Genomic DNA, 57,671 nt, shown 5'->3' with positions numbered 1-57,671 from the left:
CCTCTTTCAAATAATCGGTGAGGTCTTCTGACATCTTCTTCGTGAGCGTAGTTACCAGAACGCGCTCTTGACGGGCGATCCGCTTGCGAATCTCCGCGATCAGATCGTCAATCTGTCCTTTAATTGGCCGCACTGTGATGAGCGGATCGAGCAGTCCCGTCGGGCGGATGATCTGCTCTACTTTTTGCGCGCTCACCTTCAACTCATAATCCCCAGGCGTCGCCGAGACAAAGATCGTCTGATACTTGTACATCGAAAGCTCTTCAAAACGCAGCGGACGATTGTCAGCAGCAGACGGCAGCCGAAAACCGTGTTCGATCAGCGTCAATTTTCGCGAGCGATCCCCACCGTACATACCGTGCAACTGCGGGATCGTCACGTGCGACTCATCAATCACCAAGAGAAAATCATCTGGAAAGTAATCAAACAGGGTATAGGGAGGGTCTCCGGCCGAGCGGCCGTCTAAATGACGCGAGTAATTTTCAATGCCTGAGCAAAAACCGACCTCCTGCATCATCTCAAGATCGTAGTTTGTGCGCTGCTCTAACCGCTGCGCCTCAAGCAGACGTCCTGCAGATCGCAACTCGGAGAGGCGCTCTAAAAGTTCCGCGCGTATCGATGCCGCCGCTCTCTCAATCGTCTCTTTTCCCGAGACATAGTGGGACGCCGGAAAAATGGCGACATGCTCGCGCCGGCCGATCATTTCACCGGTCAGGATATCGACTGCCGTAATGCGTTCAATCTCTTCCCCAAAAAACTCGACGCGAAGCGCCTGTTCCCCGTGCGATGCCGGAACAATTTCAACGACATCTCCGCGTACGCGAAAGGTTCCGCGCACAAAGTTCACATCATTTCGCTCGTACTGCATATCTACGAGTCGCCGCAGCATCTCGTTGCGCGGTTTCTCCATGCCCACACGCAGCGAGAGAACGTTTTCTTTATAGCGAAATGGCGAACCTAGTCCGAAAATGCTTGAGACACTCGCGACAACAAGAACGTCATTTCGTTCAAACAGCGAACTCGTCGCAGAGTGCCTCAGTTTATCGATCTCGTCATTCGTTTTCGCGTCTTTCTCAATAAACGTATCGGTGTGCGGAATATACGCTTCCGGTTGATAGTAATCGTAATAACTGACAAAGTACTCAACAGCGTTTTTGGGGAAAAATTCTTTAAACTCGGACGTGAGCTGTGCGGCGAGCGTCTTGTTGTGCGCAATCACAAGCGTTGGCTTGTTGATCTTTGCGACGACGTTAGCCACGGTAAACGTCTTTCCAGAACCCGTGACGCCGAGCAGCGTCTGAAAGCGATCACCTTTTTGTATGCCTGATGTCAATTGTTCAATCGCTTTCGGTTGGTCGCCCGTCGGCTCATACTCAGACACCAGTTCAAACGATCCTGGCAGTGCCATCGCAAACAGCCTCCCATCATCACCCATCATCTCTTCGCATTATATACGATCATACGTTCGATGGAAATGGAAGAGGACAGACTTTGGTTCGCAATTTTTCGCCACACCGCTACGCCGTCCGCGTCGCAACAGCATCACGGATGAGTTGGTGCACCGCTTTGCACCGATTTTGACTGAAGGACAATGGGGATTTGCAGATTGCTTGGCGTCGTGTTTTGGGAGATCAGCACATTGCGATTCACACCGACTGCCGGTGTGATCGCAGCGAGGGCGTTCGGCTGTGCGCCAAACGATGACTCCCCTTGTTGCAGGGAGTACGTACTGCGCAGGATGACGATATTGACGCGGCGATTCTGCTGTCGCCCAGCCGCTGTGGAATTTGGCACGACCGGGTGGTACTGACCGTAACCGACGGCGCTCAGACGCGTCGGATTGACCCCAAACTGAATCAAATCTTCAACGACATTGAGCGCGCGACCCGTCGACAGCTCCCAGTTCGACGGAAACTGCGCAGTGTGAATCGGCACGTTGTCCGTGTACCCTTCAATCTGGATCTGATTCGAAAGGGTTTGCAAAAAAGGGACAAGTTGTTGCAAGACATGCACCGCCTGCGGGCGAATTTGGTCCTGTCCCGTCGCAAAAAGGACGACATCCCTTAATGTGATTTGAATTCCCCGCTGTTGATTGGTAATCGAAAGACTGTTTTCCAAACCGCGCTTTGAGACAAACTGTTTCAACTCTTGATAGAGATTTGAAAACTTGACGTCTTCTTTTAGAATGTTTTGCAGTTGGATCATTTGCGCTTTGCTGCCAGCCTTCAGACTAAATCCCTGATTGTGTCCCTGGGTTGGATTCTCTGCCGCGAGGAGTGCCGTCTTTCCTAATCCTTGCAAAGGTATTTGATTGCTCGGGTTGAGCGCCGCATTCAGTGATTCAGAGAGCGTCATAAACTTTGCCACGTCAACTTTGGACATGGCGTACATGATGACAAAAAAGATGAGCAAGAGGGTAATCAAGTCCGAGTAAGTGATCAACCAGCGCTCGGAGTTCTCTTTTACGACCGACTTTTTTCGTCTAGGCATTCGCTACCTCCGACTCGGACGACGCTGACCCTTTCTTGCCTTGACTGCGTTCACGCATGCGCGGTGCGAGGAACACTTTCAACTTCTGATCCAAAACAGTCGGATTTTCTCCAGCTTGAATCGACAGTACACCTTCTACCATAATTTCACGCAACAAGATCTCTTCTTTAGAGCGCTGCTTGAGCTTAGAGGCCAGCGGCAACCACAGCAGGTTTGCACTGCCCACCCCATAGAGGGTTGCAATAAACGCAGTCGCAATGAGCGGTCCGAGCGTGCTGACATTCGTCAGGTTGCTCAATACGTGAATGAGCCCCGTGACCGTTCCGATGATCCCCATCGTCGGAGCGAAACCACCTGCCGACTCAAAAACAGCGACCCCCGCTTCGTGCCGCGCCTCCATGTAGCCAATCTCTGTTTCAAGGATGCTGCGGACGAGTTCCGGGTCAACGCCATCGACCACAAGCTGAACTGCATTTTTAAAGAACACATCCTGCATCCCCTCCAGCTTGTCCTCAAGCGAGAGAATACCCTCCCGCCTTGCAGACGTCGCGAGCGCCACAAGCTGTTCGATCGCCGCCAAACTGTCGAGCTTCTGCTGCTTGAATGCGATGCTAAAAAGCGAGCCCACCATTTTCAATTGTTTTGCTGAAAAAGAAATGATGACAGCGCCAGCCGTCCCGCCAAACACGATAATGGCGGCAGACAGACCTAACAAAGCGAGCGGAGAGCCGCCTTCCATGACAAACGCGACAATCAGCGAAGCAAACCCGAGTATGATGCCGCCTATGGTTGTAAGATCCATCCTCTAACTCCCTATCGTGAATAAAATCGCACCGAACTTCGTGTATTCGCGAACACCTATTGATGCTTTGAACGCTCTCTATAAGCGATGGTATGTCAACGTTTTGAACAATTTCTATGAACAGACCAGATCATGCGGGAAACCACCAATCGGTCACGCGGGTGATTCAGCCGCATTCTCCCCCGCCTCGACGCTTCGCCAGAGCTTGAAGAATCGTCCCTGCTGCCCAACGCTAAACACGTTTGCCTCAGCCAACCCCCGCTCGTCAGGTACAAACATGCATCCGAGATGGTGAGGATCGCGTTCAAAGATCGGCGTTCCGATCAATCGCAGTTCACCGCGTGAATCGATCACCTCAAGCTTTACATACGCTGGGTTATGATCGATTGCAAAATGCAGATCATACGGACTGTTTACCGTGATGCCGCCGACACGCGCAATGGTCTCACCTGGCATCAGACCGATGCGCCTTGCCGGCGTTCCGGGAAGAATGGCGAGAATGCGCACACCCGCTTTGGGACGAACGTAGAGTGGGGGCTGCGACTCTTCTCGGACAACCTGGAATTTGTCAATCCATATGTGTGAAAACAGCGAGATCAGTGTGACAATGACCAATCCGAGCGTTGAGTGGCGCAATAAAAACAAGGCGACCGCCAAAATGAACGCATACAGGCTGATCGACACACCTCCTAAAAAAAAGACGCGTTGTGGCGTCGTGCCGAGTGCGATACCTGTGCGATTCGGCAGAACGCTAAAAGGCACGCTTCCCAACACAAAAATCGGTAACGGCCAGAATCCCTGCAATAAAAAGGCACCCACAGTTTGCCCGCGGCGGCTCTTCATTAAAAATGGAGACGCAATGCCCGCTCGCATAAATGTCGCAATCCCTTCTACGCCGTTTGCCGCAGCAATCAGCGCCAAGAGTGAAAAAGGGTGCAGCGCGCGCAGCCATGCAGTCACCAGCGGCGCGTTCGCAGGCGTCCACCAAACGCTGACAAGTCCCGCGAGCGCAACCAGAGAACCGCCGTAAGAGACGCACGCCAGTCGCATGTCGATCACCGAGAAAAGCGTCCCCAATACCCAGACACTGACACCGTCCTGCCAACTGAACGGTATATGCGCGTAGTCAAACGCCGCACTGATCACAATCCCTGCGAGCAGACCAATACCGATACTGCGAAATGCGTGCAGCACATCACGAGTCACTTTGATTCCGAGTGTTGCGCGCTCCAAATGGCGCTGTCGAAGGTGTTGAATCCCTGCAAGCAAAAGTGTGACGAGATAAAGCCACGGAAAGTGAAGAAGCGCGAGAAGGCCGTGAAGAACCATAAACGAAATCACCTCTCTCGCACAGATCAATCAAACAAAACGCATCATGAACATATGAAAAAGCAACCGAGTCTTCCTCGGTTGCTATATTTCGACACGTTATACGCCGCTTCCTGCTCATCCTCCGAGTTTCTGATCAAGATACCCGATAGCGGTCTGCATGGCCGGATCGTCGCGGACGCGTATCTTTAGCAGCGCGACATTCAATGCGTACGCGGTGGCATCGCTCACCGTCCCTGTTGATTTCAAACCGTGCATTTTTTGAAATGCTGTGACCGCCTGCTCCGTCTGCACACTGTAGTAGCCATCCGTCCGCCCTGGATTGTACCCGAGCGCGAGAAGCATCCGTTGCAAGACTGCGATACTGACACTGGATTGATCAAGCGCATACGGCCGCCTAAGCGTCATGGGAAGCGGCGGCAGATGGTAGAATGCAGGCGTCGCAACGTACATCGACGGCGCAATTCCCACGTGGTGAATCCACGTCCCTTTTGGCGTTAGCCATTTGGCAACCGTCAGTTTCAGACTCGATCCATCCGCAAACTCTTGCGTTTCTTGCACCGTGCCTTTACCGTAGGTGCGCTCACCGATCAGCGGCACCCCACCCGAATCGTGAAGCGCCGCCGCAAGAATCTCCGCCGCGCTGGCGCTGTTTCCATTGATCAAACAAACCATTGGAAGCTTGATTCCACTGCCCGAGGCGTGGAGTGCCTGAATCTGATGATTGCGGCTCTCTACTTCGACAATCGTTTTCCCTCTCGCCAACAAATCGTTTGCAATCTGACCGACACTCGACAGCAGTCCACCCGGATCATCCCGCACATCAAGAATGAGACCGCGCGCGCCTTCCTGTTTCAGAATGCTCAAATCGCGCGCGAATGCGCTCGCCGTGTCTTCGCTAAACTGTGTGATCAAAATATATCCGATGTGATTCGAGAACATCTTCGCGTAAACGGTCGACTGGTGAAGGTTTGCCCGCTGCACGCGAATGTGTAGCGTCGCAGAGCCGCGCAGCAAGGTCAGATTCGCATAGCTGCCAACCTGTCCACGAATGCGCTCCACCACCTGCAAAAGAGACATTCCATCGGTCTTGCTCCCATTGACCTGCGTCAAAATGTCCCCTGACCGAACACCCGCGCGATCAGCAGGTGAGCCGGGCAGGACAGAACTGATGACGATTTGGCCTGACTCATAGGAGAGTACAGCGCCGATTCCCTGGAAGTGCGAACTGACCATCTCGCGAAACCGGGCTGTCATCGCTGGGTTCATGTACTGAGAGAAAGGGTCGTGCAAGGTGTCCATCATGCCGGAGATCATGCCGTGAATCAACTCATTCGGATCGACCTGACGGTAATATGACGTCGTCAAAAGGCGATACGTGGACATGAACTGCCGATAGGCGGGTTGACTCGCGAGCGGAGAAAAGTCTGCGCCTACCGCGCGCAGCGTGAGAACCGTTGCCGCCGCCGTCAATGCAATGGTCCCCAGAAATTTTGAAACGCGGGCGATTTTCACGTCGTTCACCTGTCCTTTTCGCGCAGCGAACAGCGTCCCGTTTGCGGGACACCATCACTCTATGCGGACAGGTTCAACCTTGAGAACTCATGTAGCCCTTTCTTCCCATTCAAAAGGCAAATAGTGATCCCCCACGCCACTGTCTAGACGCGAAGAAAGCGGCGCATCGAAAAGAGGCTGCCCCATACGCCCATGAACAGTCCACAGGCGACAAGCACCCAAACGACATGCGTAATGACAAGCGGATACGGGACGAGCGTAAACGGTGGAAACAGTTTTACCGTCTGTGCAATCCAGCGATAAAGCTCATACAGAACAACGCTCGGTATGGCTGCGCCCACTAACCCCATCAGTGTTCCTTCGACGAAAAAAGGGCCGCGAATGAAGCCATTGGTCGCGCCAACCAACTTCATAATTTCAATCTCGCGGCGTCGCGTAAAGATGGTGACGCGAATCGTATTTGAGATGAGAAACATCCCGAGGATGAGCAATCCGCCGATCAGAATGACAGCCGCATCGCGCGCGACGTTCATGATCGTCAAAAGTTTTGGAAGAAAGCTCTGCCCGTACTGAACACTCTCAATGCCCGGCGTGCTCTGCACCTCTTTTGCAACCGCTGCAGTCTGTTGCGGATTCACTGCGTTTAGGATGAAAGCGTTTGGCAACGGGTTGCCAAGCCCAGTCATGATATCCGCATTGCTCTTTAAGATCTGCTTCATTTGCTTCAACGCTTGAACTTTCGACACAAAGCGCACAGAGCGCACGCCACTCAAGTGTGCGAGTCGCTTTTCCAGCGCCGGGAGCGCTTTGACAGGCACGACATTGCTCACATACGCGTTAATCTGCAACTGACTCTCAATGTTTAGGGAGATGTTTTGCACATTCAAACTCAGGAGAATGGATCCGCCCAAGATAAACAAGGTGACTGCAACTGCGCTAATCGATGCGAAGGTCATCCAACCATTGCGAAATAAATTGCGCATTCCTTCCCGCGCATGTCTTCCTACCGTCCTAATCTTCATAGCCGTATTCCCCGCGTTCCTGATCGCGCACAATGCGACCTTGTTCAATCGCGATGACGCGCTTGCGAACCGAATTGACGAGTTCCCGATTATGCGTCGCCATGACGATCGTTGTTCCGCGATCATTCACCCGTTGAAACAGTTTCATAATCGTCCACGAATTGTCCGGATCAAGGTTTCCGGTAGGCTCATCCGCGATGATCACACTCGGCTTGTTGACGAGTGCGCGCGCGATCCCTACACGCTGCTGCTCGCCACCTGACAGTTCGCGTGGCAACATGTTCGCTTTTTCAGTGAGACCAACGAGTTCCAAGACTTCGGCGACGCGCTTTTGAATCGTCTTTCGCGACGCTTCAATAACTTCTAATGCAAACGATACATTTTCGTACACCGTCAAGGGTTGTAACAATTTATAATCTTGAAAGACCACCCCAATGTGGCGGCGCATCATAGGGATTTGCCTCTCACGCAATCGCTCAATATTGAAACCACCGACAAAAATCTGACCTTTCGTCGGCTTTTCTTCACGGTACATAAGTTTGATGAATGTCGATTTGCCGGCACCGCTCGGGCCAACCACATAGCAAAATTCTCCTTGTGCGATCCGCACGGATATGCCAGAAAGTGCGGCGACACCGTTCCCGTACTCTTTCCAGACGTCCTGCATCTCAATCATGCAAATCCTCCATTGAATAATTCGACAGGCGCTGTTTCGCGATGCTTCGACAGCGTGATTCGACATCTTACATTCGACACCCATCGTCAAAAACCCTGTGGAAGATTCTTCATTTCTGATATTCTGATGCTAAGAAGAATGATCAATTCCGCTCACGCACATCCTAAATCTGAGGAGGGATCTTGCAAATGGCATCCCAAGAAACAAACGTTCATGCTGTTGAACACTGGACACGTACGGACAATTGGTCATTCTGGTCTTTTGGACTCGGGATGTTGCTCGAAAACTACATTTTTAGCATGGCCACCTTCGCGACAGGTTGGGTCACCATGCCCAAGAGCCTTCAGTCCCTTTTGCTCGCATGGGCTCCTATCTGGCTTGTGATTGGCATCGCCGTTGCCGGTCCACTCGCGGATCGGATTGGAAGGAAAAATACGTTTTATACGACGATGTCTCTCTATGGAATTGGCGCCATCGGCATCGTCTTTAGCCAGACCTATGTACTTATTCTTCTGTTTCTCGCGCTCCTGCTGTTTGCGGCCGGCGGTGAAATGAACACGATTATGGCGGCGTCCCACGAGATGATGCCTCATAAACATCGTAGCAAGGCAATGATGCTGGAGCTTAATTTCATCAATCTCGGCGGCGTTATTATTGCGATTGTCACCCTCTTTTCCGCTTCACAACAGATTGCGTTTCAACGCGGGATGATTGCCGTTACACTACTCGCCGTTCTCATCGTCATGTTTCTGGCGCGGCGCAACACGCCCGAGTCGATTCCATGGCTCGAAAAAAGGGGCTACCACGAACGTGCACAGGCAGAGATCGACCGCTTTTACGGGCGTGAAGAGTACGAAGCGCGCAGACTCGCCGCACGCACGGCAACAACTGCGGCAAAGCAAGCGCCATCCACCTCACGCCGCGTTGGCATTCCACTCAAACTGTTCGTAACGATCACAACGTCATTCGCAGGCGCCGCCGGGTTTGGTCTGATGACCTATGTATTAGGGCCTAACTATTTTCCAAACTTCAAATCAGAGATCGTCCTGATCGCGACAGGGACAGGACTCATCTCCGGTTTCTTGGGATTCTGGGCGGATCGCTTGAGTCGAAAAAAACTGTTGCTTCTCGGTTACGGCGGTTCCGTCGCGCTCACGATCGTGATTTGGCTTACGCTCGGTGCGTGGTCGAAAAATTTGGCGCTCTTCTGGATTCTGCTGATTCTTTTAAACCTGTTTGTAAACATCGGCTATCTCACAGAGGATACCTTAAAAGGTGAAGTGTGGCCGACACAGTCGCGCGGAACGTACACTGCATTTGTGCGTTTTGTAAGCATTGGTCTGTATGTCGCCACGATCTATATCACACAGAGTTTTAGCCTAAACGCCTACACGTTGTTCAACATCCTCATTTGGGTCATCGGATTGGCAGGTGCCATTGCCTGGTACGTCCGCGGTGTCGAAACCGGGCAAGGCGCAAGCCTTGATACAGCGTCAGGAGAGTCCTTTTTTCCAGACCACTAAAAAGGATGGGAGATCAAAAAGGGGTCAGGTAAGCTTCAAGCAGTGCAAGAAAGCAAGTCAAACATGCGGACGGAGCGTACGTCCCTGGTACGTGACGGAGCAGGTTTGACGCTGACGCGGCAATGCGCAGAAGAGTTCTGACCCCTACTAGGCATTCTCTACTAGTCTCCCCCCTCCAAACCATCTAGGAAGAATGGTCCATAGGGAACTCTCCTCACGACCGCACCCGATTTATCATAAGTTCAAAGGAACTGATCTTTGAATTCAGAAGCGAAAAGAGGCCGTTTCAAATGGCACTGCTTCAATCTTCTGCGGCAACCACGCGTGTGCTCCAGTATGAACAACACCCGCGCATCGTCATGTGGGAATTAACCCGCGCCTGTCAATTGCACTGCGTTCACTGCCGCGCAAAAGCACAAACCCGCCGCGCGCCTGACGAGCTTACAACCGATCAGGCAAAACGCGTGATCGATCAAATCACGGAAATGGATCATCCCCTCCTCGTCTTCACCGGCGGCGATCCTTTAGAGAGACCCGACTTGTTCGATCTCATTCAGTATGCTGTAAACCAGGGTGTTCACGTCTCTCTCGCTGCGAGCGTCACCCCGAAGCTGACCAAAAGCGTCCTTCAACGTGCCGTACTCTCTGGCGTTTCCCGCTTTGCAATCAGTCTGGACGGTGCGACAAACCTTACGCACGATCGCTTCCGCTCTGTACACGGCTCATTCAAAGAGACCATGAACTCGCTTCAAAACCTTAGGGAATCTGGACTGTCCACCCAAATCAATACGACGGTCACAGCGTGGAACAAAACTGAACTGGAAGGCATCGCAGCCATCGCTGAACAGCACCAGATCGATCTGTGGAGTCTCTTTTTTCTGATCCCCACAGGGCGAGGACGCGCTTCCATGATGCTTGACGCACAGCAAAACGAAGACATTTTGCAGTGGCTTTATGAACAAACTCAAATCCGTCCATTTGCGATCAAAACCACAGAAGCTCCTTTTTTTCAGCGGATCACAAGCCAACATGGTCAGCGCACACCTGGGCGAAATGTCACGGATGGGGACGGCTTCATCTTTATATCGCACAATGGGCACGTCTATCCTTCCGGGTTCCTTCCCGTATCCATAGGAAACGTTTTGCGCACGCCACTCCCAACGCTGTATCGCGAGAGCCCCTTGCTGCTCTCCTTGCGAAACCGTAAACTCCGCAAAGGAAAGTGTGGTGTGTGCGAGTTCAAAGAAATTTGCGGCGGATCACGTGCGCGCGCTTTTGCCGTGACAGGCGATCCGTTGGAGAGTGACCCCGGTTGCGCCTATTTGCCGCTCTCCCTGCGCGGCGGCAAGGAGATGGGGGCACAAACAGAATGAGACTCATCCGGGTTGCGATCATTGGAGGCGGCGTGACAGGAATGACTGCCGCCTACCATCTGCAGGAGCAGAGCAAAGAACGCGGCCTACCGCTGGAATGCACACTGTTTGAGGCGACATCTCGCATCGGCGGAAAAATTCAGACACATCGAGATCAAAAGTTCTGGATTGAACTCGGCCCTGATTCGATCTTCACCGCAAAACCAGACGGCGTCACTTTGCTTCGCGAACTGGGGATCTCCGACCAAATCATTCACGCCGTCTCCGGTCAAACATCCCTCGCCCGAAACCACACGCTTTTTCCCATTCCGCGCGATCTGTACATGGGAATCCCTGCGCGATGGTCTGCCATGGCGATGTCGCCTCTTCTGAGTCCGCGCGGCAAACTGCGCGCGCTCGGCGATCTCGTCTTGCCAAGGACTTCCGAGTTGGAGACACTTTCTCTAGGCCATTTGTTGCGCTTACGCTTTGGTCACGAGGTCGTGGAACAAATCGCAGCACCTCTGCTCGCCGGCATCCACGCAGCAGACATTGACCGAATGGGCATCGCTGATGCAACCCCTGCCATTGAACATTTGATTCGAACACACCGCAGCCTTTTGCTTGGCGCAAAAAGAAGCAAAAAACGTACTCAACGCCCTGCGTCGCAAAGCGCGTCATCTCCGTTCATCAGCTTGCAAGGCGGGCTGTCAACACTCACTGAGGCACTATTCGCTAAAACGAATGAATTCGTCCACTACAAAACGAACGCGCCAGTGAAGCAACTAAAGAAAAACCCGGATGGTAGCTATACCTTTGTCTACCTTTCTGACAATGTTCCCACACGGTTTGAGGCAGACGCTGTGATCCTGGCAACCCCCGCTCACGCCGCTGCCGCGATCGTAGAGACGTTAGGGATCACCACAGATCTGCTTCCATCCATTCGCTATGCGTCGACGGCAACCGTCATTCTCGGGTTTGCTGCGGCCACGTTTCCCGAACAGCGTGAGATGACCGGATTTCTCGTTCCTCGCAGCGCCGGACTTTCCATCACCGCATGCACAGTCGTCACGACAAAATGGCCATCGTCTCTAGATCAAAAACAAGTGGTTGTACGCTGCTATGTAGGGAGAGATGGTAGCGAGGAAATTTTGAAACAAAGCGATGAGGACATTGTAAAAGCTGTGGAGGATGACCTTCACGCGATCTGGAAGGTAAAACGCACACCCGCGTTTTACCGCCTCACGCGTTGGCCGATTTCGATGCCACAGTACGATGTGGGCCACGCAAATCGCGTAGCGCGCATGGAGCAAGCGCTACACGATTTTCCTGGTCTCGCCATGGCAGGAGCCGCCTATCGGGGCATGGGAATTCCCGACTGTATCAAAGATGGAAAGCGCGCCGCGACACATGTCCTAAAGCACGTGACACAAATCGAATAGACGTTCAGGACATCTCTACATGACCTGCCACGCATCGCGAGCGCAGATCAGCCTACGCGCGCGCGCGCCAGCGTCAGCTGTTCTACCACACGATCGCGCGCAGTCCCTCCGCGCGATCGTCGAGCATTGACGACCGCCTCTGGCGAGAGCTTTTCGAGCACATCCTCGTCAAAGAGTGGCGATTCCTTTCGCAACGCCTCAATCGACCACGCGGTCAATGCGCGCCTCTCACGGATGCTGACATTCACGATGCGCCCTACCACTTCGTGCGCCTGGCGAAACGGCAATCCTTTGCGCACGAGATAATCGGCCATATCGGTCGCCGCACTGTAATCTCCATCAAGCGCGCGCTTGATGCGCTCGCGGTTGACACCCATTGTCGAGATCATCGCAGGAAACACGGCAAGCAACAGATGCACCGTGTCGAGCGCATCAAAAACACCCTCTTTGTCTTCCTGAAGGTCCTTGTTGTAAGCGAGGGGCAATCCTTTACACACCGTCAAGAGCCCCGTCAAATGACCAAAGACGCGCCCCGCCTTGCCGCGCGCGAGTTCCGCCACGTCTGGATTCTTCTTCTGCGGCATTATGGAGGAGCCAGTCGTAAACGCGTCGTCCAGTTCAATAAACCCGAACTCGGTCGAATTCCACAAGATGAGCTCTTCTGACAGGCGCGACAGGTGTACCATAAAAAGCGAGAGCGCCGCGAGCGTCTCCAGGATGTAATCGCGATCACTCACCGCATCCATACTGTTTTCGTAAATGTGCTCAAACCCGAGCTTTTCGGCCACCGCCGCGCGATCGATCGCAAAGGTCGTCCCCGCCAGCGCGCCCGCGCCAAGCGGCAGCGCATCGATGCGTTTGCGCGCGTCGCGCAAACGCTCACAGTCGCGCTCAAACATCCACACATAAGCAAGCAAGTGATGCGCGAAAAGCACGGGTTGCGCGCGCTGCAAATGCGTGTAACCCGGGATGATCACATCAAGGTTCGCCTCTGCCACGTCAAGCAACACACGCTCGAAGACGCGAATCTCCTCATGAATCGCATCAACCTGCTCACGCAGGTACAGATGCATGTCCAAGGCCACCTGATCGTTTCGCGAGCGTCCGGTGTGAAGACGTCCCCCCGCCGCGCCGATCAACTCCGTCAAGCGGTGCTCGATGTTCATGTGCACATCTTCCAGGTCCTCACGAAATGTAAGTTCGCCGCACTCAATCTCCGCGCGCACCGCCTGAAGACCCGCGATGATGCGCTCTGCGTCATCCTGCGCGATGATCCCTTGGCGAAAAAGCATCCGCGCGTGCGCGATACTGCCAGCGATATCGACAAACGCCAGTCGCTTGTCAAAATGGATCGACGCGTTTAACGCCTGAACCGCAACGTGTGGCGGCTTTTGAAAGCGGCCGCCCCACATCACGTTGCTTGTTTCGTTTCGATCGCTCATGCCTGCGATCCTTTCGTCACGGTCGCCTGAAGGCGCGTCGGTAGCCCAAACAGCGAGATGAAACCAACCGCCGCCTTGTGATCAAACTGATCGCCTGCCGCATACGTCGCCAGATGGTGCTGATACAGCGAGTAGGGCGAAGCGGATGCGACTGCCGTCGCCGAGCCTTTGTAAAGTTTCATGCGAACCGTTCCAGTCACCGTCTGCTGTGTTTCGCGGATAAACGCATCGACCGCTTTTTTTAGCGGCGAGAACCACAGCCCGTTGTATACGATCTCCGCAAACTTCTGCTCCATCGCCGGCTTCGCCTGCGCCACTTCGCGCGTGAGCGTCAGGTACTCCAAAGCTTGGTGCGCCTTGATCAGCGTGATAGCCGCAGGCGCCTCATACACTTCACGCGATTTGATCCCGACCAGGCGATTCTCCACGTGGTCGATCCGACCGACGCCGTGCCGTCCCGCCGTCTGATTGAGCGTTTCGATCACCTGAACAAGACCCATGCGCTCGCCGTTGATCGCGACGGGCACGCCCGCTTCAAACTCGATTTCTACGATTTCCGGCTCATTGGGCGCCTCAAGCGGGCTTGTCGTCCAGTCAAACGCCTCTTCTGGCGCTTCCGCAAACGGATCTTCGAGCACGCCCGCCTCACAACTGCGCCCCCACAGATTCGCGTCAATGCTAAACGGACTGTCAAGCGTCACCGGAATCGGGATGTTATGCGTTTTCGCGAATTCAATCTCATCGTCGCGCGTCCAACCCCACTCGCGCACAGGCGCGATCACAGAGAGCTCCGGTGAGAGTGCACCGACCGAAACATCAAAACGCACCTGATCGTTCCCTTTGCCCGTGCAGCCGTGCGCAACCGCCTCTGCCCCCGTCTCTTTTGCGACCTGCACAAGAAGCTCTGAGATCAGCGGCCGCGAGAGCGCCGCCGACAGTGGGTAGACCCCCTCGTAGAGCGCATTGGCCATCAGACTCGGCAGGATGAACTCATACGCAAATTTATCGCGCGCGTCGATCATGTGCGACTCTACCGCGCCGATCGTGTACGCCTTCTCTTTCACAAACGCCAGGTCCTTGCCTTCCCCGACATCCACCGACATCGCCACAACGTCATAGCCATACGTTTCGCGCAGCCACGCGATCGCCACTGATGTATCGAGTCCACCAGAATACGCAAGCACAATCTTCTTATTCATCGTCATTTCCCCCACCCAATTCATTCAACCCGTTCGAGCTTATAAGCTCAATCCATTCCGCCGAGCAGCGCGATCAAAACCGCTTTTTGCGCGTGCAGGCGATTTTCCGCCTGATCAAAAATGACCGATTGTGATCCGTCAATCACATTCGCCGCGACCTCTTCACCGCGATGCGCCGGCAGGCAGTGCAAGAAAATTGCGTCGCGTCGCGCGCTTGCCATCAGTTCCTGATTGACCTGATACGGCGCGAATGCGATCTGCCGAGACGCTGCCTCTTGCTCTTGACCCATGCTTGCCCACACGTCTGTATATACCACATCCGCGTCCTTGATCGCAGCAAATGGGTCTGTGGTCACCACCACCTCAGACTGCCAGCGCTTTGCCTGCTCTTTTGCGAATTGCACAGCCTCCGCTTGCGGCAAGTAGTCCGCAGGACTCGCGATGCGCACATTCATTCCGACCAGCGCCGCGGCCTGAAGCAGCGAGTTTGCCATGTTGTTCCCGTCGCCGACATAGGTAAGCGTCACGCCGCGAAGCGTCCCCTTGTGCTCCTGAATCGTCTGTAGATCCGCGAGCACCTGGCATGGGTGATGATCATCCGTCAGCCCATTGATCACTGGCACCGTCGCATACTCCGCGAGAGTCTTTACCGTCTCATGCGCAAACGTCCGCACCATGAGTCCTGAAACATAGCGCGAAAGAACTTGCGCCGTGTCTTCAAGCGGCTCCCCACGCCCGATCTGCGTCGCACTGTTTGAAAGAAACAGCGCGTGACCGCCAAGTTCGTACATCCCAACCTCAAACGATACGCGCGTGCGCGTCGAAGCCTTTTCAAAAATCATGCCGAGCGTCTTTCCTTGCAGGTACGGCGTGAGGATTCCCCGCGCGCGCGCCTTTTTAACGTCACTGGCAATCCCCAGAAGGAATTCAATCTCATCCGTCTGATAATCGCTAAAATCGAGAAAATCTCGTCCGTAGAGAGGTTGTTTTAAGTTTTTCTCAAGTACCGCCATGGTCACGCCTCCATCTCCTGAAGTGCTTCAGCAATCGTCGCGACAGCGCGCTCCACATCGGCTGCCGACACAATCAAAGGCGGCAATAGGCGAAGCGTGTTCGCCCCGGCCGTGAGAACTAGTAGCCCGCGCTTGCGACAGGCGGCAACCAGATCTCCCGCAAGCGGTGTCGCAAACTCGATCCCCCACATCAGCCCCATGCCGCGCACATCAACGATTTCTGTGCGCCGAGCAGCCAGCGCACAAAGCGCACTGTAGAGTTGCTGTCCGCGCCGCGTCACCGTATCAAGAAATCCGTCTTCCATCACCACATCGAGCACTGCAAGCGCCGCGCTTGCCGCGACGGGATTGCCACCGAATGTCGAACCGTGCGTCCCCGGCGCAAAGGCCGCCGCAACGCGCTCCGTCGCAAGCATCGCGCCCATCGGCAGCCCGCCCGCCAAGGACTTTGCCATCGTGACGATATCCGGTTTGACTCCCATCTGCTGCCACGCGAGCCACGAGCCTGTACGGCCGACGCCTGTCTGCACCTCGTCAAAAATGAGAAGCAGACCACGCGCGTCACAGAAAGCGCGCAACTCTTTTAGAAATGGGACAGCAACGGGGCGAACGCCACCCTCGCCCTGGATCGGTTCAATCATGATCGCGCACGTTTTTTCAGTCACGCGTTCGAGCACCGATTTCATTGTGAAGGACTCAACATATTTAAACCCGCTTGGCAGAGGTCCAAACCCTTCTTGATACTTCGGTTGCGCAGTCGCCGTCACGGTTGCAATCGTACGCCCGTGAAACGAGTGCTGAAACGTCAGAATCTCGCCTTTATGCGCGCCATGCACTTGCTTACTATAGCGGCGCGCGATTTTGATCGCCGCCTCATTGGCCTCAGCACCTGAGTTGCTAAAAAATACACGGTCCATTCCCGCCGCTTCCGTAAGTCTCGCCGCGAGATGCGCCTGCGGTTCTGTGAGATAGAGGTTGGACATGTGCCAAAGCGTCTGGATCTGGTTTGTTGCCGCCGCCACCAGCGCCGGGTGGCAGTGCCCTAAACCGCAAACCGCAATGCCGCTCGTGAAATCGAGATAACGCGCGCCGTGATCGTCATAGACGTACACCCCTTCGCCGCGAACGATCGTCAGCGGTTGGCGGGCGTACGTGCCCATCACCGCTGTTTCATCATCATGTTTCGCATTTGTATGCTGGACCAGTAATGTCTTCGCTTGCATCTCTTGCATCTCATATCCTCCTCCCAAATTTATGCAGTCATTACCGTTCCGATCGCTTCTCCAGAGAGCAAACGCACAAGCAACCCTTCCGTTCGACCGTCGCAGATTGCGACACGCGCCGCACCTTGGCGAAGCGCAGACATCGCCGCTTCAAGTTTCGGAATCATTCCGCCTGTCGCGACGCCCGTTTCAATCAACGCATAGGCATCTGCGATCGTGAGTTTAGGAATCGGTTTCTCTGCGTCCAGGCTTTCTTTAACGCCTGCCACATCCGTCGTAAAAATAAACCAGTCCGCACGAAGCGCGCCCGCAATGGCCGCCGCTGCCGCATCCGCGTTCACATTCCTCAACTGTCCGCTTTCCTCAAGTCCAAGCGGCGCAATCACAGGCAGGAACCCCGCCAAAAGCAGTGTTTCAAGAAGTTTCGTGTTGACACGCTGCACATCTCCAACAAAGCCGAGTCCCTCTTCTACACTGGGGATCGCTGTCAGCAAACCGCCATCTTCGCCAGTGACGCCCACAGCGTTTGCGCCAGCCGCTTGCAGCGCGCGCACGATGCGCTTGTTGACCGTTCCCGCCAAAACCGCCTCAACGACAGAGAGCGTCCGCTCGTCCGTGACGCGCCTGCCGCGCAAGAAGGTCGATGCCACACCGCCTTGCCTTAGCGCCTCCGTAATGGCCGGACCGCCCCCGTGAATCAGCGTCACGCGCACGTCACGCGCGACCGTGGCAACCTCTTCGAGCAGGCGCGCACCTGAAGATTCAACGCTTCCTCCGTGTTTGATGACCATCGTCTTTTGCGTTGTCATGTGTGTCTTTCCTCCGTCAGACCGCTGGCACAAACCATAGCCCTTCTTGCTCGTTTGCACCTGTCATCACATTCAAATTTTGAATCGCTTGCCCCGCCGCACCTTTGATGAGGTTGTCAAGCGCGCTTAGGACGACTGCCGTCTGCGTCCGCGGATCAAGATATACACCAATGCTGACGCGATTCGTGCCGCTCACCCACTTGAGTTGCGGCGATACGCCGTACGGCAACACATCGACAAACGGCTCGCCTTCATACCGTGCGCTAACGATCTCGTGTAAGGCTTCTCCCGACATCTCTTCTTTGAGTTTGATATACGCTGTGCATAAAATACCTCGTTTGATCGGCAAAAGGTGCGTCGCGAGAAGCACATTCACAGGTTTATCTAGCCCTGTCTGCCTTCGTCTCGCCTCGCGCAACGTCATCTCAATTTCCGGCGTGTGTTGGTGCCGGCCTAGCTTATACGCAAAAAAATTCTCATCCGCTTCAACATAGTGAGTCACCGCCGTCGGCTTTTTCCCGGCGCCTGAAACGCCCGATTTTGCATCAATAAGAATCTGCGAGGATTCCGCCACATCGCGCTCAAGAAGCGGTAACAGCGCAAGCTCCGCGCACGTCGCGTAACACCCTGGATTCGCGACGAGTGATGCGTTAGCAATCGCTGCGCGGTTCCACTCTGTAAGCCCATAAATCGCATCGGCATGCGCGTCACTCGCCACTTCCGCTTTATACCAGGATTCATAGGCGTCACGCGGCAGTCGATGATCACCACTCAGGTCGATCACCGATTTTCCCTGCGCCAAAAGTTCTGGCGCCACGTGCTGCGCTTCACCGTGCGGCAGCGCGAGGATCACAATCTCTGCCTCCGTGACTGCAGCGCGCAGCGGGAGCAACCGCAGACGTCCTACGGCAAATCCGCGAAATCCTGGAACCGCCTCTTCGAGCATGAGTCCCGCCTGCGTCTCGGAAGATATCCCTACAATCGTTACATCCGTTCTCGGCGCCAACAAGCGAATCGCTTCGATGCCGCTATATCCGGTTGCACCACAGATCGCGATACGCATGTGGTCACCCCCTTCGTCTTCGATTATTATACATATACGTGCATAAAATTTCAATATGCGTGTACAGAAAGAGAGGTTTCGTGACAGAATGTCCATATTCGTGTGGAATTTAAGGTGAAATGAAAGGCTGGTAGATCCGTGGAACCAACGCGTGGGAACGGATGATGAAATGCGTTAAGGCGGGGACTATTTTCGCGCCAAACATCGCAACGCGCCCTGAGTTGCTGTGCGGGCGCGCTGCGAGAGACACGCGATGGCTTTTTTGAAAAACGATGTTTGGGTCAACACACTGCGCTCACCGTATCACACGGATACAGTTACATTAGCGCACAAAACTGACGCCGATGACGATCAAGACAAACGTGAGGATATAACCGATCAACTGCGTGCGCTCTGGGCGCTTGTCCCGAATCATCGTGTGGACGACTGCGAGAACGAGCAGCATCGTGATCGGATGGAGAATGCCGATCCCGCTGAGCGGCTTTAGCATGTACGCGATGATGCCAAGCAAGACCTGAATATCGACAAGTGTCGACAGCAGGCGGCTGAAGCTGCGACCGCTTCGCTTCTGCGTGATGCGCACGATATTCCAAATCATCAGGATGAGCGAGACGAGAAGAAGCGCGACGCCCACCACAATATGTAATGTTACCAAGAGATTCCACCCTTTCTCTCCATAGCGTACATCCCTCGGGCATCCGGGTCAAATCTCTTGTATCCGCTGCAAATTGCAAACCTCAATGCACGTTTTTCTGCAATTCTTCCAGTTGACTGTGAGAAAGTCCAGTCGCCTCCAACACGACACTACGATCCAATCCCATGCGGATCATTCTCTTAGCCACTTCAATTTTTCCAATCACCTCACCACGCGCTTCTCCAATCACCTCACCGCGCGCTTCTCCAATCGCCTCACCACGCGCTTCCGCCTCTTGCTCAACCTTACTGGCGATATCTTCGAACAATGATTTCAAAAGGTCATTCAACTGCAACGCCTCCTCAAGCCTTGCCATTTCTGACTCATCTACAAATTTTCCACTCAAGCCAATCAAAAGGGCTGCCATGAAACTCCGCTCATCTGCATCCGGGATAGAGAGCGCCAGTTCAACCGTTCTTCGCAACACATCCTCAATGGATTGACCAGGGTGGCTCATGTGTGGAGCAAACGCCAAATCAAATCGATCACTCGGTTGCCACGCTCCAGCGTGGATTCGACGTTCAATGCGATCAAGTGTCGCATACGCGTCACGTATTTTTAAATAAACATTCTCTACCTGATACTGCAACCCTCCCGCATCAATCCGATCTTTAGCATGATGTACATCGCGAACATACAGTACGATCGTCTGCACAGGTTTACGATATTGTGCCGCAATATGTGCATCATACAAAAGAAAGCGATATAAATTGCTTTCTTTTGTCGTCTGAAATTCAAAGTGAAGGATTTCACCACGCGCCGTTTCAAAAACGGTATCCATAAAATTCTGCCGTATTTCTACATGCGCAATTTCGGTTGGGTAGGCTCGAACAATATGAGTATCACGCACACCTAGCCATTCAAGCGCAGCGTCCTGAAAGGCGCCCACCAGGTACTTTAAAATGAGATCCGTTGCATTTCTCGGCATGTATCACCGTTCCTATCGTCATTATACATACTCTTTTCAATCGTGAAAAGAGATAAAGGGAAATATGACAAACGTGTAAATTCCCTATCTTTAAGCATCCAACACGCACCTCATCTTGTCGATGCAACATTGGAGAATCCTTATCTAGATACGAAAAAAACGTGCACGCCGCCGATTTTCATCGGTACGACGCACACGCTTCTCGCAGTGTCAAAAAGCTTAGACGTGACGCACGATCTCTTGCGCGTCACGCGTTTTCAAAACCTCGCGGCTTCCCGCATCGCGAAAAGTCTCACGCTCTTTCTCTACAAGTTCATCTTCAGGGATACCTTGCGCCTGCGACTTTGACGCGAGAATGGATAAATGCATGGTGGATGGTTCATCCGCTTTGTGATCTGTCTTGTGATCCACCCCATCGCCTCCTCATGGTTCATCGGTTACGCAATCCGCCACGCGGCAAAAATTCCCCACGCTACGCTACATTCCGAGCTACATCGCAAGCGATCAGCGCGCCATGTACGGCGGTTGCGCACTGCGCAATCGCGAGGCAACCGAAACAACACACTGCCCGTACTCATACGCGAGTTGCATCTCACCGGGCGTCGGTTGCCCCATAGCCATCTCCATGTCAAACGCCGTCTCCACCACCGCTGCCGCGCCATATGGACACCCGAAGCGGATACGCTCTGGCGTGAATGCCCCCGTATTTGGGACGATGATCATGCCGTGGTGCATCATCGCGTCGATCAAGGTGTGCAGCACCGTCTCAAGACCGCCGTGCATCGTGGATGTCGTCGCAAAGACACCACCCACTTTTCCCTGTAGACCGCCCGCCATCCAAACCCCGCCGAGTCGCTCAAACAGGTGAACCATCTTCGGATTGGGACCGCCAAAATAACTGGAAGTTCCCCAAAAGATCGCATCCGCCGATGCGAGATGGTCAGGTCCGCACTGATCGGCTGAGAGCATGGCGACCTGCGCCCCTGCCACATGCGCGCCTTGCGCAATCGCGTTTGCAAGCGTCTCCGTGTGCCCTGACATGCTCGCGTGAACAACGATCGACTGCATCGCATAACCCCTTTAAACCGCACACCAAACGCTCCTGTACGATTCATCCGTAGTATGTCCACACACTACGATTCCATCACCGACGCAAGCCCAAGTCCGTGCGCACATGCTTGCCGGGAAAAGAAATGCGCTCCATGCCGCCATAAGCGATCACGCGCGCATCATGCAGAGACACTCCGCGCCCGACGACATTGAGGACGCGTCCGCCGTTTGTCCGCACAGAGCCATCGCCAGCAAGTGCCGTTCCCGCGTGGAGCACATACGCGCCTGCCGACTCCACATCGTTAAGTCCCTCGATCAAATCTCCCTTGCGGTACGTCCCTGGATACCCTTGCGCGGTCGCGACCACACACACCACCGCGTCATTTGCAAAGTGCAGCGGATGCTCTGCCACACTGTTTTTTGTGACAGCCTCCAACACGGACAAGAGATCATCCTGCAAAAGCTCCAGCGCCACTTGCGTTTCTGGATCTCCGAAACGCGCGTTAAACTCGATCACATACGGCGTCTGATCGACCACCATCAAGCCCGCGAACAGCACCCCTTGATACGGAATGCCTTCTGCCACAAGCTGTTTATGGATTTTTGTAAAAATCTCTTCCTCAATCGCCGTCGACAACGCGGCGCTTGCGATGGAAACGGGAGAGACCGTTCCCATGCCGCCTGTGTTCGGTCCGCGATCTCCGTCATCCACTGCCTTGTGATCCTGAATCAGCGGCATCGCGCGATACCCGCGCTCATCCATGAAGGCGAGCGCAGACACTTCAACGCCGTCCAAGAACTGCTCAAGCACCACTGTGCCCCCAGCATCGCCAAACGCGCGCTCCTGAAACGCGGCGTGAAGCGCCCGCTCTGCTTCATCTTCTGTTTGCGCCACGGTGACGCCTTTGCCCGCCGCAAGACCATCCGCCTTGACAACAATCGGCGCACCCTCGCGCGCAAGCACCGCCATCCCCTCTTCATAGGATGTGACCACATGATAGCGCGGCGTAGGGATGCCCGCTCGCTCCATGATTCCTTTTGCGTACGCTTTGCTGCTCTCAAGTTGCGCGCCTGCCTGACCCGGACCAAACACCCGATGCCCGAGCGCGCGCAGGCGATCAGCAAGCCCAAGCGCAAGCGGAACCTCAGGGCCGACGATCGTGAAATCCACCGCGTTTTGAACAACCCATGCGACAATCGCCGCTACATCCTCAACTGCGATCGGCACACACGTCGCATACTCTGCAATTCCCGGATTGCCAGGCATGGCGTAGAGCGTGAGCGTCGAATCAGCATCTGTCCCCGCACGCCCACTTTGCTTTTGTACACCGCGATCCCGCGCAATTTTGCGGACGATTGCGTGTTCGCGCCCGCCACTCCCGATAACCAATACCTTCATTCTCGTTGTCCCCCTCATTCATCGAAAAAAGCCCGAACCGGGAAGCCCCGATTCGAGCCATGTTGCTATACTCAGTGACGAAAATGGCGAATTCCCGTGAACACCATGGCGATGCCGCGCTCATTCGCGAGATCGATACTCGCTTGATCTTTGATCGAGCCACCTGGTTGAATAATCGCGCGCACGCCAGCGCGTGCCGCCACTTCCACCGTATCTGGCATCGGGAAAAAGGCGTCTGACGCCAGCACCGCGCCAACTGCGCGCTCCCCTGCCTGTTCGATCGCGATGCGCGCCGCACCCACACGGTTCATCTGTCCCGCACCGACGCCGACCGTCTGCGCGTCCTTGGCAAGAACGATTGCGTTGCTCTTGACGTGCTTCACGATCTTCCACGCAAAAAGCAAGTCAGCCCACTCTTCTTCACTCGGTTGCCGTGCGGTCACGACACGCAAATCCGCATCTGTCAGCGCACGCGCATCGCGATCCTGCACAAGTAGCCCGCCATACACCGCGCGCAGATCGACGCCCTCATTCTTGCGCTCCGCCATATCCAGTTCAAGGACACGGACATTCTTTTTCTTCGCGAGAATCTCAAGCGCTCCGCTCGTGAACGTCGGCGCAATCACAATCTCCAAAAACAACTCCACGAGTTGGCTCGCCGTCGCCTCGTCCACCTCGCGGTTGCAGGCGACGATTCCTCCGAAAATGGACACAGGGTCCGCCTCGTACGCGCGCGCGAACGCTTCAGCCGCCGTGACTCCCGTCCCGACGCCACACGGATTCATGTGCTTAACGGCGACCACCGTCGGTTGGTCAAACTCTGTTAATAGATCGAGCGCCGCGCCCGCATCCTGAATGTTGTTAAAGGAGAGTTCCTTCCCTTGCCGTTGCTTTGCGCTCGCAAGCGATCCTGCCAGCACGCCCGACGCGCGATAAAACGCTGCCTGTTGGTGTGGATTTTCACCATAGCGCAGTGGCTGTTGCAATTCATACGAAAACGTAACCGATTCCGGGTTCGAGACGCCCGCCTTTTCCGTCAGGTATTGCGCGATGCGCGCGTCATACGCCGCCGTGTGGCGAAAGACTTTAGCGGCCAGTGCGAAGCGCTCTTCTTCCGCGAACACAGCGTCAGTCGCAAGTCGCTCAATCAATAGGCCGTAGTCGGCCGGATCGACCACGGTGACGACAAAGCGGTAATTTTTCGCCGCCGCGCGCAACATGCTCGGACCCCCGATATCGATCTGCTCAACCGCTTCTGCCAGGTGAACATTTGGATTCTCAATCGTCTTTGCAAATGGATAAAGGTTTACGATCACATAGTCAATCATGCCAATTTGATGTTCGCGCGCCGCCTCCATGTGGCTTGGTTCATCGCGCAGCGCGAGAAGTCCCCCGTGAATCATCGGGTGAAGCGTCTTGACGCGCCCATCCATCATCTCTGGAAACGCAGTCACTTCCGCCACTTCGGTGACAGGTACGCCTGCCGCCGTCAGCGTGCGATACGTGCCGCCCGTCGAGACAACCTCGACGCCGCGTGCGACAAACGCCTGTGCCAACGGGATGATTCCTTCCTTATCTGATACGCTAATCAGTGCCCGACTCATCGTGAATGCTCCTTTATCGATCGATAAACTCTGATAAGACCAGATCGCGCACGACAGCTGGGAGTAACCAGTGCTCCACCTGCTGTATGCGCGCCTGCAATGTCGCGCGGTCATCCCCTGCAAAAATTGGGATACGCACCTGCCGCAGAATCTCCCCGCCATCAAGCGTTGCATCGACGCGGTGCACTGTGACGCCCGTATACTGCGAGCCGTCACTAAGCGCTTGTCCAATCGCGTCGAGCCCCTTGTGCGCCGGTAGATACGACGGGTGAAGATTGATCAGCGGAACGCTGTCAAGCAGTGTCTGCCCAACGATGCGCATGTATCCGGCGAGCACAGCAAGTGAGACCGAGCGCTCGCTCAGCAATCGGCGCGCCGCTAACTCAAACGCGTCGCGTCCCCCTGCCGCTTGATGCGTCTGTGCAAAGACCGGAATGCCCCGTTCTTTAGCAATGGTCACAGCGCCGCAAGACGGTTTGTCACTGACGAGAAGCGCCACCTCGGCACCCCCGAGCGCGCCGCGCTGCGCCGCGTCCGCGAGTTGCGCAAAATTCGATCCACACCCTGACGCAAACACAGCGATTAGGGTCCGCTCACGTCGCGCGTCACTCATTCCATCAAGCCCTCAAGCCGCACACCTGAGAATCCAGCCTCCACACTGCCGATCACGTAGGCCGTCTCACCGCATGCCGCGAGCGTCTCAAGCGCATCGTCAAGCTCCGCGTTTGTCACGATGACCACAAAACCGATTCCCATGTTCCACGTGCGATAGCGCGTTTGCACATCGATTTCACGCAAGCTCATTAAGTATTCGATGACGGATGGGACGGGAAACGCAGAGACATCGATCACACAGCCAAACGGCTCCGGGATCGTGCGCGGCACATTCTCAAGCAGTCCCCCACCCGTGATGTGCGCCATGCCAAGAATTTCCACGCGCTGTGCGAGTTTCTTTATCGCTGAAACGTAGATGCGCGTCGGCTCAAGCAGCGCGTCGGCGAGTGGCACTGTGAGCGGTTGTGGCGTGCTCTGAAGTGACACATTCGCCTCGCGCACAAGCATCCGCGCAAGCGAATAACCGTTTGAGTGAAGCCCCGAAGACGCGAGTCCGATCAGGACATCCCCCGGTCGAATACGACGCCCGTCAACAACCCGCGCGCGCTCAACGACACCTACCGTGAAACCGGCCAGGTCGTACTCACCCTCGCCGTACATCCCTGGCATCTCCGCCGTCTCACCGCCGATCAGCGCCGCGCCTGCCTGCTCACAACCTGTCGCAATCCCCGCCACCACTTGCTCCGCCACGTCGGGCAAAAGCTTACCTGTCGCAAAGTAGTCGAGAAAAAACAGCGGTTCTGCACCCATCGCCAAAATGTCGTTGACACACATCGCCACCGCGTCAATCCCGATCGTGTCGTGCCGCCCTGTCTCAAACGCGAGCTTCAGCTTCGTTCCCACGCCATCCGTTCCCGAAACGAGCACAGGCTCCTCATACTGGCCCGCCTTAAGCAAGAACCCCGCACCAAAGCCGCCGATCCCGGATAACACTTCCGGCCTGCGCGTGCGCTCCGTGTGCTGCTTGATGCGTCTTACCAGTTCATTTCCCGCGTCGATGTCCACGCCCGCTTCGCGGTACAAATCGCGCGTCGCAAACGCATCCCCCTTTTGTTCGGTCACACTTTAACCTGCCTTTCCAAAGCACGCTTGTTCGTCTGGTACACTTCCGTCGGGTAGAGACCCGTGAAACACGCGTTGCAAAACCCGTGCGGCTTCCCGCGCTCCACGCCAAACGCCGTGAGCATCGCGTCTTCCGTCATGAACGAGAGGCTGTCCGCCCCAATAAAATCGCGGATTTCATCGACCGATTTTTGCGCGGCAATCAGTTCCTCGCGCGCCGACGTGTCGATTCCGTAAAAGCACGAGTGTTTTACCGGGGGCGATGAGATGCGCACGTGAACCTCCGTCGCGCCCGCCTCGCGCAGCAGTGTGACAAGTCTTGCGCTCGTCGTTCCGCGCACCAGCGAGTCATCCACCATCACCACGCGCTTTTGATCCACGATCTTGCGCACCGCGCTCAGCTTCAGGCGTACGCCGAGATTGCGTAACTCCTGAGACGGTTGAATAAATGTGCGCCCACTGTATTTGTTTTTGATAAGCCCAATCTCATACGGGATCCGCGACTCTTCCGCATAACCGATCGCCGCTGAGATGGAACTGTCTGGCACCCCAATGACGACATCCGCCTCAATCGGCGCCTCGCGCGCGAGGATTTTGCCAAGGTGCTTGCGCACCATGTGAACGTTATAGCCGTCGATGTCACTATCTGGACGCGCAAAGTAGATGTATTCAAACGTGCACAGCGCTTTTCGCGAGGCGTCCGCAAACCGTTCCGTGTGAAGCCCCTCAGACGTGATCATAATCATCTCGCCCGGCTCCACATCGCGTAAAAAGGTGGCGCCCACCGTGTCAAACGCGCACGTCTCCGACGCCACCACATAGGCGTCCCCAAGGCGCCCCAAGGCCATCGGGCGCAAGCCCTGCGGGTCGCGCATCGCGATCAGCGCGTCATCGACCAGGATGACAAACGCGTATCCACCCTTGATCATCGCCATGCTGTCGCGCACATTCTCAATCACGCTCGGATAGCCGCCGCGCGCGATCAGATGCGCAACCACTTCGGTATCGCTTGTCGACTGAAAGATGCTACCCTGCCGCTCAAGCCTGTCGCGAATGGTCATCGCGTTCACCAGGTTCCCATTGTGCGCCAGCGCCATGTTCCCTTGATGGTAAGAAAAGACGAGCGGTTGGGCGTTTGCCAACCGACTGTCTCCAGTCGTCGAGTAGCGCACGTGACCGACCGCCGCGTGACCGCGCAGATCCTTCAGGCGATCACCGCCAAACACCTCTGTGACAAGCCCCATGCCGCGATGGTTGTGCATCGTCATCTCGTCAATGCTCGCGATCCCCGCACTCTCCTGCCCGCGATGCTGCAGTGCGTAAAGCCCGTAATACGTCAGTTGCGCCGCTTCCGGATGTCCCCAAATGCCAAAGACGCCACACTCTTCGTGCATGCGGTCCATCATCAGTTCATCCACGATGCAATCGCCCCCCGCCATGCGTCGCGCAGCGCCGAAACCTCCGCGTCGATCGCTGTCTTCTCGTTAAGCGTGATGTGAAAGCGATCCGTCTCCGCGACGGCGCCAAGCGGAAGAAAGGAAACGAGAAACGACGACGCAAGCTCTTTTAGGCGTTTTTCTTGTCCTGCGCGAACCTGCACGAGGATGCGACTTGGCGACTCCCCAAACAGCAACACCTCCTGCTCGTCATCTGGGGCGATCGTAACCGCCACCGCGAGACCGACACTGCCCTGCACGCACGACTCGGCGAGCGCCACTGCGAGACCGCCATCCGAGATGTCGTGCGCCGCCGCGAGCACACCCGCCTCGGCAAGCGCCAGGCATGCGTCTTGCACAGCCTTTTCTGCGTCCAAGTCAAACGCGGGAAGCTGATACGATAGCGCCTCGTCCGGCCGCTTCATCGCAAGGTACGCCGAGCCGCCGAGACCGTCGCGAATCGCCTGTCCCTTTGGCGCGAGCAGATACACAGCGCCTTCGCCGCGCTTGAACGCGCTCGTGACAAGCCGCTCCGCCTGTTCGAGAAGGCCGACCATCCCGATGATCGGCGTCGGGTAGATGTCTTGGCCCCCGGTTTCGTTGTAGAACGAGACGTTGCCGCTGATCACAGGCGTACCCAGTTTTTCACAAGCCTCGCTCATTCCGTCGATTGACTCGCGGAATTGATAAAAAATCTCCGGCTTCTCTGGGTTTCCGTAATTGAGGCAATCCGTCACCGCGAGTGGACGCGCGCCTGTGCACACGATGTTTCGCGCCGCTTCAGCCACCGCCATGGCACCGCCTTGGCGTGGATTCAGATAGACGTATTTACCGTTCCCATCCGCCGATGTCGCGATCGCTTTTTGCGAATCTGGAATGCCGATGACCGCTGCGTCCGCACCAGGACGAACAAGCGTCTCCGTGCGCACCATCGTGTCGTACTGGCGGTACACCCACTCCTTGCTCGCAATCGTCGGTTCCGCGACGAGCGCAAGCAGATCGCCCGTAAGGTCGCCTTGCGTCGAAAGCCGCACAGGCGCAACGTTTAGCTGATCGAGATACGCCGGGCGCACTGCGGGGCGATCGAGCACGGGCGCCTCGTCTACCAGCGCCGCAATCGGGAGTTCCGCCGCGACACGCTCTCCCTCGGTGATGCGAAGAGATCCGTCGTCCGTCACGCGCCCGATCACCGTCGCCTCAAGGCCCCATTTCGCGAAGATCTCCTCGGCGATTGCCGATTCGCCCTCTTTCATGACGACGAGCATTCGCTCCTGCGACTCAGACAGCATGATCTCATACGGGCTCATGCCCGTTTCGCGGCACGGCACGCGCGATACGTCAAGCGTCAGACCGCTGCCTGCGCGGCTCGCCATTTCTGCGGATGATGATGTGAGTCCCGCCGCACCCATATCCTGAATCCCGACAACGCGCCCTGTCGCGATCAGCTCGAGGCACGCTTCAAGAAGAAGTTTTTCCATAAACGGATCGCCCACCTGAACGGCAGACCGCTCTTTTTCGTTCGGGTCTTGTGCCGACGCAAACGTCGCACCGTGGATGCCGTCACGCCCTGTCTTTGCGCCGACGACGAGCACCGGGTTACCGACACCGCTGGCGTGGCCTGTCGCGATTTGATCGTGCGTCATGAGCCCGATGCACATGGCGTTGACGAGCGGGTTTTCTGCATAGCGCGCGTCAAACACCACCTCGCCGCCCACCGTCGGGATGCCGATGCAGTTGCCGTAAAATGCAATCCCTTCGACCGCGTGGGAGAACAGGTAACGCGTGCGCGCCTGATCGAGCGTGCCAAAGCGCAAACTGTTGAGCAGCGCAATCGGCCGCGCGCCCATCGTAAAAACGTCGCGGATGATCCCGCCGACACCGGTTGCCGCGCCCTGGTACGGTTCGACGGCCGTTGGATGGTTGTGGCTCTCCATTTTAAAGGAGACTGCGAGATTGTCACCGATGTCGATGATCCCCGCGTTTTCGCCTGGCCCTTGCAAGACGTGCGTCCCTTGGGTCGGAAAGCGGCGCAGGTGCTTGCGCGAGCTTTTGTAACTGCAGTGCTCTGACCACATGACGCTAAAGACGCCCGTCTCCGTGTAGTTTGGAAGACGCCCAAGACGCGTGCAGATGCGCGCATATTCATCATCCGTCAGTCCAAATTTCACATACATCCGCTGATCGCGAATCTCTTGCTCCGTCGGTTCACGACGCATGGCCATCCCTCCAGCTCGTCAGGATGGAGCGAAACAGCGAAATCCCGTCTGTCGATCCGAGGCGTTCGCTCACCGCGCGCTCCGGGTGTGGCATCATCCCGAGCACATTGCCGCGCTCATTGATGACACCAGCGATATTTGCGACAGACCCGTTCGGACTCTGTTCGCTCGCATAGCGAAACACGATCTGTTGGTTTTCTTCTAAACGTTTTAGCATCTCATCATCGACATAATAATTGCCTTCACCGTGCGCAATGGGAATCGTCACGCGCGCTTTTTCATACGCGCGCGTAAAATCCGTCGCGCCATTGACCACTTCCAACTCCACCATGTCGCAGCGAAACTGCCGATGGTCATTGCGGCGTAGCGCCCCCGGAAGCAGGCCCGCCTCCGTCAATATCTGAAACCCATTACAGATGCCAAGAACGTACGCGCCACGCTCTGCCGCCGCCACGGTCGCCTGCATCGCTTTTGAAAACCGTGCAATGGCTCCAGCGCGAAGGTAGTCGCCGTACGAGAATCCGCCCGGCACGATGATCAAGTCGTACGCATTCAGATCCGCCGTCTCATGCCACACCAGATCCGCCTTTAAAGAGAGTGTGCCCGCCACCGCTTTGACCGCATCCTGATCGCAGTTGCTCCCCGGAAATTGAAGAACGGCGCAGTTCATTCGCGCACCTCCGCGAGTGTAAACGAATAGGTCTCAATGACGGGATTTGTCAGAAGTTGATCGCACATGCGCGAAACCTGCGCGCGCGCCGTCTGCTCATCATCTGCGTGAAAGGACACTTCCATGTATTTTCCGATGCGCACGTCGCTCACGGACGTAAATGACAGACTGTGCAGCGCGTGAACGACTGCGCTGCCTTGCGGATCGAGCACGCTCTCTTTGAGCGTCACGCGGATGCTTGCAATAAAATTCACGCTTGGACCCCCTTAATTCTGCGCAGAATTTCCTGATACGCTTCCATCACACCGCCCAAATCGCGACGAAAGCGGTCTTTGTCGAGCTTCTCTTCAGTCGCCGTATCCCAAAAGCGGCACGTGTCGGGAGATATTTCATCGGCTAGAATCAGTGTGCCTTCTTTCGTCAAACCAAACTCAAACTTCGCGTCAACCAGTTCAATGCCTGCTTTGTGGAGGTTTGCGCGCAACACCTGATTGATCTTTTGAGCCTGCGCCTCAAGCGATGCAAGAATTTCCGGCGTCGCGACGCCGAGCACGCGAATGTGCGCCTCCGTGACAAGCGGATCGCCGAGGTCGTCGTTTTTGTAGTACCACTCGACAAACGGTTCTGTGAGCGTGACCCCTTCCGCTATGCCAAGGCGCTTTGCGAGACTTCCCGCCACGCGATTGCGAATGACAACCTCAAGCGGCACAATCTCTACCCGGCGCACAAGCATCTCGCGATCGGACAGTGTGCGGATATAGTGCGAAGCGATTCCGGCCTGCTTGAGCCACTCGAAGATGACTGTGCTGATCGCGAGATTCAAAACGCCCTTTCCTTCAAGAGACGCGTGTTTCGCGCCGTTGAACGCGGTCGCATCGTCCTTATACACGACGATCACCGATTCTGGTTGACCCACGACTTCATACACGCGTTTCGCTTTGCCTTCATAGATCATGTGACCTTTTTCCACGCGACATGCTCCTTTGTGCGCCACGGAATGCTCCGTCGGCGATTCGTTTCTTCATGACTCGGTGCGAGCGGCGCAAGCCATTGACAGCGGCGCTAAACACGGTCGACAGCGCGGGTGATATCCGTCCACCACCTCCGTGTGAGGCGATCTCACAGCTTAGAGAAGGCCGAGCCGTGCGAAGATTGTATCAACATGTATCATGTGATGGCGCTCATCAAAGCACGCGTCGAGTTCCTCTGCCGAGAGATGGTTTGCGACGAGGTCTGTCTCTTCAAGCAGGCCGCGAAAGGAGCGCTGCTCTTCCCACGCGCGCATGGCCATTGCCTGCACCACGTCATACGCCTCTTCGCGCGTCACGCCTTTTTCGATGAGCGCGAGCAACACGCGCTGTGAGAAGATGAGACCAAAGGTGCGCCCCATGTTTCGTTTCATGTTTTCGGGGAACACCGTCAGATTCGCGATGATCCGATCCATCTTGGAGAGCATGTAGTGCAGCAAAATTGTCGAGTCAGGCAAGATGATCCGCTCGACAGAGGAGTGCGAGATGTCTCTTTCATGCCACAGTGTGACGCTTTCGTACGCGGCCGTCATATTGCCGCGCAGAACCCGCGCGAGCCCTGAGATCTGCTCGCAAGTCACTGGATTGCGCTTGTGCGGCATCGCCGATGAACCTTTTTGCCCGGAGTAAAACGGCTCTTCGACTTCGCGGATCTCTGTTTTTTGCAATCCACGAATCTCCGTTGCGATCTTCTCAAGGCTCGATCCGATCAAGGCGAGCGTTGCCATATACTCTGCGTGGCGGTCACGCTGCAAGGTTTGCGTCGAAATTGGGGCGGGTTTTAGTCCCAGGATGTCGCAGACCGTCTCCTCGACGCGCGGGTCAATGTTCGCATAAGTTCCAACAGCGCCCGAAAGCTTGCCGTAGCGAACGCCATCTGCCGCGTGATCAAAGCGCTCAAGGTTGCGCACCATCTCTGCGTAGTAGAGCGCGAGTTTCAGACCAAACGTGGTCGGCTCTGCGTGCACGCCGTGCGTGCGACCCATCATCACCGTGTCTTTGTAGCGGACAGCCTGCTCGCGCAGCGTTCCGATGAACCCTTGGAGCTTCTCGCGCAAAAGGCGGTTCGCGCGCTTCAACTGCACGCCAAGCGCCGTGTCGACAACATCCGTGCTGGTAAGCCCATAGTGCACCCATTTGCGCTCAGGGCCGAGCGTTTCTGACACTTGCCGCGTAAACGCCACGACGTCATGGCGCGTCACCTCTTCGATTTCAAGAGCCCGCTCCACATCCACGCGCGCGCGTTCACGGATCAATCGCGCGTCCTCCTCAGGAATCACGCCAAGTTTCGCCCACGCCTCACACGCCGCGATCTCCACGTCAAGCCACGCCTGATAGCGACTCTCAAGCGTCCAAATCTCGCCCATTTCAGGGAGCGTATAGCGTTCGATCATCTTTTTAATCCCTCACTCTTTAGGTTGCTATGATGATTAAGTTACCCGATAAACACACGATTCACTTGCTCTTGTAGTCTAGCAAGCAGGCGTTAACGGGTCAACCCAAACACGAACATTACCACAAATTTGTTACACGATCGTTCGGATTATGAAAACAAACTTTGTCATGAAAGTTTGGCATGATCGATGAAGCTGCCATCAATCATCTCCCGACACTTCCATTCTAGCGTATGTATCCCACCGCCGATCAGACGAAACGACAAATGACCCAAAAGCCATGTTTGGCCTGGGTTTGTCACGGTTTGTAATCGAGCAGGGAGTGTCAACGCATACCACAGCCGTCTGAAGGGCTGGATGGAGGTTTCTAGGGTGTCGCTACAAAGTATCTCGCAATTACATGACGTGGTTTGCTTACATTGATACAACACGTGACATTGCCAGCGGTACTTGGGAACGTCGCTTTTCTTGCCATATCTTGTATTGATAACGAGACGGTTCGCTATAAATCTAGCACCCCTACAGGAAAATGCGTTATTTGCCACCAACCTATAGAAGATGGACATGGTAGTGGTAGTATGTTCTTTGTATCCCACGAAACAGGGGAATGGGAACCCGATTATCTTTGCCACGATTGTTGTTTCCATGTCTTATATAGGCAGACAGGTTGAGCGAAAATTTACACAGAAGGAAGTCAAATATGCCGACTTTAGAGACATCACGATTGGTGCTACGCAGATGGGGCGAAAAAGACATAGCGCCAATGGCTGAAATCAACGCTGATCCGGAGGTCATGCGTTGGATTGGTGGAGGCACCACTAGAACAGAAGAGCAAACGAAAAGGGCTATCAAGCACTGGGAAGAAGAATGGAACACACTGGATTACGGTCTATTTGCCGTAGAGGTTAAGGAATCGGGTGAACTTTCCGGATTCGTAGGTCTTTCAGTTCCTACTTTTTTACCGGAAGTAATGCCTGCTGTGGAAATAGGTTGGCGGCTCGGGCGTTCCTTCTGGGGAAAAGGCATTGCCACGGAGGCAGCCAGGGGGGTTCTACGTTTCGGATTCGAGAATTGCGACTTAACCGAGATTCTAAGCATTTGTCAGGTTGGCAATGATGCATCGGAACGCATCATGCAAAAACTTGGAATGCACTTGGAGCGAGAAACGATTGATCCCACCTGTGGTTGTCCAGTAAAGGTCTACGCTATAACCTCTCCGGTGGCGAAGTAAGGGAAAGCAATCTGAACGTGAGAACGACTCTCTCCTATGTCAGGTCTTGTTGGGTATAAGCGACGTTCCCTCCTCTGTCCTCAAAATCCACAATTTATCCGAACAGAGCGTAATATAAAGCAAAAAATTGCTTCTCATACTATCGTATAAAAATTAGCCCCCAACTCAGCAGCTCCCTTCCTTTTCTCTGAAAAAACCGCCTCCCACGGGAGACGGCAAAATTCGCGGTAGACGGTCAGTTCCAAACATCCCTCGTCAAGGTGTCGGCTTGTAAAAGATCATACTCAGAATCGGCGGCAATAGATATGCGACCAACACTGGCCACACGCTCCTGCGCACTGACGTGCGCGTGAACACCGCCAAACCGATGGTCTGGATGATCAGTGAGCCGATCAGAAACAAACCGAGCGCCGACTCAATCCCCCCGAATCGCCCCGTTCCGCCAGTCAACGTGCTGATGGATAAAAAATTCGTCTGATAGCGACCCGTCAAAAACGTCATGATGGTGTCAAAGAGGGTCCCCAGCACGGAAATGACCGTCGCGCTCGCCATGATGAAAACGACGCGGCGATATTCGATCGCAAGCGAGAAGATGCGCGCGATCAACCAGAGAAAGACGGCGGACAGAGTCACCGCGACAAATACGCCGGCAAATGCGCTGATCGGTGTGACGGATGCGGCTTGCGACGCGACACGTGCCGCCTGCGCCTTTGTCAACGTGTGCACGTACGCGAGGTAGCTCGGGGACTGCATCATGTAGCGCAGTGTCAGACTCGAAAGCGCGCCCGTGATCGCGGCGAGAACGAGCGTCAACAGCATCCAGCGCGGCTGTTCCCGACGCGTCTCAAAGTAGAGGCGCGGATTCGTAATCAGGGTAAGAAACGGAGACGGTGTGCCTGGTTCACTCATGAGAAAACTCCTTGGTCAAAGTCACGTGACACATCTATGCATCATCTGCCTGTGTTTCCGTGTTTTACTAGTATACCCAAGATGCGCGCGCACAAGCCAGTTTGATATGCACAGCCGCCATCCTACCCGCGAATTCGGCTTCCGTTGCACCCAACCTACCGCATCGACGCGAGGGTTGCGCAGGCGCATCGCACAAGCGCATCATCCGCCGCGCACGAACGCTCACGCCTGCGCCCGTTCTCCTGCCGCCACGCCCTACACACCCGTCTCATAGATCATCGCGATCTCATCGCACACCGGGAACTTCTTGCAGTTGATACAATCCTTCCAAATCTTCTGATGCAGCGTGTGCTTTTCCACAACGTGAAACCCGCAGCGCGAAAAAAACATCTCCTGGTACGTGAGCGCGAGCACCTTTGGCAGCTGCAAATCCGCCGCATACACGAGCAGCGCCTGCACCAGGCGCTTGCCAAATCCACCACCCTGCGCCTCTGGGGCGACTGCGAGCGACCGAATCTCTGCCAGATCATCCCCGAGGATACACAGCGAGGCCACACCCTGCACCCTGCCCGCCACATCGATCACCCGAAACGACGGCAAGATTTCGAGTACAGACTGCCGAGTGCGTGGCAAGAGCAGCCCCTGTTCCGCATAATCCCGCAAGAGCGCCACAATCGAATCGACATCGCGAACCGTCGCCTCGCGCAACACGCCAGTCACCCGTTCTTCTGAAACGGCCATCGAATCCACCTCCTCAGGTCGTGTACTCCGCGTTAATCTTCACATAGTCAAACGTCAAATCACACGTCCAATAGCGTATCTCCAACTCACCCGCGCCAAGTTCAACGACGACCGGAATCTCCTTCATCGCCATCACCCGTCGCGCGTCTGACTCCGCCGTCACAAGGAACTGTCCCGCGTCATACACCCTCTGATCCCCAAGCGTCAGCCGCAGGCGATCAAACGAAACGGCGATACCCGCGCGCCCAATCGCCGAGATGATCCGCCCCGGATTGAAATCCTCACCGAAAAACGCCGTCTTCACAAGCGGCGACGTGGCGATCGTCTCGGCAATGCGCTCCGCATCCACCTCGGACTGTGCGCCCCGCACCACAATCTCCAGAAATTTCGTCGCACCTTCACCGTCGCGCACAATGCTATGCGCTAGATCCTGCGCGACGCTCCTCAGCGCATCTTCAAATAAGGTTTCATCAACCTCTCCATCGTCAATTCGGCCGCCCCCTGTCCCTTCCACTCCATAGAACTCAGCCGTGCCAGCCTCCATCCGCGCACCGCCCGTCGAAAAAAGCAGCACACTGTCATTCGGACTCGTGTCGCCGTCCACCGAGATGCGATTGAACGTCTGACCCACAACCCGCGAAAGCACACGCTGCAGAGTCCGCTGGCTTACCGGCGCATCGGTTACCAGCACCGACAGCATCGTCGCCAGCTTAGGGTGAATCATACCCGCACCTTTGGCCACACCCCACACCGTATACGAAGTGTCACCAACCTGAAAAGCCCTCGCGCTCACCTTAGGAAAGGTGTCTGTCGTCATCATCGCGCGCGCCGCGCCGACCAGCTTTTCAGGCGTTGACGTCGCCCCTTGACAAAGACCCTCAAGGCTGCCGATCAACCGCTCCGCGCGCAGCGGCACGCCAATCACTCCCGTGTGAAGCACGACCACCTCATCTGCCGCACAGCCCACGTGCCCCGCAACGCCCGCCGCCAGTCGCTCCGTATCCGCACGCCCCGCCGGACCTGTGCCCGCATTCGCGTTTCCACTTGTGATCAGCACCGCTTTGATCTTCTTTTGCGCTCGCAGGCGATCCATCGCGCTCGTCACACACGCGCTTTTAAACGCATTCGTCGTAAACGCGCCCGCATATACGGCATGCTCAGAAAACACAAAAAGCGCGGCGTCATCTCCATCGCGCTTGATCCCGATTCGTCCACTTGAAAAAGTGACACTTCCCTTTTCAAGATACTGTTCAAATGTCGCGTGATCACCCATTTCCATCGCGGCCATCTTCCACACTCCTCACGCAAAACCAGTTCTTCATCGTCAATCTCGCACGATTCCATGTTTACCCCTCTAGGGTTGTAATTCTATCAATATACATCAGATATAATATTTATGCAACACAAAACGCCCGTGCATCCTACGCACAGGCCCGGACTCCACTCGTCTCACTGATCATGCCGCGCGGCATTCGCCGCCATCGTCCATCACCTACAGCGTCACGCGACGCCCCTCGCGCGACGCGTTCACAGCCGCGAGAATCACGCGCAGCGACGCGTACCCGTCCCGTCCCGAGATCGCAGGAGATCGGCTACTGAGCACCGCGTCGACAAACTCATCCACGACGCGGCTGTTGTGCGCCTGCGCCTCATCCGGAATTGCAATCTTCTCTTCCGTGCCATCCTCATACAACACGTGAAGCGGCACTTCCGCATGCGGATCAATATGAAGAATCCCGTGTTCACAATAGAGTGTCGTCGTGTCATCCTCCCCAGGGCGGTGCGTCCAACTCGCCGTGAGCGTGCCGACCGCACCTGAACGCATGCCGAGTAGGCACACCGCGTTGTCATCGACATTGGCCGCCTTTTCAAGCGTCCTGAGCATCGCGGAAACCTCAACCACCTCGTCTTCAAGCAACCAGCGTATCAGATCTGCTTTATGAATCCCGAGATCGCCGAGTGCGCCGACAAACGCGTCCTGCTCATTGAAAAACCACGACTGCATCCCTTCCGCAGACCACTGCTCAGGTCCCCCGTGTGCAAACGTCGTGCGAAACTGGAGCACCGCGCCGAGCCGCCCGCTGTGAAGGAGCTGCTTTGCGCGAATATGCGCCGGGAAAAAGCGCTGATTGTGCGCGATCATCAAGACGCGCCCCGCCTCATCCGCCGCCGCGATCATCGCTTCTGCCTCATCCGCCGAAACGGCCATCGGTTTTTCACACAACACATGCTTTCCCGCCCAAAGTGCTGCCGTCGAGACAGGGCCGTGAAAGCGATTGGGCAGGCACACACTTACCGCGTCGAGTTCTTGCTCCAAAAGCATGTCTTCCCAGCGCGTGTACGCGCGAATGCCATACGTCTTTGCCACATCCTGGACACGCGCCTCCTTCGCGTCACACACACCGACCAACTTCACGCGCGAATTGTCCCGATACTCCGGAAGGTGGCGATTGACGGCGATCGCACCGCAACCGATCACTCCGACTCGCAAGGTTGTCATGGTAGTAAATCCCGCCTTTAGCCTTTTACCGCACCCGCCGTGAGTCCCGCGACCACCCAGCGCTGGAAAATAAGTACCAGCAGGACGACCGGCAGAACCGCCACCGTAGATGCTGCGAACATCGTACCATAGGGGATGGTAAATTGTCCCCCAAAGAGCGCGATGCCGACAGGAATCGTGCGCAAGGCGTTGCTGTTGTTAAAAACCAGCGCAAAGAAAAATTCTGTCCAACACGCGACAAACGTAAAGATTGCCCCGGTGAATAGTCCCGGCGTCGCGAGCGGTAGAATCACGCGAAACACCGTGGTCATCACACTCGCGCCATCGACCCGCGCCGCTTCGTCAAGCTCCTTAGGAATACCGATAAAATACGTGCGCATCACCCAGATGGCGAATGGGAGATTGAACGCGGTGTACGGCACGATGAGCGCCTGGTAGCTGTTCAACCAACCGATTGACTGAAACAAAACAAACAGCGGGAAGATAACACCCACCTGTGGAAACGTTGAGATCATCAGTAAAACGACCATGATTGGCGCCTTTCCGCGAATCGGCAGCCGCGCCAATGCGTAACTCGCAAGCGCCGCGAGAATCATCACAAAAAACGTGGAGACAAGCGATACGACCAAACTGTTGCGAAAGTATACGCCGAATCCGAACTGATAAAACGCCTGCTGATACTGAAGCAGCGTCGGATTTTGCGGAAAGTACGTCGGTGGAAAGGCGCTGATCTCTCCGTTTGTCTTAAATGACGTGATGACCATCCAATAAAACGGCGCGACGATCACTAAAAGCATTGCGATCAAAACGAGATATCCGATCCCTTTGCGCAGCGCGAGTCTCCTTGTCACGACTCCACCTCCCCGACTTGTGTGCGCAAGGCGCGCAGCGAGACAAGCGCGAGCAGGATGACCAAGACCACGGTTGAGACGGCGACCGCCGTGCCCGGCCCAAACTCGCCGTCGTTAAAGAGTGCCTTATAGGCGAGCATTGCGATCGACTCGGTGCTCGTCCCAGGTCCTCCTTGCGTGAGAACAAACGGGAGGTCAAAGAGACCAAACGCCTGTAGAATGCGAAAAAGAGCCGCGAGTCCGATACTTGGACGCAGCAGCGGAAACGTCACCTGGAAAAAGACGCGCACAGCGCTCGCGCCGTCGATGCGCGCCGCCTCGTACAACTCTGTCGGGATCAACTGCAGGCCCGCAAGCAGGATCATCGTGACAAACGGCGTGGTCTTCCAGATGTCTGCGACCATGAGCGAAGGAATCGCGAGGTTGGGTAGGCCGAGCCACAAGATGGGCTGCCCGATGATGTGGAGTTGAAGCAGGATGGCGTTTAGCACCCCGTAAACTGGATTGAAGATGTATCCCCACATCTGCGCAGAGATGACAGTGATCAGTGTCCACGGAATCAGCATCGCGGCGACGGCGAAACCGCGTCCCTTGATCGGCTGATTGAGCGCGAGCGCGGTGAGCATGCCAAGGATCAGCTCGATGACCACCGTGACGATCGCATACCCTGTCGTGAAGCCGAGCGACTGCCAAAATTCTGCAATCCCAAAGATGATGGCGTAGTTGTGCAGACCGATGAAGGAAAATTGGAAACCGGAGTACGTCGATTGAATCGCGTTTAGGCTCATATAAATGGAGTAACCGATAGGAAACAGTGTCACGAGCGCAATCACGAGCAGCGCTGGGGTGACCATGGCATATCCCGCGATAGCGTAGCCTCGGTCTAACTTATTGACACGCATGGCGCACATCCGCTCCTTCCTGTAGCGCTAGTGTTTGCCACGCCCGCATGATTTATCCGATAAAAAAGGCTGCCGAGCGCCGTCCAAGAAGGACGTTCTCGACAGCCGCATGCGTTTGCGGTGCATGATTTGAGTCGACCTACAAACTCGAACTGCCGACGGCCGACGCCAATTGCGCATTGGCTTGACTAAGCGCTGTTGAGACGCTGACCTGCCCCGCGAGCGCCGCGTTGACATTCGTGTAGATCGCCGTCGACACTTTTGCGTAGTAGGGATTCTGGGCGGGACGCGCGACAAGGTTCGTCTGTCCCACGATGGAAAGAACAGGGTTTTTCGCTCTGACCGCCGGGCTGTTTTGCACAGTCGCGTTGGTCGGAATCTCCGAATACTGAGAGGCGAGCACCGTTTGCGCCGGAACGCTCGTCATCCAGTTGATAAAGGTGAGATCAGCCGCCATGTGCTTGCTGTGCGGATTGATGTAGAGATCCCAGCCGCCGATGCATGCATACCCGCGCGCACCGTGTCCGGCAAACGTCGGCAAGGGCACGACGCCCACTTTGCCAACAACACTGGACTGGCCCGGTGTTTGCGAGTTTGCCCACGCGTAGTCCCAGTTTCTAAGGAAGGCAGCCTGTCCGTTGTTAAAGGTGTTCATCGCTTGCGGTTCTTGGAACACGCTCACGGCCTGCGGCGATACGCCAGACGTGATCAGTCCGCGCATAAAGGAGAGCGCGTGCTGTGCCGCGGGGGTATCCATGTTCGGTTTCCCTTGCGCGTTGAACACCTGACCGCCAGCGTCTGTGAGATACTCCATCCAGTTGCACGTTAAACCTTCGTAGGATGCGCCTTCCCAGACAAAGCCGTATTTAACCATTTTATTGCTAACCAATGTCTTTGCTTCCGATTGCAGTTGTTCCCACGTTTTTGGCACGGGCAAATGCGCCTTTTGCAGCAGATCCTTGCGATAGTAGAGAAAGCCTGCGTCCATGAAAAACGGCGCCGCATACACATTTCCTTTAATTGTCGCGCCCTGCACGAGCCCTGGCGCAAAGCGTGTAAAGAAACTCGCAGGAAAATGCTTGTTAAGCGGCTCCGCGAGGGATTGCGCCGCGAATTGTCCCGGCCACACCACGTCGCCCATGAACACGTCAGGGGTGGTTGAGCCACCGGAAATCTCTGTAATCAGCGAGGCGCGGTTCGTATCGGTGCTCGACGGCTGACTGATCAGGTTCACTTTGATGCTCGGATTCGCCTTTTCAAACAACTGGATCAATTGCTTGCGGATACCGACGTTTGCAATCGGCGAGGCAGCCCAATTGATCGTCACCTTCCCCGATGTTGGCGCGGGGCTGGTGGACGGTGGATTGGGAGCCGTTGTACTCGATGGGCTTGAACACGCCGTGAGAGAAGCGAGCCCTGTGACGACGGCAAACGCCGCCAAAAGCGACTGTTTCATCATAAATACGCCTCCTAAGCTCGAACGTTTCGGCCATGTGCGAAAGAATGCGAAACCTGCCACTCGATCCAATTCAGCGAATGGATGTTTCACAATCAACTGCACAACCTCTAAAACGCACGTACGCGGATCAACCTCACGCGCAGTCGAGATGTCTCGCTGTAGCATGTTTCCGATCTGCGATATTATGCGTTTTCACGTTCTTGCCAAGGAGGTGACGTTGATGCGCGTTCCACGGATGGGAACACGTTTACTCCCACTCGATGGTCGCGGGCGGTTTTGAGGTGACGTCGTACACCACGCGATTGATACCGTGCACCTCATTGCAGATTCGGTTGGAAATCTTTCCGAGCACGTCATACGGGATATGCGCAAAATCGGCGGTCATCCCGTCGCGCGAAGTCACCGCGCGCAGTGCGATCGTTTCCGCATAGGTTCGCTCGTCGCCCATCACGCCGACGCTGCGCACGCCAGTCAGCACCGCAAAGTACTGCCAAATTGAATCCTGAAGCCCTGCCAGCGCAATCTCTTCGCGCAAGATGGCATCCGCATTTTGAAGCGTCGCGATGCGTGTCGGCGTGATTTCGCCCATGATGCGAATCGCGAGTCCGGGTCCTGGAAACGGCTGCCGATAGACGAATGCGTGCGGGAGTCCCAACTCTTCTCCGAGCGCGCGCACCTCATCTTTAAAGAGTGTTTTGAGCGGCTCAATCAATTTGAACGCCATATCTTCTGGCAAACCGCCCACGTTGTGGTGTGATTTGATGGTCGCCGCCGTTTTCGTGCCGCTCTCCACGATATCCGTATAGAGTGTGCCTTGTCCGAGAAAGGCAAATGAGCCGAGCGATGTTGCCGTCTCGTCAAACACAGCAATAAATTCGCGACCGATCCGCTTGCGCTTTTCTTCCGGATCGGATACGCCGTCAAGCAGCGCGAGAAAGCGCGTGCGCGCGTTCACGAGCCGGATGTCCATGTGAAACGTACCGGAGAGCATTTCCATCACTTGCTCGGACTCGTCTTTTCTAAGCAATCCGTGATCAACAAAGACGCACGTCAGGCGATCACCGATCGCGCGGTGAAGGAGTGCCGCCGTGACAGACGAATCGACGCCACCTGAGAGCGCCATAAGCACCCGCGCATCTTTCACGGTGTCACGCAGCGCTGTGATCGACTCTTCCACAAAATTGTCCATCCGCCAGTCGCCTGCACACTCGCAAACGCGAAAGAGGAATTGGCGCAGCAGATCCTGTCCGTAGTCGGTGTGCTGGACTTCTGGATGAAACTGTACACCGTAGAGTTTGCGCGAAGGGTCACTCATCGCCGCAACCGGCGCGCTCGACGTGTACGCGTCCACGCGAAAGCCCTGCGGCACTTCGACGACCATATCGCCGTGGCTCATCCACACGCGCTGGGTGGCTGGTGTTCCTGCGAAAAGTGTCGCGTGGCTGTGGCAAGAGAGTTCGGTGAGCCCGTACTCGCGCGCGCTCGCCTGTGTGACGTGCGCATTAAAATCGCGCGCAAGCAGCTGCATGCCGTAGCAGATTCCAAGGATCGGAACGCCAAGTTCGTAAATCGACGGATCAACGAGCGGCGCACTGTCTCGATACACACTTTGCGGACCGCCTGAAAAGATGATCCCTTTGAGTTTCATCGCACGCAACGTCTCAATCGGTGTATCGTGCGGAAGCAACTCCGAGAACACGTTTAATTCACGAATTCTGCGCGCGATCAGTTGGTTGTATTGTCCTCCAAAATCAAGAACCACGACCGTCTCGTGACGATCCATTCCCATCTCGACACCACTTTCTACAAGGAGTTTTCCACGTCTTCATAGGATTTGAAAACTATGCTGTGTAGTGTACCACGAATGTCAGCGGCTCTGCTTGACCAGGCGGCGCAGGACAGCCAAAGCGCGTTTGAAAGGAGACCGCCCGATCCATTCCAATTGTGCTCGAAATCGGCACTCAACCAAGGTTTCATCCATAGCAACGCCATCCTCACCCCGCGCTCGCTCCACAGCGCCATAGCGAATACGCTCCACAGAGGCAATCACATCCATCAGTTCATTCTGATCCACGCCCATCGTTTGTCGATTGCCCCACTCGCGCAGCGTCTCGTGAGCAGCGCGCGGGTTCGCGATGCGTTGCTCAAGCGCGTGCAGCAAACGTTCTGCCTGTGTGCCAGGAACGCCGACAGACGCATCTTCTCTATGAGCCAAGAATCTCTTTTGCGACACGCGCCGCATAAACCAAACGATCACAAGTACACCTGCAAGAAGTGCGAAAAAATCATACACCAAGGGAGCGAGCGAGGTGGCAATGCTTAGAGTTTTTTGAGGTTTTAACCTCTTTGCAGTGTGTGGGTGCGCACTCTGCGCGACAGGCGTGACTTTTGGCAGATGGGAAGAAATCACATGGGATACCGCTTGCCCTTTTGTTCGGGTAATTTGCGCGAGGGCGGCCGACGGTGTCGCTTCAAAAGGGACAAAGCCGTACCCCGTAAACCACGCCTCAAACCATGAGTGCGCATCCGTTCCGCGAAGGGTGTACTCGTTTAGCGCTCCGCGGTAGGTCGGGTCGGCCGGCACCGCGATGTATCCCTTCACCCAGCGCGTCGGAATGCCGACGACGCGCGCGAGAATCGCGGCGGCTGTTGAAAACTGGTCACAATAGCCGCGATGCGTCTCAAAAAGAAACTGATCGACAAAATCTTGCCCTGGCCGCGGAACAGGGATGCCTTGCGTCTGATACGATTCGTGTGACTGCAAATACGCGATGATCGCTTGCAACTTTGCGTAAGGTGTCACCGCATTCTTCGTAATTTGATGCGCCAAAAGGATGTCCCGCTGTGGAAAATCAGTCGGCAACTGCAGATCCATACGATACGCGTAGACTCCATTGCCGTTTGCTACCGAGACGAGCGCTTGCGGGCTCACGTTTTTTAGCGCTGACGTGACGGTATAATGCTCGCCCGCGTGCAGTGTGCCGAAGGTCCACGCGTCCATTGCAGGTACGAAACGCGCGCGAACACCGCCACGCATCGTGGCACCAAGGATGTGGTTGGCGCCGAGCACGGCCGGGTAGACGCCAGACTCCACCCACACCTGTTGTTTCATAAGCGTGCGCGAGCTGTGAGAAGCTGTTCCTGCCACCACCGACGTCGGCGCGCCACTGACCCATCCCGCCCCCGTATAGGTTGAGAACGATTCCATCTGATAATACGACGGCTGTGGCGCGATAACGCGAAACATGACCGCAGAGCTGCCGTTGAAATTCCCGCCAAGGCGCGCGTCGTTCGCGCCATACGCAGCGGCAGGCGCGGTCGCTTCAACGCGTCGCGCAAACAGCGAATGCCACCACGCGCGCACGTGAAAATCGCGGGCTTCCCCTCGTGGCGTCCAGACGCTCAAAATCGCCAGGACGGCAAGCATCCCTGCCAGGCTCAAAGCAGGAGACCGCACCAATCGCCCGCGCATAGAAAGACGTTCGCCGTCAACAGGAAGGTGACTCCATACGCTGCGGACTCCAAGCATGGCGAGCGCGCTCAAAAAGAGAACGGCCATCGCCACCCCGTCGCGAACCCCTACGCGCGCTGCGAGCACGATGAGCACACCTTCTCCCACAATGGTTGTTGTGAGCAGCCAAGCGGGACTCTCTGCCGCATCCATCAGCAGACGAGCGCCAAACAGGATGACGCCAAAAAAAGCGATGGTGCGTATCCCGGCGTTAATCTGCTTGACATCGTGATGCGTCATCCCGTGCAGTCCAAGTATCATATCGTTTGCCAAATGCGCGAGAAACGGCCCGATGGCATACCAAGGGAGGGTCCCGTAATACTCCACTTTAATCACGGTTAAAATGAGCAGCGGCGTAAGGAAGACGCGATAACGCGCGCGCAAAAAAAGGGGGCTGATCGTCAAATATGCGACAAAGGCGATCATTGGATAAATATCACCCATGTACCCCACATTCTCCATAGGGGCGAGAAGTGCCGCTGCCCACGCCCACGTAAGACACGCGATCAGCAAATCGCGAACCTTTTCCCGCGCCATCTGTGCGCTCACCTCTTCACCATCATTCCGTCCTGTGACCTCGTCACCCTCACGTGCACCCACTGAGGGTCAACAACGCATCTAACGAAGATTGGGTTTCCACATATACCCGTCATTCATCATCGCAGGCAGCGCATCGAGCGATGAGTAGGCGCATACGGTGACTCCCTGTCGATCCATAACGCTGTCATCCCCCGCGGGCTGCGCGAGGAACACGACGACGGATAGGTTTCGCCGCAGCAGCGCGTTCAGATCCCGCACTAACAAGTCATCAAAGGTTTGGGTAAACACATAGAGCACAGCATCGCGTTCCATGGTGCGCAGCAGATGTGCGTGAACCGCAGCTCGCTGCTCTGCGACGTTCATCCTGCATGGTTTCGCGCGCGCAAGGGCATCCATTATCCGCCCCCGCTGAAGATCCCCCCGTTTTGGCGAGACGGTTTGCTCTACAAGCAGCAATCCTGTGAGTCTCCCGGCCGAGAGCAGCGCGCTTGCGACCGACGCGCACGCGCAGACGGATCGCTCAAACACGTCCCGCTGTCGCTCATCGCCATTTATCTCATCAAGCCACAAATAAGTGAGATGAGACATATGGATATCAAACGTCCTTGACTGCAGTTGTTGCGTGCGCGCCGTCGCTGGCCAGTGGATGCCACCCAAGCGATCGCCCGGCATATAGGGACGAGTGCCTGAGAGATGTTCGGATGCCGCAAAGAGGTGACTGCGCGCGCTACGCGTAGCACAAAGTAAAGAACTCGCCGTGAAATCTGTCGAAAGAGGAACGATCTTCGGGTAAATCAACCACTCGCTCAAACGCTCTGCCGTCTGTCTGCGCTTGAAAAGCCCAAACAGATCGGAACACTCAATGGTGAGCCCATACAGCGCATACGCGCCGCGCGGAAGAGCGTGAAAGGTATAGCTGGCGCGAAGCGTGTGCCCAAAGCGACGTGGCGGCTGATCGTACGTCTGGCGAATACGCAGGACATCGTCCATTTCTTCTTCCATTCGCACAGGCAGCGATGCCCACCACCCGCGTTTCGCGGAAACTGTCAATGTAACGAATACATCATCCCCGGAAAATCCCCGTTCGCGTGAGACGAACCGCTCCACATCGACAATGCGCGGCATGGCGAAAAGGGATGCAGCCTCCCAAAGGACAAAAAGTGTCCACGCCACCGCCAGATACCAAGTCCCCGAGCCGCCGATCGTGTGCGCCAACCCAAACAGCAAAACGTCACTACAAATGAGCACAGCCAGTGTAAACGTGTTTTTCATCGAGCGGAAAACGACGCGCCATGCACAGGAACCGGTTGCGATGCGAGAATTTCGGCGATAACCGTCGCTTCCGTGACTTGCCTCAGCCGCGCATCCGATTTCAGGATCATCCTGTGCGGTAACACGTACGGCGCCACTTCCTTTAGATCATCAGGCAAAAGATAGTCTCGCCCGCGCAATGTGGCAAGTGCTTGCGCCGCGTGCAAAAGCCCAATCGCGCCGCGCGGTGAAACACCGAGATAGACAGACTCGTGCGTGCGCGTGCGCACGACGAGATCCACCGCGTAGCGAAGCAGTCCCTGATCGACAAAGACGCGCGCGGCGAGCGCTTGCCACGCGAGAATGTCGTTTTGTGTGGCGACTGGCTCCAATTCCTGATCAAACGTTCCGACGAGGCTGCGTTCAAGAATCTGATACTCCTCATCTTTGGATGGATAGCCAAGAGAAATCTTGAGGAGAAATCGATCCAGTTGCGCCTCAGGCAGTGGAAAGGTGCCCTCATACTCAATCGGATTTTGCGTCGCAAGGACAATGAAAGGAACCGGCAGCAGACGCGTCACACCGTCAAACGTAACCGCACGCTCTTCGAGCGACTCAAGAAGCGCCGCCTGCGTGCGCGGCGAAGTGCGGTTGATCTCATCCACGAGGACGATTTGACTGAAAATGGGCCCTTCTCGATACTCAAACTCAAGCGTGTGCTGATTATAAATAGAGATTCCAGTTACATCAGACGGCAACAAATCAGGTGTAAATTGAATCCTTTTAAACTGGCAGTCAAGACTCTGCGCGATACTCTTTACAAGCCGTGTCTTCCCGACGCCCGGAACGTCCTCCAAGAGCACGTGTCCTTTTGCGAGAAGCGCCACGAAGCATAATTCGATCTCGCGCGCTTTCCCCACGATGACGGTCGATACATGATCCATCACTCGGAGAATCTGCCGGGATGTCTGCTCATACGCCTCTACCTGTTTCACTTGCGCCATGTCGTACCGCCTCGCAAACCGTGCTAATCAAAGATATACTCATACACGATTTTTCATGTTCCATAGTTAGGTCAATTCTTCATTCGACAAATTCGGCAGTACACGCTCATTTTCCTGCTGCGTTCCACCATTTCATCACTGCGGTAATTTTCCATCTATGGATAAATCGCACAATCAAATCATGCTTTCACGATGTTTCCGTCTCCAACATAGGTTATTGAAGACTTGCCATCACCTCTACACTCCATGAAGATCCTTTACAAGGGGGATGCATATGACTGAACCACACATCAGCATGCCGTATTCTGTCTTTGGGGATGGACAATTGACATACGGAGATAACGTTCACATCTCCGAACACGCCTGGATATCGCTTCCTCGCGCAGGCGCTTGTCTTCGCGTGGGGGATCATACACAAATCGGGCGTTTTTTTGGCGTGTCTTGCGCAGAACGCATCACGATCGGACATAGCTGTGTCATCGGAGAACGCGTTTTCATCGCCGATGTCGGTCACGCCTATGAAGATCCCAGCCGCCCCATTCTTGTCTCTGGCTTGACAGATCCAATGCCTGTCACGATCGGCGATGACGTCCTGATTGGCGTAGGCTCTTTCATCGGCCCCGGCGTGACGATCGGCACACACGTGATGATCGGCGCGAACTCGGTTGTTTTGCATGACATTCCAAGCTACAGCGTCGCGGCAGGCAATCCCGCGCGGGTGATCAAGCGCTTCGACTTTTCGAGCGGGCAGTGGATGCGGATGGGTGAGGTATGAAGCCAAGCCATTCAGCCGCAGGAAAATTCTAACTAAAAGATCGGGATACGCCCTCTGAAATACGCTCTAGCCACATCGTCATAAGATCAGCGTGACCATGCAAGCGTCGGTAAATTTCCAGGGCAAGTTCGCGATCGTAGGTGTGGCTTGTAAGATTTCGATCGTCTGTCATGACCAGGGCTTGGGCGGCCTCCACCGTTGTTAACAAACTTGTTTCTCTGGATGAACGTATGGCGCTTTTTGGTGATGCCACATCGACCCCCTCCACCTCGCGCAAATAGTGACGAGCCGTTTTCTACACAGCTTCAAATGTAAATTCGAAGCGTTGTATGGCTGCATCGCGTTCAATTTCTGATGCATCACTAATTTGCAGGACATCTTGCAGGGATTTCAATGCTTGCTCTGCCCTTTTCAAAGATAAGTTCACTCGATCCACTCGATTCCCTCCTTTTGGATCTGTTCACGCAAGAGTGCACTGGTCCGATTCAAATCAATCAAGTCAACTGAAAATGGAATGTTGGAATCTTCGATTTGAGCGCGCATTTCCCCGATCACGCTCAGAGGCAAGGGCTCACCTGCGTCGAGTGCAACATCAATGTCAGACGAATGTCGATCTTCTCCACGCGCAAATGAGCCAAAAAGAAAAAATTTGCAATCCTGCGATACAACTCCCTGCAAGATGCGAAACACATTTTCAATCTGAACGGAGTGATGAACGAAAAAAGGCAGATTTGTCGCCAAAGTTTCCACCTCCATCAGGTTCCTATCCTGTTTGCTATCGTTGATGCAATGATACGACAAACGGGAATGACATACTACAACAAAAAGCCCCCGCCGCAGCGGAGGCTCCCTAAACAAGGGTTGGCAACAACTTACATCATGTCCATGCCGCCCATGCCGCCACCCGGCATAGGTGCTTTGTCTTTCTCAGGCTTATCCGCGATCACCGCTTCGGTGGTCAAGAACATCGCCGCGACAGACGCCGCGTTTTGCAGTGCCGAACGGGTAACTTTCGCCGCGTCGACAACGCCCGCTTTGAACATGTCGATCCACTCGCCGTTTGCCGCGTTGAAGCCCGTGCCAACAGCCTCTTTTTTCAAACGCTCGACGATGATCGCGCCTTCGAGGCCCGCATTGTCAGCGATTTGACGAACAGGCGCTTCGAGTGCACGGCGCACGATGCTCACACCTGTCGCGATGTCGCCTTCTGCGTTCACGCGATCCAGCGCGCGCAGCGCGTTTACGAGCGCCGTACCGCCGCCTGCAACAAGTCCTTCTTCGACAGCTGCCCGCGTAGTGTTGAGCGCGTCTTCGATGCGCAACTTCTTCTCTTTGAGTTCTGTTTCAGTCGCCGCGCCAACCTTGATGACAGCGACGCCACCGGACAGTTTGGCGAGACGCTCTTGAAGCTTCTCGCGATCAAAGTCAGAAGTGGTTTCTTCCAACTGGACGCGGATTTGGTTGATGCGCGCATCGATGTCTTTGCGGTTTCCACTGCCATCGACGACGATCGTGTTCTCTTTTGACACGCGCACTTGACGAGCGCGGCCGAGTTGATCGATATTGGTGTTTTTCAGTTCGAGACCGAGTTCTTCGCTGATCACTTGGCCGCCTGTAAGCACCGCGATATCCTGAAGCATCGCTTTGCGGCGATCGCCAAAGCCAGGCGCCTTAACGCCGACTGCAGTGAACGTGCCGCGCAATTTGTTCACGACGAGCGTCGCGAGCGCTTCACCTTCAACATCCTCTGCAATCATGAGCAGCGGACGGCCCGATTGAACCACGCGCTCAAGAACAGGGAGGATCTCTTGGATGTTGCCGATCTTCTTGTCGGTGATCAAGATGTAAGGCTCATCGAGAACCGCTTCCATCTTGTCAGAATCCGTGACCATATAAGGGGAGATATAACCGCGGTCAAACTGCATGCCTTCGACCACTTCGAGCTCCGTCGTAAAGCCCTTGGATTCCTCCACGGTGATGACACCGTCTTTACCGACCTTCTCCATCGCGTCTGCGATCAATTGACCAATCTCTTCGTCGCCGGCAGAAACCGCCGCCGCTTGCGCGATACTCTCGCGCCCTTCGACAGGTTTTGAGATGATACGGATCTCCTCGACTGCAGCCGCAACCGCGAGTTCAATCCCTTTGCGAAGCATAAGTGGATTTGCACCCGACGTCACATTTTTCAGACCTTCGCGAATCATCGCTTGAGCAAGCACGGTCGCCGTCGTGGTGCCGTCACCCGCGACATCATTTGTTTTCGTAGCAACCTCTTTCACCAATTGCGCGCCCATGTTCTCAAACGGGTCTTCCAATTCGATCTCTTTAGCGATCGTCACTCCGTCATTGGTGATAAGCGGAGAACCAAATTTTTTCTCAAGAACGACATTGCGACCGCGTGGCCCCAAGGTTACTTTTACCGCATCCGCCAACGCATCCACACCGCGCAGCATGGAGCGGCGTGCATCTTCACGAAATTTAATATCTTTTGCCATCGTCAACGTGACCTCCCTTAGCTATGTTTAACTGCCAACGCTTATCGCTCTACGACTGCCAGGATATCCGCTTCCCGGACAATCAAATATTCAACGCCGTCATACTTGACTTCAGTACCTGCATATTTAGAGAAGATGACGCGGTTGCCGACCTTCACGTCGACTGCCACCAGTTTTCCATCTTCATAGCGGCCAGGGCCTACGGAGACAACCTCTGCCTCTTGCGGCTTTTCTTTTGCCGTATCTGGAAGAACAATTCCGCTGGCGGTCTTTTCTTCACGCTCCAGCGCGCGCAGCACCACACGATCGCCGAGTGGCTTAATCATGCGAAACCCTCCTCTTTCATTCTACAGAATTTTAGTTTTGTTAGCGCTCAGACTCGTCGAGTGCTAAACTCAATCATGATATTACCGATTTACGCTCACTTTTGCAACTCCTGATACGCACTTTTTTTTAAATCGAGCGTTTCATTTTTCCCTGGATGTCAATATGAAAGAAATGCGTGCGATGGTCTACGCAAGAAAGGTGTGATGCGCTAGGCACGGCGATTGACACAGGCCTCGACGCTGTGGGAAACTCAGCGTACAGTTCCTGTTTCGATACGAAATTGAGAAACCGTTTCCCGCAAAAAACCTTTCAAAACTTAGGAGAAATTCGGATGAAATCGCGCGTATTTTCCGGCATTCAGCCGTCTGGTGTCATTACCCTCGGCAACTATCTCGGCGCACTCAATCAGTTTGTCGCACTGCAAGACTCCCACGAAAGTTTTTACTGTGTCGTCAATCTGCACGCTTTAACCCTCCCGCAAAACCAGGACCCTGCGATGCTGCGCGCGCGCACCCTCGATCTCGCGGCGCTCTACCTTGCCTGCGGGCTTGATCCAAAGCGCGCAACCCTCTTTATTCAGGGGGATGTTCCCGCGCACGCTGAACTCGGTTGGATCATGCAGTGTGTTGTTCACATGGGTGAGCTTTCACGCATGACTCAATACAAAGAAAAGTCAGACGGGAAAGACGCCGTGCTGGCTGGGCTCTTTACCTATCCCGCTCTGATGGCAGCTGATATTCTGCTCTATGATACGGCGCTTGTTCCAGTCGGCGACGACCAAAAACAGCACATTGAATTGACGCGTGATTTGGCGCTGCGCTTTAACAACCGGTTTGGCGATACATTCGTTGTCCCCGACATCCTCTTGATGAAGGAAGGGGCGCGGATCATGTCGCTCGATGATCCGACCAAAAAAATGAGCAAGAGCAACCCGGTACCGGGAAGTCGCATTGAGATGCTCGATCCCCCAGACGAGATCCGCAAAAAAATAAGCCGCGCCGTGACCGACTCTGGACGAGAAATACGCTATGATCCGAGTGAGAAGGCGGCCGTCTCCAATCTGCTGGCGATCTTTTCACTCATCACCAACACCCCAATCGCTCAGCTTGTCGATCAATACGAGGGACAAGGGTACGGACCGTTTAAAAAGGATCTGGCAGAGGCGATTGTCGAACACCTTGAGCCGATCCAAGAGCGCTTTTCGCACATCCGTTCAAGCGACGAAATCACCGAGATTCTAACCGAAGGCGCTGCGCGCGCCGATGCAGTGGCGACAAAAACCCTTGCGCGCGTGAAGGCTACCCTTGGTCTCTCCCATCGCTGAACCCGCCTGAAAAAAAACAAAACGACCTTCGATACACGTTTCTCGAGGGTCGTTTTGTTGTAAAGAGCCGCTATTCGCGCACATCCAGTTTAATCCCCGGTCGCCGCTCAAAGGCAGCACCTTCTTCCAAATGCTTGACAAGGAAAACAGCCATCTCCTGCTCGATTTGCGCGTGATCTATCCCGTCATTAACCGACGCGACGTGTGTATCAATCGTATCAAACGTCGCTGTAACAGATTCCGCCGCGTCGAGACTGTCTGGTTCAGACCCATTTGCGCCCTGTCCACTCACACCTGACTCCCGCGCAGCATCCTTATCGATCAAAGGGGTAGACGAGTCAGGCACTGCGACGCTCAGCCCGGGTGTGAGCGTAGGTGTAGATGCGGGTAATTCTTGCGGCGTAAGCTCTGCGTTCGCCGCAGAATTAGTGACCGAACGTCGCACATTGCGCGCGACAGGCTTGTCCTCCCGCCACCACGCCTCTGCCCGCTGTCGCTTGCGATACGTCGCTGCGGAGAGAAAGATGCTGAGCTCATACAACAGAATGAGTGGAACTGTGACACTCAAATGAGAGATCAGTTCCGGCGGACTGATCAGCGTTCCGAGTACGACGCAGCCAAAGTAGGCGAAGCGGCGAAACTTGCGCATGACGCCCGGCGTCAAAATTCCGATTCGCGTGAGAAACACCACGACGACAGGTAACTCAAAAAAGAAGCCGAACGGCAGAACGATGTTCGTCATAAAACTGAAGTATTCGGTCGCCGTGATAAAAAACCGAAACGATTGCTGACCGAGACGCTGCAAAAAGTGATACACCTGTGGAAAAACGAGAAAATATCCAAAACTGATCCCGAGCAGAAACATAAACGTGATTGGCGCGATCAACCGCGCGGCATAACGTCTTTCTTTAGCCTGAAGACCTGGGGAGACGAAGAGCCATACTTGCCAAAAGAGAAAAGGCGTCGTGAACACAAGCGCGCAGATTCCGCCAATCATAAAATAGATACTGACGATATCGCCAGGTCCCAACACCGCGAGCGGAACATTTCCCGCCGTTTTCGTGAGAATGTGATAAAGCGGATTTACAAACGTGAGACTACCAATCAAAGAAATCAAAAAAAAGGCAAGCACAAAAATAATGCGCTTGCGAAGCTCTTCCATGTGCGGCACAAAACGTTGTTGCAATCAGAGCGCCCCCATCAAACGCGAAAAGCTGTTGCACGCATCTCAAACGTCACGAGTACCATGCGCACATTTACTCTTCTTTGCGCGTGGCTTGTTGCGTGGTGTCTTCACGAAGATCACGCGTCGCGTCTTTGAATTCACGCAGCGATTTGCCAAGCGCTTTTCCCATATCTGGAAGTTTGCTTGGTCCAAACACGAGAAGTGCGACAACTAAAATAAGAATAATACCGGAAAGGCCAATGTTTCCCAACATCCGTAAACACCCCTTTTATCATCATTTTGCATCCAGTTACGATTCGTCATCTTTTTGCGGATCATCCTGACGTTGACCGCGCTTCAGATAGTACACGAGGATCTGCAGTTCTGTCGTGACGTCAATGTGATGCACACGCACGTCAGGAGGAACAGAGAGCGTGCGCGGTGTAAAATTCAAAATGCCAAGCACACCCGCGCGCACGACAAGATCTGCCGTTACTTGCGCAGAAGATGCGGGCACCGCGAGAATGGCAATTTCGACGCCTTCTCGCTTTACAAACGACTCCAAATCCTTCACCGCATGGACAGGAATGCCCTCAATCTCTTGTCCGAGCTTGAGTGGATCAACATCAAATGCGGCAACAATATTCATCTGTTTGCTTCGATAAAAGTCATAGCGGCACAGTGCGGTACCGAGATTTCCAACACCGACCAAGATGACTTTGACGATCTCGTCTTGTTTCAGAAAGTCTTGCAAAAAGCGTAGTAAATAATCGACGTTGTATCCGTATCCCTTTCGGCCGAGCTCTCCTAAATACGAAAAATCCCGGCGAATGGTCGCCGAATCGATATGCAGCGCAGCGCTTACTTCAGCCGAGGATACGCGCTGTTTACCAAGCGCAACCAAGGTTTGAAGATAGCGATAGTATAAGGGCAACCTTCTGGCAGTGACGACCGGCAAGCGATCAAACGCCATATGCTTCCTCCGTGATCCATCGCATCACCTCGAAGTGCAAACGCTCGATTTCATCTCTATGATACACGGGTCTGTTCAAGCCGGCAACACGCAAAGGGAGTGCTGGAACAAGATAACCGCGAATGTGCGACGGGTCAACGATCTGATCGACAAAATCAGGTGCAATAAAAGCCTCGCGATGCGCGTCATATGCCATTTCTTCTATCATTACTAGCTTTTGCATCGGCGCGCGCTTGAAGCCCTCAACCAACACCACGTCGCTAGGCGCCAATTGCCCCAGCAGTTCCGTGAGCGGCGGCTCGCTGTCATACGTCCGCTCCAGCGCCATATGCCCATCAGGGCTCGCAATCGCGACACTCGCCGCGCCTGTCGAAAAATAGCGCCCCGTGTCGGACGTTTGCGGCGACGCCGTAAACCCGTGCGCATCATGCTTGATTACAGAGCATACGAAACCCTGTGCGTGCAAAGCGTCGAGCAGGCGGCAGATCAGCGTCGTCTTCCCCGTGTTTTTGTATCCCGCGACGCCTAAGACAAACGGCTTTTTCACAACAGTCCACCGCAACCGAAGCGCGCGATCTCAGCACGTGTCGGCCGCAAGCCCGCAGCGACGCGCGGCAACAGCCAGTCAAACGCCGTCACCTCATCGTAGATGACACAGCCCGGGAGTCCCATGAGCACCGTCTCACCCGCATACGCGAGCATGGTCATCGAGCCTGGCAGCACGGGCATCCCATACGTCACGACCTCCGTGGCGACCGTGCGCAGCGCCAGCGGACTGCGGTCATCTGGGTCGACCGACATGCCGCCAGTCACCAAGATGATGTCTGCCTTTTCCGCCTGAAACGCGCGAATCGCTTCGACGATGTCATCCATCTGATCATCCACGATGCGCTGCCCTGCAAACGTCAAGCCGAAAGGTACCAGTTTTTCCTGAATCCGCGGGCCAAACTTATCGGTGATTCGTCCTTTGAACACCTCACTGCCCGTCGTAACCACGCCTACAGAGCGTTTCAAAAAAGGAAGCACGCGCACCAGCGGCTCTCCCCCGGCGATCACTTCATACGCTGCGATTTTCGCCGCGTCGACAAGCAGGGGAATCGCGCGCAGCCCCGCGACCGTCTGTCCCGCACGCACCGCCTGGCGCGTCGGCTTTGTCACCACAACCACGTCGCCAATCTCGTTGATCGCGTCGAGCCGCTCCACATCGATCACGAGCAGTCCATCATGCGCCGCCTTGGCGTTTACTTTCCCTTCATTCGGCTCCGTAAAGCGCAAACTCTCATGGGACAGCGCGCGCGCCATGCGCTCTGCCGCGTCATCCTCATGCAGTTCATGCGCCTCCGGCTCCAGGACAAAAATGTGCTCCTTGCCAATCGCAAGGAGCTTAGGCAAATCCTCTTCCGAAATGCGATGCCCTTTGGCAAAGAGTCGGCCCTTAAACTCGCCCGGCACAATCCTCGTCAAATCATGCGCGAGCACCATGCCAACCGCGTCTTCTACACGGATTTCACGTTTCATAGAACCTCACCCCGCTCCCATCGATCACATAACACTTCGTACTCTTCCCGCCGATTCATCATCGAAAAACTTGTGCCATCCGGATCGACCGCGCCCCACACTTCCCGCGAAAGTTTGACCGTCGGAACGCGCGCGAGCAAATCGATGACGCGCCGCTCTCCCGCCTCAAGCATCTCGCCAATCCTTTCGGCAAGCACGCGGTGATACACGCCAAAAAGCGGATACGTCTGATCCCCATGCTCGACTGTGATCACACGCGTGCGCGGTTCAACCGTCGCAATTTGCGCGCACAAGAGGGAAAGGAGCCCTTTGCGCACAAACGGCGCGTCTACTGGCGTCACCAGCGCCCACGGGTGGCGACACGCCCGCAACCCTGCCTCAAGCCCCGCGAGCGGGCCGTCTCCAGGATGGAGATCGTAGACGATGCGCCAATCTCGCGCTGCGCCGTCACGCGGCAGATCGAGCGACGGCTGATCACTTCTACGCACGATCAACAGGTCATCGACATGCGCCGCGAGACGATTCGCCGTTGCGTGTAGTACGGTTTCTGCGCCAAGTGGCAGAAGCGCTTTGTCTGTTCCCATTCGCTGACTTTTTCCGCCAGCGAGAACCAACCCGCTGATCGCATCCATAAGGATCCTCCAAATTGCAAAGTCCGCCGATTCACACTTGCGACCTCTCCATCATACCACGACAGAGAAAGCGGATTGCCGTTTCGCTGTCCGTCACGTCCGACAGTGATGAATCCGGCGATCCGTGACCAAGTGATCCATGCGGATGTCATGAAATTCTGTCGGTAGTTCCTGAACGATCTGTCCATCGAACGCCACCCCGACTTTCACCGCTTGACGCGATGCGCTTGCGAGATAGCGATCATAGAAACCGCCGCCATACCCGAGGCGAATTCCGCAAAGTGTAAACGCGAGCCCCGGAATCAGCATGAGATCGAGCGATTCGAGCGACTCTCCCCGCGGCTCCCTGATCCCATAGTAGCCAATCTCAACATCCGTTACGTCGCGCAGACGACAAAAAACGATCGTGCGTCGATCTTCAAGCACGCGCGGTGCGTACACTTGTTTGCCTTCGCGAAGCAGCGTCCCAATCAGTCCGTCAAGTGAGACTTCCGAACCTATCGCGAGATAAACGCCTACCGTGCTGGCCGCAGCCAACTCGGGGAGTGCCGTCACACGGTCTGCGAT

Annotated in this window: 55 protein-coding genes and 1 pseudogene (1 of these 56 running past the window's edge); 6 read left to right on the top strand and 50 right to left on the bottom strand. The window is 55.4% G+C overall.

The window, feature by feature from the left end; all coding sequences use genetic code 11:
- The 7 genes from uvrB to ftsE all read right to left on the bottom strand — a co-directional run.
- A protein-coding gene (gene uvrB, locus AYW79_RS02180; RefSeq protein ID WP_067561169.1) for an excinuclease ABC subunit UvrB crosses the window boundary here: on the bottom strand, window positions 1-1,408 show its 5' portion. It extends 569 nt beyond the left edge of the window; only the first 1,408 of its 1,977 coding nucleotides appear in the window; it begins with the start codon at window positions 1,406-1,408; its stop codon lies beyond the left edge, outside the window.
- A gap of 134 nt (window positions 1,409-1,542) precedes the next feature.
- Entirely contained in the window at window positions 1,543-2,490 is a 948-nt protein-coding gene (locus AYW79_RS02175) for a flagellar motor protein MotB (RefSeq protein ID WP_067561057.1), read from the bottom strand.
- Window positions 2,483-3,292 carry a flagellar motor protein gene (locus AYW79_RS02170; RefSeq protein WP_067561055.1) on the bottom strand — a complete coding sequence of 270 codons (810 nt, stop codon included), beginning with the start codon at window positions 3,290-3,292 and terminating at the stop codon, window positions 2,483-2,485. Before AYW79_RS02170 ends, AYW79_RS02175 begins: the two co-directional genes overlap by 8 nt.
- Window positions 3,293-3,445: 153 nt before the next feature.
- Window positions 3,446-4,621: a PDZ domain-containing protein gene (locus AYW79_RS02165; RefSeq protein ID WP_067561053.1), complete on the bottom strand. Its 1,176-nt coding sequence runs from the start codon at window positions 4,619-4,621 to the stop codon at window positions 3,446-3,448.
- Between the two features lie 117 nt (window positions 4,622-4,738).
- A complete protein-coding gene (locus AYW79_RS02160) occupies window positions 4,739-6,145 on the bottom strand; it encodes a S41 family peptidase (protein ID WP_156481865.1) in 1,407 nt (468 codons plus the stop codon).
- A gap of 134 nt (window positions 6,146-6,279) precedes the next feature.
- The gene (gene ftsX / locus AYW79_RS02155; protein WP_067561050.1) at window positions 6,280-7,158 is read right to left on the bottom strand and encodes a permease-like cell division protein FtsX; all 879 of its coding nucleotides are present in this window, start codon (window positions 7,156-7,158) and stop codon (window positions 6,280-6,282) included.
- On the bottom strand, window positions 7,148-7,834 hold the full coding sequence (ftsE, locus tag AYW79_RS02150) for a cell division ATP-binding protein FtsE (RefSeq protein WP_067561048.1): 687 nt from the start codon (window positions 7,832-7,834) through the stop codon (window positions 7,148-7,150). Before ftsE ends, ftsX begins: the two co-directional genes overlap by 11 nt.
- 188 nt (window positions 7,835-8,022) lie before the next feature.
- Between ftsE and AYW79_RS02145 the strand changes: the two genes are divergently transcribed.
- From AYW79_RS02145 to hemG, 3 genes are all read left to right on the top strand, one after another.
- Window positions 8,023-9,357 carry an MFS transporter gene (locus AYW79_RS02145; protein ID WP_067561046.1) on the top strand — a complete coding sequence of 445 codons (1,335 nt, stop codon included), beginning with the start codon at window positions 8,023-8,025 and terminating at the stop codon, window positions 9,355-9,357.
- Window positions 9,358-9,647: 290 nt separating this feature from the next.
- Entirely contained in the window at window positions 9,648-10,730 is a 1,083-nt protein-coding gene (locus AYW79_RS02140; RefSeq protein ID WP_067561044.1) for a radical SAM protein, read from the top strand.
- The gene (gene hemG, locus AYW79_RS02135; RefSeq protein WP_067561042.1) at window positions 10,727-12,151 is read left to right on the top strand and encodes a protoporphyrinogen oxidase; all 1,425 of its coding nucleotides are present in this window, start codon (window positions 10,727-10,729) and stop codon (window positions 12,149-12,151) included. The genes AYW79_RS02140 and hemG overlap by 4 nt, the downstream gene beginning before the upstream one ends.
- Window positions 12,152-12,198: 47 nt before the next feature.
- Here the strand turns inward: hemG and argH are convergent, their stop codons facing one another.
- The 20 genes from argH to purB all read right to left on the bottom strand — a co-directional run bounded on the left by argH (window position 12,199) and on the right by purB (window position 32,996).
- Entirely contained in the window at window positions 12,199-13,593 is a 1,395-nt protein-coding gene (gene argH / locus AYW79_RS02130; RefSeq protein WP_082864646.1) for an argininosuccinate lyase, read from the bottom strand.
- The gene (locus AYW79_RS02125) at window positions 13,590-14,792 is read right to left on the bottom strand and encodes an argininosuccinate synthase (protein ID WP_067561040.1); all 1,203 of its coding nucleotides are present in this window, start codon (window positions 14,790-14,792) and stop codon (window positions 13,590-13,592) included. The genes argH and AYW79_RS02125 overlap by 4 nt, the downstream gene beginning before the upstream one ends.
- 47 nt (window positions 14,793-14,839) lie before the next feature.
- A complete protein-coding gene (gene argF, locus AYW79_RS02120; RefSeq protein WP_067561038.1) occupies window positions 14,840-15,805 on the bottom strand; it encodes an ornithine carbamoyltransferase in 966 nt (321 codons plus the stop codon).
- A 2-nt stretch (window positions 15,806-15,807) separates the two neighbouring features.
- Complete coding sequence (locus AYW79_RS02115) at window positions 15,808-17,037, bottom strand: aspartate aminotransferase family protein (protein WP_231884530.1); 1,230 nt, start codon at window positions 17,035-17,037, stop codon at window positions 15,808-15,810.
- Window positions 17,038-17,057: 20 nt separating this feature from the next.
- Window positions 17,058-17,837, bottom strand: a complete 780-nt coding sequence (gene argB / locus AYW79_RS02110) for an acetylglutamate kinase (protein ID WP_067953203.1) — start codon at window positions 17,835-17,837, stop codon at window positions 17,058-17,060.
- Between the two features lie 16 nt (window positions 17,838-17,853).
- Window positions 17,854-18,900: an N-acetyl-gamma-glutamyl-phosphate reductase gene (argC, locus tag AYW79_RS02105; protein ID WP_067561035.1), complete on the bottom strand. Its 1,047-nt coding sequence runs from the start codon at window positions 18,898-18,900 to the stop codon at window positions 17,854-17,856.
- 322 nt (window positions 18,901-19,222) lie between these two features.
- Window positions 19,223-19,555, bottom strand: coding sequence for a hypothetical protein (locus AYW79_RS02100; RefSeq protein WP_067561033.1), 333 nt, complete (start codon window positions 19,553-19,555; stop codon window positions 19,223-19,225).
- Between the two features lie 82 nt (window positions 19,556-19,637).
- Window positions 19,638-20,522, bottom strand: a complete 885-nt coding sequence (locus AYW79_RS02095; RefSeq protein ID WP_067561031.1) for an RpnC/YadD family protein — start codon at window positions 20,520-20,522, stop codon at window positions 19,638-19,640.
- Between the two features lie 219 nt (window positions 20,523-20,741).
- Entirely contained in the window at window positions 20,742-20,933 is a 192-nt protein-coding gene (locus tag AYW79_RS02090) for a hypothetical protein (RefSeq protein ID WP_067561029.1), read from the bottom strand.
- A gap of 93 nt (window positions 20,934-21,026) precedes the next feature.
- Entirely contained in the window at window positions 21,027-21,590 is a 564-nt protein-coding gene (locus AYW79_RS02085) for an NAD(P)H-dependent oxidoreductase (protein ID WP_067561027.1), read from the bottom strand.
- A 76-nt stretch (window positions 21,591-21,666) separates the two neighbouring features.
- A complete protein-coding gene (purD, locus tag AYW79_RS02080; RefSeq protein WP_067561025.1) occupies window positions 21,667-22,971 on the bottom strand; it encodes a phosphoribosylamine--glycine ligase in 1,305 nt (434 codons plus the stop codon).
- A 71-nt stretch (window positions 22,972-23,042) separates the two neighbouring features.
- Window positions 23,043-24,575, bottom strand: coding sequence for a bifunctional phosphoribosylaminoimidazolecarboxamide formyltransferase/IMP cyclohydrolase (purH, locus tag AYW79_RS02075; protein WP_067561023.1), 1,533 nt, complete (start codon window positions 24,573-24,575; stop codon window positions 23,043-23,045).
- Between the two features lie 13 nt (window positions 24,576-24,588).
- Entirely contained in the window at window positions 24,589-25,188 is a 600-nt protein-coding gene (purN, locus tag AYW79_RS02070) for a phosphoribosylglycinamide formyltransferase (RefSeq protein ID WP_067561021.1), read from the bottom strand.
- Complete coding sequence (gene purM, locus AYW79_RS02065; RefSeq protein WP_197460986.1) at window positions 25,185-26,252, bottom strand: phosphoribosylformylglycinamidine cyclo-ligase; 1,068 nt, start codon at window positions 26,250-26,252, stop codon at window positions 25,185-25,187. Before purM ends, purN begins: the two co-directional genes overlap by 4 nt.
- Window positions 26,249-27,658, bottom strand: coding sequence for an amidophosphoribosyltransferase (gene purF / locus AYW79_RS02060; RefSeq protein WP_143216064.1), 1,410 nt, complete (start codon window positions 27,656-27,658; stop codon window positions 26,249-26,251). Before purF ends, purM begins: the two co-directional genes overlap by 4 nt.
- Entirely contained in the window at window positions 27,658-29,910 is a 2,253-nt protein-coding gene (gene purL, locus AYW79_RS02055) for a phosphoribosylformylglycinamidine synthase subunit PurL (protein WP_067561019.1), read from the bottom strand. Before purL ends, purF begins: the two co-directional genes overlap by 1 nt.
- Window positions 29,894-30,574: a phosphoribosylformylglycinamidine synthase subunit PurQ gene (gene purQ / locus AYW79_RS02050; RefSeq protein ID WP_067561017.1), complete on the bottom strand. Its 681-nt coding sequence runs from the start codon at window positions 30,572-30,574 to the stop codon at window positions 29,894-29,896. Before purQ ends, purL begins: the two co-directional genes overlap by 17 nt.
- Window positions 30,571-30,828, bottom strand: coding sequence for a phosphoribosylformylglycinamidine synthase subunit PurS (gene purS, locus AYW79_RS02045; protein WP_067561015.1), 258 nt, complete (start codon window positions 30,826-30,828; stop codon window positions 30,571-30,573). Before purS ends, purQ begins: the two co-directional genes overlap by 4 nt.
- A complete protein-coding gene (gene purC, locus AYW79_RS02040; protein ID WP_067561013.1) occupies window positions 30,825-31,544 on the bottom strand; it encodes a phosphoribosylaminoimidazolesuccinocarboxamide synthase in 720 nt (239 codons plus the stop codon). Before purC ends, purS begins: the two co-directional genes overlap by 4 nt.
- Window positions 31,545-31,700: 156 nt before the next feature.
- Window positions 31,701-32,996, bottom strand: coding sequence for an adenylosuccinate lyase (purB, locus tag AYW79_RS02035; RefSeq protein ID WP_067561010.1), 1,296 nt, complete (start codon window positions 32,994-32,996; stop codon window positions 31,701-31,703).
- A gap of 700 nt (window positions 32,997-33,696) precedes the next feature.
- Between purB and AYW79_RS02030 the strand changes: the two genes are divergently transcribed.
- Window positions 33,697-34,227, top strand: coding sequence for a GNAT family N-acetyltransferase (locus AYW79_RS02030; RefSeq protein ID WP_082806741.1), 531 nt, complete (start codon window positions 33,697-33,699; stop codon window positions 34,225-34,227).
- A gap of 255 nt (window positions 34,228-34,482) precedes the next feature.
- Here AYW79_RS02030 and AYW79_RS02025 read toward each other — a convergent pair whose 3' ends face one another.
- From AYW79_RS02025 to AYW79_RS01975, 11 genes are all read right to left on the bottom strand, one after another.
- A complete protein-coding gene (locus tag AYW79_RS02025; protein WP_067561008.1) occupies window positions 34,483-35,136 on the bottom strand; it encodes a YIP1 family protein in 654 nt (217 codons plus the stop codon).
- Between the two features lie 255 nt (window positions 35,137-35,391).
- Complete coding sequence (locus AYW79_RS02020) at window positions 35,392-35,877, bottom strand: N-acetyltransferase (RefSeq protein ID WP_067561006.1); 486 nt, start codon at window positions 35,875-35,877, stop codon at window positions 35,392-35,394.
- 13 nt (window positions 35,878-35,890) lie between these two features.
- A complete protein-coding gene (argJ, locus tag AYW79_RS02015; protein ID WP_067953201.1) occupies window positions 35,891-37,165 on the bottom strand; it encodes a bifunctional glutamate N-acetyltransferase/amino-acid acetyltransferase ArgJ in 1,275 nt (424 codons plus the stop codon).
- Between the two features lie 204 nt (window positions 37,166-37,369).
- Complete coding sequence (locus AYW79_RS02010) at window positions 37,370-38,377, bottom strand: Gfo/Idh/MocA family protein (protein ID WP_067561004.1); 1,008 nt, start codon at window positions 38,375-38,377, stop codon at window positions 37,370-37,372.
- Window positions 38,378-38,394: 17 nt separating this feature from the next.
- A complete protein-coding gene (locus AYW79_RS02005; RefSeq protein ID WP_067561002.1) occupies window positions 38,395-39,228 on the bottom strand; it encodes a carbohydrate ABC transporter permease in 834 nt (277 codons plus the stop codon).
- A complete protein-coding gene (locus AYW79_RS02000) occupies window positions 39,225-40,130 on the bottom strand; it encodes a carbohydrate ABC transporter permease (protein WP_067561000.1) in 906 nt (301 codons plus the stop codon). Before AYW79_RS02000 ends, AYW79_RS02005 begins: the two co-directional genes overlap by 4 nt.
- A gap of 139 nt (window positions 40,131-40,269) precedes the next feature.
- Window positions 40,270-41,754 carry an ABC transporter substrate-binding protein gene (locus AYW79_RS01995; RefSeq protein WP_231877853.1) on the bottom strand — a complete coding sequence of 495 codons (1,485 nt, stop codon included), beginning with the start codon at window positions 41,752-41,754 and terminating at the stop codon, window positions 40,270-40,272.
- 82 nt (window positions 41,755-41,836) lie between these two features.
- The gene (guaA, locus tag AYW79_RS01990) at window positions 41,837-43,372 is read right to left on the bottom strand and encodes a glutamine-hydrolyzing GMP synthase (protein WP_067561153.1); all 1,536 of its coding nucleotides are present in this window, start codon (window positions 43,370-43,372) and stop codon (window positions 41,837-41,839) included.
- Window positions 43,373-43,456: 84 nt separating this feature from the next.
- Window positions 43,457-45,637, bottom strand: coding sequence for a transglutaminase-like domain-containing protein (locus tag AYW79_RS01985; protein ID WP_067560998.1), 2,181 nt, complete (start codon window positions 45,635-45,637; stop codon window positions 43,457-43,459).
- 81 nt (window positions 45,638-45,718) lie between these two features.
- Window positions 45,719-46,912 (bottom strand): DUF58 domain-containing protein, encoded by a 1,194-nt coding sequence (locus tag AYW79_RS01980; protein ID WP_067560996.1) that lies wholly within the window; start codon window positions 46,910-46,912, stop codon window positions 45,719-45,721.
- Complete coding sequence (locus AYW79_RS01975; RefSeq protein WP_067560994.1) at window positions 46,909-47,895, bottom strand: AAA family ATPase; 987 nt, start codon at window positions 47,893-47,895, stop codon at window positions 46,909-46,911. The genes AYW79_RS01980 and AYW79_RS01975 overlap by 4 nt, the downstream gene beginning before the upstream one ends.
- Before the next feature lie 274 nt (window positions 47,896-48,169).
- Here AYW79_RS01975 and AYW79_RS01970 point away from each other — a divergent pair, with 274 nt between their 5' ends.
- Window positions 48,170-48,670: an acyltransferase gene (locus AYW79_RS01970; RefSeq protein WP_067560992.1), complete on the top strand. Its 501-nt coding sequence runs from the start codon at window positions 48,170-48,172 to the stop codon at window positions 48,668-48,670.
- A 28-nt stretch (window positions 48,671-48,698) separates the two neighbouring features.
- Here AYW79_RS01970 and AYW79_RS16340 read toward each other — a convergent pair.
- The 5 genes and pseudogenes from AYW79_RS16340 to groES all read right to left on the bottom strand — a co-directional run.
- Window positions 48,699-48,953, bottom strand: a pseudogene (locus AYW79_RS16340) (nucleotidyltransferase substrate binding protein); the annotation flags it as partial.
- 12 nt (window positions 48,954-48,965) lie between these two features.
- The gene (locus AYW79_RS16335) at window positions 48,966-49,106 is read right to left on the bottom strand and encodes a nucleotidyltransferase substrate binding protein (protein WP_197460984.1); all 141 of its coding nucleotides are present in this window, start codon (window positions 49,104-49,106) and stop codon (window positions 48,966-48,968) included.
- Complete coding sequence (locus tag AYW79_RS01960; RefSeq protein ID WP_079289654.1) at window positions 49,094-49,411, bottom strand: nucleotidyltransferase family protein; 318 nt, start codon at window positions 49,409-49,411, stop codon at window positions 49,094-49,096. The genes AYW79_RS16335 and AYW79_RS01960 overlap by 13 nt, the downstream gene beginning before the upstream one ends.
- A gap of 131 nt (window positions 49,412-49,542) precedes the next feature.
- Window positions 49,543-51,165, bottom strand: a complete 1,623-nt coding sequence (gene groL, locus AYW79_RS01955) for a chaperonin GroEL (RefSeq protein WP_067561151.1) — start codon at window positions 51,163-51,165, stop codon at window positions 49,543-49,545.
- Window positions 51,166-51,206: 41 nt separating this feature from the next.
- The gene (gene groES, locus AYW79_RS01950; RefSeq protein ID WP_067560988.1) at window positions 51,207-51,491 is read right to left on the bottom strand and encodes a co-chaperone GroES; all 285 of its coding nucleotides are present in this window, start codon (window positions 51,489-51,491) and stop codon (window positions 51,207-51,209) included.
- A gap of 332 nt (window positions 51,492-51,823) precedes the next feature.
- On the opposite strand from groES, the gene trpS reads away from it, so the two are divergent.
- Entirely contained in the window at window positions 51,824-52,816 is a 993-nt protein-coding gene (gene trpS / locus AYW79_RS01945; RefSeq protein WP_067560986.1) for a tryptophan--tRNA ligase, read from the top strand.
- A gap of 70 nt (window positions 52,817-52,886) precedes the next feature.
- Here trpS and tatC read toward each other — a convergent pair whose 3' ends face one another.
- The 7 genes from tatC to AYW79_RS01910 form a co-directional block, all read right to left on the bottom strand.
- Window positions 52,887-54,002 carry a twin-arginine translocase subunit TatC gene (gene tatC / locus AYW79_RS01940; protein WP_067560985.1) on the bottom strand — a complete coding sequence of 372 codons (1,116 nt, stop codon included), beginning with the start codon at window positions 54,000-54,002 and terminating at the stop codon, window positions 52,887-52,889.
- 70 nt (window positions 54,003-54,072) lie between these two features.
- Window positions 54,073-54,255 carry a twin-arginine translocase TatA/TatE family subunit gene (locus AYW79_RS01935; RefSeq protein WP_067560983.1) on the bottom strand — a complete coding sequence of 61 codons (183 nt, stop codon included), beginning with the start codon at window positions 54,253-54,255 and terminating at the stop codon, window positions 54,073-54,075.
- Window positions 54,256-54,291: 36 nt separating this feature from the next.
- Window positions 54,292-54,954 carry a redox-sensing transcriptional repressor Rex gene (locus tag AYW79_RS01930; RefSeq protein ID WP_067560981.1) on the bottom strand — a complete coding sequence of 221 codons (663 nt, stop codon included), beginning with the start codon at window positions 54,952-54,954 and terminating at the stop codon, window positions 54,292-54,294.
- The gene (mobB, locus tag AYW79_RS01925; protein ID WP_067560980.1) at window positions 54,944-55,501 is read right to left on the bottom strand and encodes a molybdopterin-guanine dinucleotide biosynthesis protein B; all 558 of its coding nucleotides are present in this window, start codon (window positions 55,499-55,501) and stop codon (window positions 54,944-54,946) included. The genes AYW79_RS01930 and mobB overlap by 11 nt, the downstream gene beginning before the upstream one ends.
- On the bottom strand, window positions 55,498-56,472 hold the full coding sequence (locus AYW79_RS01920) for a molybdopterin-binding protein (RefSeq protein ID WP_067560978.1): 975 nt from the start codon (window positions 56,470-56,472) through the stop codon (window positions 55,498-55,500). The genes mobB and AYW79_RS01920 overlap by 4 nt, the downstream gene beginning before the upstream one ends.
- Window positions 56,469-57,104 (bottom strand): molybdenum cofactor guanylyltransferase, encoded by a 636-nt coding sequence (locus AYW79_RS01915; RefSeq protein ID WP_067560976.1) that lies wholly within the window; start codon window positions 57,102-57,104, stop codon window positions 56,469-56,471. Before AYW79_RS01915 ends, AYW79_RS01920 begins: the two co-directional genes overlap by 4 nt.
- Before the next feature lie 93 nt (window positions 57,105-57,197).
- The coding region (locus AYW79_RS01910) for a 5-formyltetrahydrofolate cyclo-ligase (RefSeq protein ID WP_067560974.1) at window positions 57,198-57,671 on the bottom strand (474 nt) is incomplete at its 5' end.

It is taken from the genome of Ferroacidibacillus organovorans (assembly GCF_001642725.1).
Lineage (GTDB): Bacteria > Bacillota > Bacilli > Alicyclobacillales > SLC66 > Ferroacidibacillus > Ferroacidibacillus organovorans.
The sequence above is the reverse complement of the archived record's forward strand: the minus strand, read 5'-3'. Positions and strand labels throughout refer to the sequence as shown.

Coding starts and splice junctions, on each gene's coding strand:
- AYW79_RS02175 (WP_067561057.1), bottom strand. CDS start 2,490: ATGCCTAGACGAAAAAAGTCGGTCGTAAAAGAGAACTCCGAGCGCTGG.
- AYW79_RS02170 (WP_067561055.1), bottom strand. CDS start 3,292: ATGGATCTTACAACCATAGGCGGCATCATACTCGGGTTTGCTTCGCTG.
- AYW79_RS02165 (WP_067561053.1), bottom strand. CDS start 4,621: ATGGTTCTTCACGGCCTTCTCGCGCTTCTTCACTTTCCGTGGCTTTAT.
- ftsX (WP_067561050.1), bottom strand. CDS start 7,158: ATGAAGATTAGGACGGTAGGAAGACATGCGCGGGAAGGAATGCGCAAT.
- ftsE (WP_067561048.1), bottom strand. CDS start 7,834: ATGATTGAGATGCAGGACGTCTGGAAAGAGTACGGGAACGGTGTCGCC.
- AYW79_RS02145 (WP_067561046.1), top strand. CDS start 8,023: ATGGCATCCCAAGAAACAAACGTTCATGCTGTTGAACACTGGACACGT.
- AYW79_RS02140 (WP_067561044.1), top strand. CDS start 9,648: ATGGCACTGCTTCAATCTTCTGCGGCAACCACGCGTGTGCTCCAGTAT.
- hemG (WP_067561042.1), top strand. CDS start 10,727: ATGAGACTCATCCGGGTTGCGATCATTGGAGGCGGCGTGACAGGAATG.
- argH (WP_082864646.1), bottom strand. CDS start 13,593: ATGAGCGATCGAAACGAAACAAGCAACGTGATGTGGGGCGGCCGCTTT.
- AYW79_RS02125 (WP_067561040.1), bottom strand. CDS start 14,792: ATGAATAAGAAGATTGTGCTTGCGTATTCTGGTGGACTCGATACATCA.
- argF (WP_067561038.1), bottom strand. CDS start 15,805: ATGGCGGTACTTGAGAAAAACTTAAAACAACCTCTCTACGGACGAGAT.
- AYW79_RS02115 (WP_231884530.1), bottom strand. CDS start 17,037: ATGCAAGAGATGCAAGCGAAGACATTACTGGTCCAGCATACAAATGCG.
- argB (WP_067953203.1), bottom strand. CDS start 17,837: ATGACAACGCAAAAGACGATGGTCATCAAACACGGAGGAAGCGTTGAA.
- argC (WP_067561035.1), bottom strand. CDS start 18,900: ATGCGTATCGCGATCTGTGGTGCAACCGGATATAGCGGCATCGAAGCG.
- AYW79_RS02095 (WP_067561031.1), bottom strand. CDS start 20,522: ATGCCGAGAAATGCAACGGATCTCATTTTAAAGTACCTGGTGGGCGCC.
- AYW79_RS02085 (WP_067561027.1), bottom strand. CDS start 21,590: ATGCAGTCGATCGTTGTTCACGCGAGCATGTCAGGGCACACGGAGACG.
- purD (WP_067561025.1), bottom strand. CDS start 22,971: ATGAAGGTATTGGTTATCGGGAGTGGCGGGCGCGAACACGCAATCGTC.
- purH (WP_067561023.1), bottom strand. CDS start 24,575: ATGAGTCGGGCACTGATTAGCGTATCAGATAAGGAAGGAATCATCCCG.
- purN (WP_067561021.1), bottom strand. CDS start 25,188: ATGAGTGACGCGCGACGTGAGCGGACCCTAATCGCTGTGTTTGCGTCA.
- purF (WP_143216064.1), bottom strand. CDS start 27,658: ATGATGGACCGCATGCACGAAGAGTGTGGCGTCTTTGGCATTTGGGGA.
- purL (WP_067561019.1), bottom strand. CDS start 29,910: ATGGCCATGCGTCGTGAACCGACGGAGCAAGAGATTCGCGATCAGCGG.
- purQ (WP_067561017.1), bottom strand. CDS start 30,574: ATGAACTGCGCCGTTCTTCAATTTCCGGGGAGCAACTGCGATCAGGAT.
- purB (WP_067561010.1), bottom strand. CDS start 32,996: ATGATCGAACGCTATACGCTCCCTGAAATGGGCGAGATTTGGACGCTT.
- AYW79_RS02030 (WP_082806741.1), top strand. CDS start 33,697: ATGCCGACTTTAGAGACATCACGATTGGTGCTACGCAGATGGGGCGAA.
- AYW79_RS02025 (WP_067561008.1), bottom strand. CDS start 35,136: ATGAGTGAACCAGGCACACCGTCTCCGTTTCTTACCCTGATTACGAAT.
- AYW79_RS02020 (WP_067561006.1), bottom strand. CDS start 35,877: ATGGCCGTTTCAGAAGAACGGGTGACTGGCGTGTTGCGCGAGGCGACG.
- argJ (WP_067953201.1), bottom strand. CDS start 37,165: ATGGCCGCGATGGAAATGGGTGATCACGCGACATTTGAACAGTATCTT.
- AYW79_RS02010 (WP_067561004.1), bottom strand. CDS start 38,377: ATGACAACCTTGCGAGTCGGAGTGATCGGTTGCGGTGCGATCGCCGTC.
- AYW79_RS02000 (WP_067561000.1), bottom strand. CDS start 40,130: ATGCGTGTCAATAAGTTAGACCGAGGCTACGCTATCGCGGGATATGCC.
- AYW79_RS01995 (WP_231877853.1), bottom strand. CDS start 41,754: ATGCTACAGCGAGACATCTCGACTGCGCGTGAGGTTGATCCGCGTACG.
- guaA (WP_067561153.1), bottom strand. CDS start 43,372: ATGGATCGTCACGAGACGGTCGTGGTTCTTGATTTTGGAGGACAATAC.
- AYW79_RS01985 (WP_067560998.1), bottom strand. CDS start 45,637: ATGGCGCGGGAAAAGGTTCGCGATTTGCTGATCGCGTGTCTTACGTGG.
- AYW79_RS01980 (WP_067560996.1), bottom strand. CDS start 46,912: ATGAAAAACACGTTTACACTGGCTGTGCTCATTTGTAGTGACGTTTTG.
- AYW79_RS01975 (WP_067560994.1), bottom strand. CDS start 47,895: ATGGCGCAAGTGAAACAGGTAGAGGCGTATGAGCAGACATCCCGGCAG.
- AYW79_RS01970 (WP_067560992.1), top strand. CDS start 48,170: ATGACTGAACCACACATCAGCATGCCGTATTCTGTCTTTGGGGATGGA.
- groL (WP_067561151.1), bottom strand. CDS start 51,165: ATGGCAAAAGATATTAAATTTCGTGAAGATGCACGCCGCTCCATGCTG.
- groES (WP_067560988.1), bottom strand. CDS start 51,491: ATGATTAAGCCACTCGGCGATCGTGTGGTGCTGCGCGCGCTGGAGCGT.
- trpS (WP_067560986.1), top strand. CDS start 51,824: ATGAAATCGCGCGTATTTTCCGGCATTCAGCCGTCTGGTGTCATTACC.
- AYW79_RS01935 (WP_067560983.1), bottom strand. CDS start 54,255: ATGTTGGGAAACATTGGCCTTTCCGGTATTATTCTTATTTTAGTTGTC.
- AYW79_RS01930 (WP_067560981.1), bottom strand. CDS start 54,954: ATGGCGTTTGATCGCTTGCCGGTCGTCACTGCCAGAAGGTTGCCCTTA.
- AYW79_RS01920 (WP_067560978.1), bottom strand. CDS start 56,472: ATGAAACGTGAAATCCGTGTAGAAGACGCGGTTGGCATGGTGCTCGCG.
- AYW79_RS01915 (WP_067560976.1), bottom strand. CDS start 57,104: ATGGATGCGATCAGCGGGTTGGTTCTCGCTGGCGGAAAAAGTCAGCGA.